The organism is Chimaeribacter coloradensis (assembly GCF_002858715.1).
GTDB lineage: Bacteria > Pseudomonadota > Gammaproteobacteria > Enterobacterales > Enterobacteriaceae > Chimaeribacter > Chimaeribacter coloradensis.
In genome coordinates this window covers 1-56,992 of the sequence record NZ_PJZH01000012.1, presented here as the reverse complement: position 1 = coordinate 56,992, position 56,992 = coordinate 1, and the positions used below count along the sequence as shown (strand labels likewise).

The window sequence follows — 56,992 nt, the reverse complement described above, 5'->3', positions numbered from 1 at the left end:
GGCCGGTAAGACGGCACCCCCGCAGGCCATCGCCAGCGCCAGGAACAGCGGCGACAGGCGCAAGGCGGGGAAAACGGGACGGTGAGAAGATGAAGATAGCCCGTGGCGGTGTGCGCCGGTATGTGCGATAGAAGTGACCATAAGCGGAAAGACGCCTCCCTGTGAGCCGGTTGCGCCCTCGCCGCCGGCTAAGCTGCTGATAAATGACCTCATGAGCATAGGTGGCATTGCCCGCTTCGGCAAAATGCTGTCATGCTTTTTTGCGAAATGTTACGCAAGAATTCCGCGATCGGCCTGGTAACTGGCGATAATTTCACCGGCAATCGCCACCGCAATCTCCGCCGGCAGTTTGCCGGTGACATCCGGCAGCCCGATCGGGCAGCGCATCCGCTGCAGCCGCTCCTCGCTGATCCCTTTGCCGCTGAGGCGGTAGTCAAAGCGTTTGCGCTTGGTGGCGGAACCAATCAGCCCGAAGTAGCGGAAATCGCCCCGGCGCAGGATCTGTTCACTCAGTACCAGATCGAGCTGGTGGTCATGGGTCAGCACCACGAAATAGCTGCCCGGCGGCAGTTCGGCCACCACCTCCTCCGGCGCGTCGGTGAGCCGTTGCGCCACTCCCGGCGGCAACGCGGGCGGGAACTCCGCCGCGCGGCTGTCCACCCAGAGAACACGGCACGGCAGGGTTGCCAGCAGGTTGACCAGCGCCCGGCCGACATGCCCGGCGCCAAACACCGCAATCAGCGGCCGGGGCGTGACCAGCGGCTCAAACAGCAGGGTGGCGCTGCCGCCGCAGCACTGCCCGAGCCGCGCCGCCAGCGGGAAGCGCTCCAGCCGGGCGGCGGGGGCGGCGCTCGCCAGCAGCGCCCGGGCCTGCGCCAGCGCCTGAAACTCCAGGTGGCCGCCGCCGATGGTGTGGTAGCAGCGCTCCGCCGTGACCACCATTTTGCTGCCGCTGTCACGCGGGGTCGATCCCTGATGCTCCGCCACCGTGACCAGTACGCACGGCTCGCCGCGCTGTTGCAGCATGGTCAGGGTAGTGAGCCACTCATCGTGATGCATAAGCCTGCTCCCCGGCTTCCGCCGCGTTTGGTGTGACAACGTCACGATCTGCCTGCTGCTGCATCGCCATCGCTGCGGTTAATACCCGTTCCGGCGTGGCCGGGGCGTCAAGCGGCGGGTGGTGCCGGTAGTGCGCCAGTGAGGCCACCGCATCCTTGAGCGCGCACCACACGGCAATGCCCAGCATAAACGGCGGCTCGCCCACCGCTTTGGAGTGGAACACCGTCTCCTCCGGGTTCTTGCGGTTCTCCACCAGTTTGACGCGCAAGTCCGGCGGCACATCGCCAATCGCCGGGATTTTGTAGCTGGCCGGGCCCTGGGTCAGCAGTTGCCCGCGCTCACTCCACACCAGCTCCTCACAGGTGAGCCAGCCCATGCCCTGCACAAAGCCGCCCTCTACCTGGCCGATATCGATGGCCGGGTTCAGCGAGTCCCCCACATCGTGCAGGATGTCGGTGCGCAACAGCCGGTACTCGCCGGTCAGGGTGTCGATGATCACCTCGGCACAGGCCGCGCCGTAGCTGTAGTAGTAGAACGGGTGGCCTGCGGCTTTGTCGCGGTCGTAGAAGATCTTCGGCGTGCGGTAGTACCCGGTGGCCGCCAGCGACACCTGGTTAAAGTGCGCCTGCTGCGCCACCTCGGCAAAGCGGTAGTAGCGATCTTTCACCCGCACCACGCCGTTGGAGAAGACGATCTCCTCCGCGGTGGCCTGATGGTTCGCCATCAGCATGGCGATCAGCCGCTGTTTGATGGTTTCGGCCGCGTTCTGCGCCGCCTTGCCGTTGAGATCGGTGCCGGAGGAGGCGGCCGTGGGCGAGGTGTTCGGCACTTTGCCGGTGTCGGTGGCGGTGATCTGGATGGTGCGGATGTCCACCTGGAACACTTCGGCCACTACCTGCGCCACTTTGGTGTTCAGCCCCTGGCCCATCTCGGTGCCGCCGTGGTTGAGCTGGATGCTGCCGTCGGTGTAGACCAGCACCAGCGCCCCGCCCTGGTTCAGGAAGCTGGCGGTAAAAGAGATGCCGAATTTCACCGGCGTCAGCGCCAGCCCGCGTTTCAGCACCGGGCTGGCGGCGTTGAAGGCGGCGATCTCCCTGCGCCGTGCGGCGTAGTCCGCGCTCTGCGCCAGCTCGTCGGTGATCTCATGCAGCAGGTTCTGCTCCACCGTCTGGTAATAGGGGGTGACGTCGCGCCCCGGCCCGCCATAGTAGTTGGCGCGGCGCACTGCCAGCGGGTCGTGGCCGGTTTCGCGGGCGATATGGTCGAGGATGTTTTCAATCGCCATCATGCCCTGCGGACCGCCGAAGCCGCGGTAGGCGGTGTTCGAGGCGAGGTGGGTTTTGCAGCGGTGGCCGGTGATGGTGACGTCGCCGAGGTAGTAGGCATTGTCCGCGTGGAACATCGCCCGGTCAACAATCGAGCCGGAGAGGTCGAGGGAGTAGCCGCAGTTGGCCGCCAGTTCAATCTCAATGCCGTGGATCACCCCGCGGTCGTCAAACCCGACGTCATACCGCACGTAGAACGGGTGGCGTTTGCCGGTCATCAGCATGTCATCCTGCCGCGAGAGGCGCATTTTGGCCGGGCGGCCGGTAAGGCGCGCCGCCAGCGCCGCATGGCAGGCGGGCGCGGCGGCCTGCGTCTCTTTGCCGCCGAAACCGCCGCCCATGCGGCGCATGTCGATCACCACTTTGTGCATCGGCACGCCGAGCACCGACCCGACCAGCTTCTGCACCTCGGTGGGGTTCTGGGTGGAGCTGTAGACCAGCACGCTGCCGTCTTCGCCCGGCATCACGGAGGCGATCTGCGTCTCCAGGTAGAAGTGCTCCTGCCCGCCGATGTGCAGCTCACCCTGCACACGGCGCGGCGCGGCGGCCAGGGCGGCGGCGGAATTCCCGCGCCGGTGGTGGTGGCTCGCCTCCACCAGGTGCCCCGCCTGCAATGCCGTTTTCACATCGAAAATCGCCGGCAGTTCGCGGTATTCAATGATCGCCGCCTCAGCGGCGAGGCGGGCGGTGTGCGGGTCTTCCGCCGCCGCCACCAGCACCACCTGCCCGAGGTATTCCACTTTGCCGTCAGCAAAGAGCGGGTCGCCCACCGTCAGCGGCGCAATGTCATTGTCGCCCGGCACATCCTGCGCGGTGAACACCCGCACCACGCCGGGGAAGGCATAACACGGCGCCAGATCGATCCGCACAATCTCCGCGTGGGCGACGTCGCTCAGGCGCGGCACCAGGTGGAGCTGGTTGGGAAACTCTGTCCGGTCATCAATATAGATTGCCTCGCCGGTGACATGCTTTTCGGCGCTCTCATGTTTCTGGCTGCGGCCGACGCCGCCCGTCAGCCCGGTACGAAAAAGGGCTTCCATCTCCTGTTGGCTCATGGCCGGTATCGCTTTAGACATAGTCGGTCACCTTAATGATCTGCTGCGGGGCGGCGTGTTCGAAATAGGCGCGGCGCAGCAGGTTTTGCGCCACCTGCAACCGGTAGGCGCTGCCGGCACGGAAATCGCTGATGGGGGTGAAATCCTCCGCCAGTGCCCGGCAGGCCAGCTCTACCGTAGCGAGCTGCCACGGCTGGCCCACCAGCGCCTGTTCGGTGTGGTGCGCCCGCGCCGGGGTGGCGGCCATGCCGCCGTAGGCGAGCCGGGCGCGATGCACCACGCCGTGCTGAATGTCGAGGTTAAAGGCGGCGCAAACGGCGGAGATGTCATCCTCCAGCCGCTTGGAAACCTTGTAAACGTAAAGTGACGTTGTCACGTTAAGCGGCATTGAGGCAGCCTCTTTTTGTGACACTGTCACGCCGGGGATCAGAATGCGGGTGATAAATTCGCCGGGTTGCAGCGCCGTCTGGCGGTAGCCCAGGAAGAAATCATCCAGCGGCAGCGTGCGTGTCTCGCTGCCGCGCCGCAGTTCCAGCGCGGCATTCAACGCCAGCAGCACCGGCGCGGCATCACCGATGGGCGAGCCGTTTGCCAGATTGCCGCCCAGCGTGCCCTGGTTGCGGATCTGTTGCGAGGCGAAACGCGTCAGCAGATCCGCAAACGCCGGGATACGCTCCCGCAGCAGCGGCAGGCAGTCCGTCAGCGGCGCGGCCGCGCCAATCGCCAGCTGATGCGGCTGCTGTTCAACGGCGCGCAACTCCGGCACCTGATTAAGCGAAATCAGCAGCGGGAAGCGCTGGCTGCGCTGGGTGATCGCCAGCGCCAGATCGGTGCCGCCCGCCACCAGCCGTGCCTGGGGTTCAGCGAGATAGGCCGCGGCCAGGGCGTCCAGCGAGCCGGGCATCAGGCAGCGACGGCCGTCGTGCGTCAGTTGGCGCACGCCTGCCGGTGGCTGGGAGGAAGAGGTTCCGGAAACAGAGGCCTCCGCGGCCAGCGCCTTCAGCCGCGCCAGGGTCTGCGCCTCGGTCTGATCAAACTGATCGTCCGCTGTCTCCTGTGCCGCCAGCTGGTCAGCCGCCGCCACAATTGGCCGGTAGCCGGTGCAGCGGCAGAGGTTGCCGGCCAGCGCCTGTTCGGTGCTCCCCTGCCCGCCCTGTTTTTGCAGCGCAAACAGCGACATCACAAACCCCGGCGTGCAGAAGCCGCATTGCGAGGCGTGGCAGTCGACCATCGCCTGCTGCACCGGGTGAAGCTGGTCACGCTGTTTGAGATCTTCCACGGTGATCAGCTGTTTGCCGTCAAGGGCGCTGACCAGCGTGATGCAGGCATTGACCGTGCGGTAACGCAGCCGGTCGCCTGCCGGTTCGGCCAGCACCACGGTGCAGGCCCCGCAGTCGCCGGAGGCGCACCCCTCTTTGGTGCCGCAGCGCTGTTGCGTGCGGCGCAGCCAGCTCAGCACCGTGGTGTTGGGGTCGAGCTGGCTTTCGCGGTGCAGGCGTTGGTTAAGCAAAAACTGGATCATGCAGTGTTCCCCGTGGCTCGGTGGGTGCCGCCCGGGCGGCACCGGCTAAATCGGATGACGTGGCCGCAGTGCGGTCGTCAGGAATCAGGCAAGTCAATAATCAGGCAATACAACGCCCCGCGCGGGGCGTCACCTGGCGGTATAGACCGGCGTGCCATTGACCCAGGTGGCGTGGATATTGCGGTCATCGCCCAGGGTCATCAGCACAAAGAGCTTCTCCGCCAGCGTGTTGCTGTTGGCGGCGCGGAGCTGTTGCAACGCAGTGGCGTTGCCGTCCAGCACCACGAAATCTGCCTCTTTGCCGGGGTCGAAGTTGCCGATCTTGTCGTCAAGGTGCAGGGCGCGCGCGCCGCCGAGCGTCGCGTGGTAGAACGCTTCAAAGGCGGAGAGCCGGTACTGCTGCAACTGCCCCACTTTGTACGCCTCGCCCAGCGTGGTCAGGATGCTGAACGTCGTGCCCGCGCCGATGTCACTGCCGATGCCGACCCGCACCCGCTGCTCCCACGCCTTTTGCAGCCGGAACAGGCCGCTGCCGAGAAACAGGTTCGAGGTGGGGCAAAAGGCGATGCTGGAATCACTGGCCGCCATGCAGGCCCATTCGTCATCACAGAGGTGCAGGCAGTGGGCAAACACGCTCTTTTTGCCGGTCAGGCCGTAATCGTGGTAGACGCCGAGGTAGTGATCGTGGTCCGGGTAAAGCTCCCTCACCCACGCCACTTCGTCGCTGTTTTCGCTGAGGTGGGTGTGCACCCAGGTGTCCGGGAATTCGTCCCGCAGGCGGCGCACCGCCTCCAGCAGCGCCGGTGAGGAGGTCGGCGCAAAGCGCGGCGTCAGTGCATAGCCGAGGCGGCCGTGGTTGTGCCAGCGGCGGATCAGGTCGCGCGTCTGGGCGTAGCTGGTTTCCGCCTCTTCCAGCAGCGCTTCCGGCGCGTGGCGGTCCATCATCACTTTGCCGGCGATCAGCCGCATCTTCAGCGCATCCGCCGCGCTGAACAGCGCCTCCACCGACTGCGGGTGGACGGTGCCGAACACCAGCGCGGTGGTGGTGCCGTTCGCCAGCAGTTGCTGAATGAAGAACGCCGACATCTCCGCCGCGTGCCCGGCACAGTGGTACTGCGCCTCGGTCGGGAAGGTGTAGTTTTTCAGCCAGGTGAGCAACTGCTCACCATAGGCCCCGACCATCTCCGTTTGCGGGTAGTGAATATGGGTGTCGATAAAGCCGGGCACGATCAGTTTGCCGCGGTAGTCTGTCACCGGCGTGCCGGGCGGCAGCTGCGCCTGGGCCGCCTGCCAGTCACCGTGCCAGACGATATGGCCGCCGCTGAGCAGCAGCGCGCCGTCCTCCACGTACCGTACCCGGCTTTCAATCTCCTCCGGGCCGCTGACAGGGCCGGTAAGGTCAAACATGGCGCCGCGGACAGCGCGGGTCACACTCTGGTTCATGATCAGCCCTTCTCAGAAAATGTGCGTCCCCGTCATTGGGGGTCGTTAAGCAGTATGGTGCATAAATGTTATGTCTATGAGATAAAGCAAGGGGTATGCCAGGGTGCGGATTTTTTATTTAACTTACTGTATAGAATGGTTTTATTTGAAAACAGCGAATATTCCACGTCTGATTTTTCGCACTGGCTGTCAACGCCATCGATAAGCAAACGGTTGCCTTGCGGGGCCGGCGGGGGCATTGCACCACCCCGGCGCACCGGTGAAAAAAACGGCACCGGGTGCGCTTTTTTACCGCCAGATAAATTGGCCTGTTTTTGCTGCGCCGGCGAGGGTCAGGGGCATCTCTTGCTGGCCGCCTTTCTTTCAGGAAAATAAAGCTCTGCGTAACGCCGCAGGTGGGAAATCGGGCCGCAGGTGCACCGGTTGACGGTCAGGCGCGATCGGTTATGCTCAAGATCTTCTGCCCCTTCCCTCAATAATAAAAAAGGCGGTGCCATGTCCGGATCTGGTCAACGGTGTAACCCGGTTCACACTCATCAAACGGATGCAGCAGGGAGGCCGCAATGAAGCGTGGTGCCCCGGACGGGCCGGCTCTGCCGCTGCTGGTGGCCGGTGCCTTTTTTATGGAGAACCTCGACGCCACGGTGATTGTCACCGCCCTGCCGCAGATGGCGCACGCCTTCGGGGTGCAGGCGGTTGACCTGAATATCGGCGTTTCCGCCTACATCCTGACCCTGACGGTGTTTATCCCGGCCAGCGGCTGGATCGCCAACCGTTTCGGTGCGCGCCGGGTCTTCACCGCCGCCCTGCTGCTGTTTACCCTTTCCTCCCTGCTCTGCGCCCTGAGCGTTAACCTGATGACCTTTACCGCCGCGCGGATGCTTCAGGGCTTTGCCGGGGCGCTGATGGTGCCGGTGGGGCGGCTGGTGGTGCTGCGCAATACGCCGAAGTCGGGGCTGATCAAGGCGATTGCCACCATCACCTGGCCGGGGCTGGTGGCCCCGATCCTCGGCCCGGCGGTGGGCGGGTTTGTCACCACGTACGCCTCGTGGCACTGGATATTTTTGCTGAACCTGCCGCTGGGGGTGATTGGCATCCTGTTCAGCCTGCGGCTGATCCCCGCAGAGCCGGGCGACAATACCGTACCCTTTGACGTCACCGGCTTTATGCTCAGCGGGCTGGCCTGTTTTGGCCTGATGTTCGGGCTGGATCTGTTTAACGGCGTGGCGGAGCGCCCCTGGCTGCCGCCGCTCTGCATTGGGGTCAGCCTGCTGCTGGGGGCGCTGGCCCTCTACCATGCGCGGCGCACCCCCTACCCGCTGCTGGACCTTTGGGCGCTGCGGCTGAAGAGTTACGCCGTGACCATTTTCGGCGGCAGCCTGTTCCGCATCGCCATCGGCGCGGTGCCGTTCCTGCTGCCGCTGCTGTTCCAGCTCGGTTTCGGCATGAACGCGTTCCATGCCGGGCTGCTGGTGCTGGCGGTGTTTGCCGGTAACCTGGTGATGAAGCCCTTTACCTCGGCCATTCTCTACCGCTTCCCGTTCCGCACCACGCTGTGGGTGAACGGCGTGCTGAATGCGCTGACCATTTTTGCCTGCGCGCTGATCACCCCGGAGACACCGCTCGCCCTGATTGCGGCGCTGCTGTTCGTCAGCGGGCTGACGCGCTCGATGCAGTTTACCGCTCTCAACACCCTGGCTTTCTCCGAGGTGCCGCAGCCGCGCATGGGCGGGGCCAATACGCTGTTTAATATGTCGCAGCAACTCGGGGGCGGGCTGGGCATCGCCCTGGGTGCGCTGGCGCTGCGCGCCGGGGAGTGGCTGGCACCGGGCAGCGGCGCGGTGCCCTCACTGGCGGCATTCCACTTCGCCTTTATCATGATGGGGCTGCTGGCCCTGCTGGCGGTGGCCGACACCTTTACGCTCGGCACCACCGCCGGGGACAGCGTGCGCCAGAAAACCTTGCAGGAGGCGGCCGGTGCCCGGCGTAAAACCCCGGCGGACTCCGCCAAATAGCCTGTGGATCGCATCATTACATTGCCGCCGGGCGGCGGCGTGTGGTACTCGTAGGAATCTCAGAAAACCATTAGCCATTAAGGAACAATGACATGATTATTTTGGTTACCGGTGCAACGGCCGGATTTGGTGAAGCCATTACCCGCCGTTTCATCAACGAGGGGCATAAGGTGATCGCCACCGGCCGCCGTCAGGAGCGGCTGGATGCGCTGAAGCAGGCACTGGGTGAGCAGGTGTATGTCGCACAGCTGGATGTGCGTAACCGGGCGTCCATCGAGGAGATGCTGGCGGCGCTGCCCGCGGAGTGGCGCGACATCGACGTGCTGGTGAACAACGCCGGGCTGGCGCTGGGGCTGGAACCGGCGCACAAAGCCAGCAACGATGACTGGGAAACCATGATCGACACCAACACCAAGGGGCTGGTGTTTATGACCCGCGCCGTGTTGCCGGGCATGGTGGAACGCAACCGCGGCCACGTGGTGAATATGGGGTCGATTGCCGGGAGCTGGCCTTATCAGGGCGGCAACGTCTACGGCGCAACCAAGGCGTTTGTGAAGCAGTTCAGCTTTAACCTGCGCGCCGACCTGGCCGGTACGCAGGTGCGCGTTACCGACATCGAGCCGGGGCTGGTGGGCGGCACCGAGTTCTCCAACGTGCGCTTCAAAGGCGACGATGACAAGGCGAGCCAGACCTACGACAACGCCAACCCGCTGATGCCGGATGACATCGCCGAGTCAGTGTTCTGGGCCTGTAACCTGCCGCCGCACGTCAACATTAACCGGCTGGAGATCATGCCGGTGAGCCAGTCCTTTGCCGGGCTGAAAGTGCATCGCGACGCGTAAACGCGTGATGCCGCCTGCGGGGCGCGTCCGCCCCGCTTTTCTCCCCTTTTCCCCTCAGCCGTTACGCCAGCCGGAGACGATAATCAGCATCCCGGCCAGTGCCACCAGCGCGCCCAGCCAGTCGGTGGTTGTCAGGCGCACGCCGTCCACCACCCGCAGCCAGAGCAGCGCCGTCAGCACATAGACCCCGCCGTAGGCCGCATAGACGCGCCCGCTGGCCGCCGGGTGCAGCGTCAGCAGCCAGACAAACAGCGCCAGGCTCAGGGCGGCCGGCAGCAGCAGCCAGCCGCTGCCCCCTTTCTTCAGCCAGAGCCAGGGCAGAAAGCAGCCGGTAATCTCGGCCAGCGCCGTGGCGAAAAACAGCAGGGTGGTTTTTATCATGGTCGTCCTTCAATCATCCGTAAACCGGGTGCCGGCCCGGCTGGTGGCGGCCCCGCAAGGTGTTATAATTCGTTTATCACGCGGCCTGTGATCCCGCCGCGCTGAGCCAGCGCAGGCGGTCGCCTGCGGCGGATAACCTATAAGGATAAGATGATGAATACAACATTTATGCCCCGGTTGCTGCGCAGGATCGCGCCTGTTGCCCTGGTCGCGCTCTGTGCGGCCTGGCAGGTTCCGGCTCTGGCCGCGACCAATTGCGCCAGCGGCACCTGTATTTTCAACGGCAACGGTGACAATGCGCTCTCCAATGAAGAGGCGCGCCAGAACAAAGAGCAGTGGGATGACACCCGCATGCTGCGGAAAAAGGTCAACAACCGCGCCGAGAAAGAGTTTGATAAGTTCGATAACGCCATCGACCAGCGTGAGGATTGTGAAAAAAGCCTGAACCTGAACGCTTACTGGGAAGCCAATACCGAGCGCTGTCTGGACCGCCGTACCGGCCGTCAGATTAATCCTTAAAAACATTGACTTAAGTTAAATTTCCTACGGAGGGGGAATTTGGCTGCTATCTTTAACTGCCTGATGACTTTATTTACTTAAGGATGGAAAGATGAAGAAATCGTTATTATTTGCAGCGGCCGTACTGGCCGTCGCCCCGCTGGCAGCACAGGCCTCCTGTGAGAGCGTGAAGGCGGACATCAGCCAGAAAATTATTAATAACGGCGTGCCGGAATCGGGCTTTACGCTGGACATCGTGCCGAACGACCAGGCTGACCAGTCCGGCGGGCAGGTGGTCGGCCATTGCGAAAACGACACACAGAAAATTGTTTACAGCAAAACCGGTGACGGCAGCAGCGACGCAGAAGCGACCGCCAGCCCGCAGACCGGCACCAGCCAGGACGCGGCCACGGTACACTGACCGTAAGCCGCCGGCTGCACCTGACATCAGGGCACCCTTTTGGGTGCCCTGATTTTTTATGGGGGGCTTAACGCCGGTGCGCCGTGCCTGCTCAGGGGCGGCTGCCCTCGGCTTCCGGCTCCACCGGCCGCTGGCGGCCCGGCATCAGCCAGACGGACACCAGCGTCAGCACCGCCATGACCGCCGCCGCCACAAATACCCAATGCAGTGACACCGCCACCTGCTCCGTCAGCCACTGGAGGCGGTCGCTGCCCAGCGCAGTGCGCTGCGCGCCGTCCATCAACTGCTGCACCGGGTCATTCACCCCCGGCAGGCGCTGTTGCAGGTTGAGGTTCAGCGTGGCCCCGAGGATCGCCGTGCCAAGGGCGGAGCCGATCAGCCGGGAGAACATGGTGGATGCGGTGGCGATGCCGCGGATGTTCGCTTCCGCCGCATTCTGCACCGACACCAGATACGTCGTGTTGCTCAGCCCCATCCCTGCGCCCACGGTGAAGGCGGCCAGCCGCGCCCACCAGAGGGTTTGCCCCGGCGCGACCAGCAGCAGGATCAGGCTGCCGGCAATCAGCAACAGCGCGCCGCACAGCGCGGTGACGCGGTAGGAGGTCGCCAGCATCAGGCGGCCGCTCAGGGTGCTGGCCAGCGGCCAGCCGATCGACACCAGCGCCAGCGTGGTGCCCGCCTCCAGCGGCGTGCCGCCCAGCACCCCCTGCACGAAGGTCGGCAGAAAGGCGCTGATGCCCATCAGCACCGCGCCCATGATCAGCCCGCCGATGTTCCCGGCGACGATCACCCTACTTTGCCACAGCGCCAGCGGGAACAGCGGCTCCGGCGCGCGCCGCTCCCGCCGCACCAGCATTACCCCTGCCGCCAGCGCCACCGCCAGCAGCGGCAGCATGGCGACGCCCAGCGCCTCTGCCTGCAACAGCGCCAGCAGCAGCGCGGAGACCGACAGCGTCAGCCAGCCGGTGCCCGCCAGGTCAAGCTGGTGCGGGTGCCCTTTTTCTGCCGCGGGCAGGTAGCGCCCCAGCATCAGCATCGCCACGATGCCGATCGGCACGTTGATCCAGAACACCAGCGCCCAGCTGAAATGCTGGACGATAAACGCCCCCAGCAGCGGGCCGACGATGGCGGAAATCCCCCAGACGCTCGACAGGTAGCCCTGCACTTTTGAGCGCTCTACCGGCGAGTAGATATGGGCGATGATGGTAGAGGCGATGGGCATAATCGCCCCGCCGCCCAGCCCCTGCAACGCGCGGAACAGGATCAGCCACAGCATCGACGGGGCCACGCCGCACAGCACCGAGCCGAGCAGGAAAATCAGCGTCCCGATAAAGAACATCCGCCGGCAGCCGTAGAGGTCCGCCAGCCGCCCGTAGATCGGCACGCTGATCGCCTGCGTCAGCAGGTAGACGGCAAAGACCCAGCCCAGCAGAGAGAAGCCGCCGAGTTCGCCGATGATGGTCGGCATGGCGGTGGCCACAATGGTGACCTCGATGGCGGCCATAAACATCGCCAGCATACAGGCGGCTAACACCAGGCGGCGATGGGGAACCTGGTTTGAAGAGGTGTCGTGCTGTTTCATTCAACCTTCGCAATTCGCTGATTTTATTCTCACTCTGAGTATATCAGCCCGCTGCCATACCGGGCGGGCCACAGGCAGTTTTTGCGAGGGGTGCCGGAAATCACCGGCAAGGCGGCGTCAGTACACCACGCGGCTGAGATCGAGAAAGTGCCCGAGTTCGCGCGTTTCCGGCCGCGGCAGGTAGGGGATCTCGCCCAGCAGCGGCGCGGGGATGTGGCTGCTGAGCAGTGAAATGGTCTGCGCGTAGTGCGCCAGGCAGGGGTTGATGCGGTTCGCCACCCAGCCCAGCAGCGGCAGCCCGTCATTGAGGATCGCGTCGGCGGTCAGCAGCGCGTGGTTCATGCCCCCCTGCTTGATGCCGACCACCAGAATCACCGGCAACTGCCGGGCGATCACCCAGTCCGCATAGCTGTGTTGCGCATCCAGCAGCGTCCGCCAGCCGCCGCAGCCCTCCACCACCACGCACCCGGCCTGCGTTTTCAGCGTCGCCAGCCCGTCCGCCATCCGGCTGAACAGCGTGCCGTCCGCCGGGGCGGCACAGGGTTCATCTTCTGCGAGGGAGAGCACGTTGAGGGCGCTGTAGGGCAGCGGGATCGTTGAGGCCGCCTGTAACGTCAGCACATCTTTGCTGCACCGTCCTTCGGCGGTCTCCACGCACCCGGTGGCCACCGGTTTATAGCCCACGGCCTGCGTGCCCTGCGCGGCCAGCGCCTGCAACAGCGCGCGTGAAACAATGGTTTTGCCGGCATCCGTATCGGTGCCGGTGACAAATACCTGCGTCAACATGGTGGGTCTGCTCCGAAAATCGTGGTAAATCAAAAAATTACCGCAGCCGGTGTGGCGGCGGTCACGTTATCGGGTCAGTCTAGGGGATCGGAGGCAGGCGCTATCTTGAGATAGCGCAAGGTTTTGTTTGGTGAGTATTCATAACTACGGCGAATATGATCTGACCCCGGATCACCCCTGCAACAGCTTGACCAGCAATGAACCGTTGTAGAGGGCATCCTTGATCAGCGCCGCGCCCGGCATGGTGCCGTGGTTGTGGAAATGGGTTGCCTCCAGTTGCAGCGCGTCACTGTAGGCGGGCAACGATTGCTGGCGGATGCAGGCCATCATCGCCGGGTGGAGGATCGAGGCGGCGCGGTTCAGCGGCGAGCCGACCAGGATTTTGTCCGGGTTGAAGAGGTTGACCATGATCGCCACAATGCGGCCGACATTGTTGCCGACGTCCAGAATCAGGTCGCGGGCCAGCGGGTCACCGGCCAGTGCCGCATCACACAGGGCATCCACCGTGAGCGGCACGCCGTGCAGCAGCGAACTCATGGAGACCTTCAGCCGCTGCTGCGCCAGTGCCAGCAGGCTGTCGATGCCCGCCACCGTCTCCAGGCAGCCGTGGTTACCGCAGTAGCAGCGCTTGCCGTACGGGTCGACCTGCACATGGCCGATTTCCGCCACGCTGCGGCTGCCGCTGTGCAATACCCGCCCGCCGGAGATGATCCCGGCGCCGACGTTGTGGTCAATCACCACCTGAATCACATCCTGTGACCCGCGTGACGCACCGTACAACGCTTCCGCCATTGTCCAGGCACCGATGTCATGCTGGAGGAACACCGGCACGCCGGTGCGTTGCGCCAGCGCCGGGCCGAGCGGCATCTCACTGACCGGGTAGTACGGCATACGGTGGACGACCCCGGCGGCGGCATCAATCATGCCCGGCAGGGTGATGGCGATGGCGGTCAGCCGCTCCAGCTTGTGCTGGTGGCGGATGAAAAACTGGTCGATGGCGCTGAGCAGGCGCTCCAGCAACGGCTGGTCGCCCTCTGCGGCCAGCGGGAGCTGCTCCTCCACCACCAGCCGGCTGCTTAAGTCACGCAGCGCCAGCGTCAGGGTGCCGGGGCCGATGCGGCCGGAGAGGAAGTGCCAGGCGTCGGTGTCGAGCACCAGCCCCACGGCCGGGCGGCCGCGGCTGCCGACATCCTGGAATTCGGTTTCCTGCACCAGATGGGCTTCCAGCAGCTCACGCACGATCTTGGTGATGCTGGCGGGCGCGAGCTGCGCCCGTTTAGAGAGTTCAATGCGCGAAACCGGCCCGCATTGGTCGATCAGTCGATACACAGCCCCTGCATTGGTTTGTTTAATTTGATCAATATGCCCGGGTTGCCCATCGACATTCACTTACCTGCTCCTGCTATTTTTCGCGCCTCAAAATAAATCATATTCGACATCACAATCCTTTGGGAGCGCAGGGACAACTATTTGATTCGTTATGTGATTTGACGCACAAATTCACCCCGCTCCCTGCGGTGCCTGCCCCGGTGCGGCCAGCCCGCGATCCTCCAGCAGCAGGCCGAGCAGCGCCTGTGCCGGGGCGGTGAGCGGCCGGTGGCGGTGGCTCACCAGCCAGACCTGGGTGGCGAAGTGCGGGTCGTCCAGCGGCACATAGCGCACGCCGCTGATGCGCAGCCGCATAAAAGAGGCGGGCAGGATAGAGACGCCCAGCCCCGACGAGACCAGCCCGATGATGGTCATCGCCTCCCCTACCTCCTGGGTGATGTAGGGGCGGATACCCGCCGCCGCCAGCAGGTCGAGGATTTCGTCATACAGGGCGGTGCCGACCAGCCGGGAGAAGAAGACGAACGGCTGGTCGGCCAGCGCCTGCACCGCCAGTTGCGCCGGGTTGCCCACCGCCAGCGGGTGATCCTCCGGCAGCACCGCCACCAGCGGCTCACGCAGCATCAGCTGGTAGTGCAGCGCCTCCGGCAGCACGGTGTTGCGCATCACGCCCAGATCCAGCTTGCCCTCCAGCAGCGGGCCGATCTGCTGTTTGGTGTTCAGCTCCTCCATCTGGATGTGCACGTGCGGGTGGATCTGGCGGAAGCGGCGCAGGCTGCGTGAAATGCTGCCGATAAACGGCGACGACGAGGTAAAGCCGATGGTCAGCTCGCCGACCTCGCCGCGGTGGATGCGCGCCGCCTGCTCTGCCGCGTCATTGACCTGCGCCAGGATCTGGTAGGCGTGGCGTAAAAACTGTTCGCCCGCCTGCGTCAGGGTGACGCTGCGGTTGGTGCGGGCCAGCAGGCGCGCGCCGATCTGCTGCTCCAGCGTCTGGATTTGCAGGCTCAGCGGCGGCTGGGAGATGCTGAGCCGCTCCGCTGCCCGGCCGAAGTGCAGCTCTTCCGCCACCGCGATGAAATAGCGCAGGTGGCGCAGTTCGATGTTCATCATATTTTTAAAGTATCAATTGTGATTATTAATATATTAGACAGGAAAATGTGACCTGCCTATGATTTTGTTACACCTGAATGACAACCCGCTTGACCAGATTAAGGATTGACCGTGACCAGCCCCCAACGCGCCGGACAGGCCCGTTCCGCCCATGATGCCGCCAACGACAGTGACGCCGCCCACGACGCCCTGCTGCCCGCCGCTGCCCGCCGTACCCTGATTATCCCGGCGGTGCCCCGCGCCGCCACGCCGTTTATCAAGCGCGGCACGCCGCAGTTTATCCGCGTGACGCTGGCGCTGTTCTCCGCCGGGCTGGCGACCTTCGCCCTGCTCTACTGCGTGCAGCCGATTTTGCCGATCCTGTCGCAGGATTTCGGCATCTCGCCTGCCAGCAGCAGCCTCTCCCTCTCCGCGTCCACCGGGATGCTGGCCGTTGGGCTGATGTTCACCGGGCCGCTCTCTGATGCCGTCGGGCGCAAGCCGGTGATGGTGGTGGCGCTGCTGCTGGCAGCGGCCGGCACGCTGGTCTGTGCCGTGATGACCAGCTGGGACGGCATCCTGCTGATGCGTGCCCTGATCGGGCTGGCGCTGAGCGGCGTGGCCGCGGTGGCGATGACCTACCTCAGCGAGGAGATCCACCCGAGCGTGGTGGCCTTCTCGATGGGACTGTATATCAGCGGCAATTCCCTGGGCGGCATGAGCGGCCGCCTGGTGGCCGGGGTGCTGTCGGACTTCTTCTCCTGGCGGGTGGCCGTGGGCGCGGTGGGTGTGTTTGCCCTGGCGGCGGCGCTGATGTTCTGGCGTATTCTGCCGCCGTCGAAGCATTTCCGCCCCACCTCCCTGCGCCCGCGCAACCTGCTGATCAACGTCCGTCTTCATTTCCGTGACGCCGGGCTGCCGCTGCTGTTTGTGGAAGGCTTTGTGATCATGGGCAGCTTTGTGACGCTGTTTAACTACATCGGTTACCGGCTGCTGACCCAGCCCTACCACCTCAGCCAGGCGATTGTGGGGATTCTGTCTGTGGTTTACCTGATGGGCACCTACAGCTCGCCGAAAGCCGGGCTGCTCTCCACCCGCTACGGCCCCGGCCCGGTGCTGATGGGGGCCATCGGCATGATGCTGGCCGGGATTCTGCTTACCGGCTTCTCCCCGGTCCCGGTGATCCTGGCCGGGATGGTGCTGGTCACCGGCGGTTTCTTCGCCGCGCACTCGGTCGCCAGCGCCTGGATCGGCCGTCGCGCGCGCCGCGCCAAGGGGCAGGCCTCTTCACTTTATCTCTTCTGCTACTACGCCGGCTCCAGCCTCGCCGGCACCGGCGGCGGCTTCTTCTGGCACAGCTTCGGCTGGCTGGGTGTGGTGGGCTACATCAGCGTGATGCTGCTGGTTGGCCTGCTGGTCGCCCGGCGGCTGAGCGCCCTGCCGGAAAAACGTAAACCTGCCTGACCCCCACCGGGTGCCCCGCGCACCCGGTTTCCCCTCTTTTCCATGAATTCCGGCCTTTTTTACCTGCTAGGCGCATAAAACCGTGATGCCGGGGTAGCCAGCCTGTTTTTTATGCAGTATAAAGTGTGTTGTAACTAATTGGAGGGGTGAATGAGTAACTATGATCTGATTGGCCGCATGAATGAGTGTTTTCATGAGCTGGAGCTGGCGCTGGATGACCTGATTCACCTGCTGGGCAAGCTCTCCCTGCAGGAGGCGCGGGTGTTTGTGCTGCCGGAGATTGAGAAAGGCAAGGAGAATGACCCGGCAGACCAGATCGCGGTAACCCCGCTGACAGGCGACGCGGCGCACCAGCGGGCGCTGCAACACTTTCGCCGGTTGTTCATCCATGACAATGCCGAAAACGTCAGCAGCAAATCGGCGGTCAGGCTGCCGGGCGTGCTCTGCTACGCGGTGACGCCGGACGAGCAGCAGGCCGTGCAGTTATTGATCGAAGAGGTAAACAAGCTGAAGGCGGAGCTGGAGCACATCGTGACGGTGGAGTCGGGCCTGGAGCGCGAGCAGCGTTTTGACTTCGTCCACACCCACCTGCGCGGGCTGATCACCCTGAACGCCTACCGCACCGTGACCTACCTGCTGGAGCCGGGCTCCGTGAATTTCGGCTGGGCGAACAAGCACATCATCAAAAATGTGACGCGTGAAGAGATCGTCGCACAGCTTAACCGCAGCCTGAAGGCCGGGCGCGCCGTGGCCCCTTACACCCGCGAGCAGTGGGCTGAGCACATCACGCGGGAGATCAACGACGTGATGCGGCTGCCGGAAAGTGCCGCGCTGAAGATCCGCCGCCCGGTGAAAGTGCAGCCGATCGCCCGGGCCTGGTATCCGGCGCAGCAGAAGCAGGTGCAGCACCCCTGCCCGATGCCGCTGATTGTGCTGTGCGGCCGCGTCGGCTCCCACGTCAAGGCCCCGAAACTCGGCGCCCTGCCCGACTACGACGCGGCCAACATCAAGCATAAATACCGCCCGGCCGCGCAGCCGCTGCATCTGCTGATCCCGCGTTTGCACCTCTACACCGACCACCCGGTCAACTGACGGGCGTAAAAAAGCCGGCAAGCGCCGGCTTTTTGCTTCCCAGGGAGAGGGCTTACAGCTTCATGCTGCCGACCATCTCTTCCGGGCGTACCCACTCGTCAAACTGTTCTTCCGTCAGGTAGCCCAGTTTCAGCGCAGAGGCTTTCAGCGTCAGCCCCTCTTTGTGCGCCTTTTTGGCGATCTCGGCCGCTTTGTCATAGCCGATATGGGTGTTCAGCGCCGTCACCAGCATCAGCGACTCGTTGAGCAGCTGGGTGATGCGGTCACGGTTCGGCTCAATGCCCACCGCGCAGTGCTCGTTGAAGCCGCGCATCCCGTCTGCCAGCAGGCGGATCGACTGCAGGAAGTTGTGGATCACCATCGGGCGGAAGACGTTCAGCTCGAAGTTGCCGGACGCACCGCCAATGTTCACCGCCACATCGTTGCCCAGCACCTGCGCGCAGAGCATGGTCATCGCTTCACACTGGGTCGGGTTGACCTTGCCCGGCATGATGGAGCTGCCCGGCTCGTTTTCCGGGATGGAGATTTCGCCGATGCCGCAGCGCGGGCCGGAAGAGAGCCAGCGCACGTCGTTGGCGATCTTCATCAGCGAGGCCGCCAGCCCTTTCAGCGCGCCGTGGCCGTGCACCAGTGCGTCACAGGTGGCCAGCGCCTCGAATTTGTTCGGCGCAGTCACAAACGGCTGGCCGGTAAGGTCAGCCAGCGCCTTCGCCACGCGCTCCGCGTATTCCGGGTGGGTGTTCAGGCCGGTGCCCACGGCGGTGCCGCCCAGCGCCAGCTCACACAGGTGCGGGATCGAGGCTTCAATGTGCTTGAGGTTATGCGCCAGCATCGCCACCCAGCCGGAGATCTCCTGGCCCAGGGTCAGCGGCGTGGCGTCCTGCAGGTGGGTACGGCCGATTTTGACGATGTCTTTGAAGGCTTCCGCCTTGTCTGCCAGCGTCTGTTGCAGGGTTTTCAGCTCCGGCAGCAGGGATTCACGCACCGCGATCACCGCGGCAACGTGCATCGCCGTCGGGAAGACGTCATTCGAGCTCTGGCTCTTGTTGACGTCGTCGTTCGGGTGCACCAGGCGGCTGTCGCCGCGCTCGCCGCCCAGCAGCTCGCTGGCACGGTTGGCCAGCACCTCATTCATGTTCATGTTGGTCTGGGTGCCGGAACCGGTCTGCCAGATCGAAAGCGGGAACTCATTGCTGTGCTTGTCAGCCAGCACTTCGTCTGCGGCTTGCAGGATCGCGTTGCCGCGCTCCGCAGGCAGCAGGCCCAAATCCATGTTAACGCTGGCGGCGGCGCGTTTGGTCTGCGCCAGGGCGTAGATCAGCGCGGTGGGCATTTTTTCCGAGGAAATGCGGAAATGCTCTAGTGAACGCTGGGTTTGCGCGCCCCACAACTGTTCTGCAGGAACTTCAATCGGCCCCATTGAGTCTTTTTCAATGCGAGTGGCTGCCATTACTTTCTCCTTAGATACATAGCACATAAATGAGTATGCCGCGGACGCTCCCATGCGTGCCCGCGGCACCGCCTACTATAGTGACACAGAAAAGCAGCGCATTATGCGACTCAGTTTGATTTATTAGATTTTCCTTATTGATAAGCACCCGTACTCACTGTTTACTAACCAGAATTTCGTTAATTCCCCCTATTTTCTTCATGAGCAGGATAGCCACATGCAAAAGATGCACAACGCCGTTCAGAACTACGCCTGGGGCAGCCCGGACGCACTGACCCGCCTGTACGGTATTGCCAACCCTCAGGGCAAACCGATGGCCGAACTGTGGATGGGTGCCCACCCCAAAAGCAGCTCTGAGGTCACGGATGCCCAGGGCAACCGCCGCGCGCTGCGCGATGTGATCGGGGATGACCCGGCCACCTGGCTGGGCCGGGCCGTGGCGGACCGCTTCGGCGAGCTGCCGTTCCTGTTCAAGGTGCTGTGCGCTGACCAGCCGCTCTCCATCCAGGTGCACCCGAGCAAGGCCGCCGCGGAAGTGGGCTTTGCCAAAGAGAATGAGGCCGGGATCCCGCTGGATGCCGCCGAGCGCAACTACAAAGACCCGAACCACAAGCCGGAGCTGGTGTTCGCCCTGACGCCGTTCCAGGCGCTGAACGGTTTCCGTGAGCTGAGCGACATCGTCTCCCTGCTGCAACCGGTGGCCGGCGCGCACCCGGACATCGCCGCCTTCCTGCAACACCCGGACACCGATCACCTGGCGACGCTGTTCACCGGGCTGCTGAGCATGGAGGGGGAGACCAAATCCCTGGCGCTGGGCGTCCTGAAAGCGGCACTGAACAACCAGCAGGGCGAAACCTGGGACGCCATCCGCGGCATCGCCAGTTTCTACCCGGATGACAGCGGCCTCTTCTCGCCGCTGCTGCTGAATGTGATCACCCTGCAGCCGGGCGAAGGGATGTTCCTCTACGCCGAAACCCCGCACGCGTACCTCAACGGCGTGGCGCTGGAAGTGATGGCCAACTCCGACAACGTGCTGCGCGCCGGGCTGACGCCGAAATACATCGACATTCCGGAACTGATGGCGAACCTGAAGTTTGAGCCGAAACCCACCGCCACCCTGCTGACCCAGCCGCAGCAGCGCGGCAGCGAGCTGAACTTCCCGATCCCGGTCGAAGATTTCGCCTTCTCCCTGCATGACCTCTCCGCAGAGCCGCAGGCGCTGGCACAGCAGAGCGCGGCCATCATCTTCTGTGTGGAAGGGGAAACGGTGCTGGAGAAAAACGGTGAGCAGGTGGTGCTGAAGCCGGGCGAATCCTGCTTTATCGGCGCGTTTGAATCCCCGGTTACCGTGAGCGGCATTGGCCGTATTGCGCGGGTATTCAACCAGCTGGATTGATTCCCGCCGACGCCCTGCCCGGTTTCTTGCTAAACTGGGGCCGGCCAGTTGAGAAAAAACGCCTGCGGGCGTTTTTTTTTGCCGACGGCGCGTGGACATTTTGCACGGACCTTTTCCGTGCCCAAAAAAGGATGAGCGGATTATGAAAAAATCGTTAATTGCCGTGAGTGTGATTGTGGTGCTGGGTGCCGCCTGGACCGGCGCGGCCTGGTATACCGGCAAACAGTTCGAGCAGCGTATCGATGAGATCGTGGCGCAGGCCAACGGCCAGATCGCCTCGCAGTACCCGCAGGCGGGCGTGCGGCTGGTCTACCAGGATTACCAGCGCCACCTGTTCAGCAGCCGCGCGCGCTTTGTGCTCCAGGCAGACCCGGCCGCGAAGGGTGAAACCGCCCTGAAACCGGGCGAAGAGGTGGCGTTCAATGAAACCATCGACCACGGCCCCTTCCCGCTGGCACAGCTGAAGAAATTTAACCTGATCCCGTCGATGGCCTCGGTACACAGCGAGCTGGCCAACACCCCGGCGGTGAAGGGGCTGTTTGAGATGACCAAGGGCGTCTCCCCGGCGACGGCCGAGACGCGCATCGCCTACAGCGGCGACACCGACTCCGCCATCACCCTGGTGCCGATCGACTACCAGAACAACGCCACCCGCCTGCAATTCTCCGGGGCCACGGTGAATGCGGCAATCTCCCGTGACGGCGACCAGGCGAGTGTCAGCGCCAACAGCGACAGCATCGCCCTGACCTCGCGCAACCAGTTCGGCCAGCTGGAGAAAATTACCCTCTCCGGTGTGGATGCCCATGGCAACACCCGCAAAGGCAGCGTGCAGATCGGCCTCGGCGAACAGCACCTCACCGCCAGGCAGGTGATCTTCAACGTAGAGGGCAAAGATGCTGCCACCCTGGAGGATGTGCGCCTTAACAGCAACTTCGGCGAGCAGGCCAACACCATCCACGGCCAGCTGGACTACAGCCTCGGCGCGCTGAAGGTGCAGGGGGCGGATCTCGGGGCCGGCAAGCTGACGGTGAAACTCGACAAGCTCGACAGCGCCGCGCTGAAGCAATTCTCCGACAGCTATAACCAGCAGGCGATGCAGCTGGTGCAGCAGGGCGAGCAGCTCGACCCGGCAGTCTATCAGGCGCAGGCGGCAGCCCTGTTCAGCCAGAACCTGCCGCTGCTGCTGAAGGGCAGCCCGAGCATCAGCGTCAGCCCGCTGAGCTGGAAAAACAGCGCCGGTGAAAGCACCTTTACCCTGAATCTGGACTTCAGCGCCCCGGCCGCCGGGCAGCCTGCCGCCCAGACGCAGGACCAGCTGATCTCGCAGCTGGTGCATAACCTGGATGCCACCCTGACTATCCCGATGCCGATGGCCACCCAGATGGCGACGCAGATCGGTAAGATGCAGGGCTACAGCGAGGCGGACGCGGAGAAGCTGGCGAAACAGCAGGTACAAGGGCTGGCGGCGATGGGCCAGATGTTCAAACTGACCACGGTCAAGGATGACACCATCACCACCCGCTTCCACTTTGCTGACAACATCGTTGACCTGAACGGCCAGAAGATGACGCTGCAACAGTTTGCCGGCCTGTTCGGCATCTTTGGCGGCCCGGCTGACGTCGCCCCGGCACCCGGGGCCGCCCCGGCGGTACCGCCTGCCCCGCTGGCCCCTGTCCCGGCTCCGGCTCCGGCTCCGGCACAATAATCGTGACATTACGCTGACCAACCGGCCTCTGGGCCGGTTTTTTTATGCCTGCGTTTTTATGCCTGCGGTCAATGCCTGTGCATCAGGTGGGGGGCCGGGCGATCAGTTCCGGCGCGACCACCCACTGCTGCGGCGTGGCGTCGGGTGCCTCAATGCGCTGGAGCAGCCGCTCTGCGGCGCTGCGCCCCACGTCGCGCCCGGCGGCGGAGACCAGCGTCAGCGGCAGTTCGGCCAGTGCTGCATCTGCCCCCTCGCCGAACCCCGCCAGCGCCACCCGCTGGGAGTACAGCCCCTCCAGTGCCTGCCCGCCCACGCTGCGCCCGGCATTCAGCACGCCGAAATAGGCCCCCAGCGTCACGGAGGCGTCATGGCAGACCAGCGCGGTGATCTGCGGGTAGCGGCGTAACAGCGCCTCGGTTTTCGCCGCCATGCCGTGCCGGTACGCCTCACTTTCGATGATCCACTCCGGGCGGAACGGCAGCCCGTGGTGCAGCAGGGTGGCGCAGAAGCCGCCCAGCCGCTCGGCACGCGTCAGGGAGCCGCCCGCCCCGCCGACGTAGGCAATCTGCTTGTGCCCTTCGCTGACCAGGTGCCCGGTTGCCAGCCGCGCAGCGAGCTGGTTGTCCGGCCGCACCAGATCCATCCCCTCCAGCGCGTTGGCGCGCGCCGCGCACACCAGCGGCACCCCGGCCGCGGCGGCCCGCTGGCGCACCTCCAGCCCGTGCAGCAGGTTCCCCGCCAGCACGATGCCGTCTACCCCCTGGGTCAGCAGGCTCTCTGCCGCCCGCAGGGTGCCCCGGCCCTCTGCGCCGCTCTGGGTCAGGAACAGGATGCGCCCCTGTGCCTCCAGCGCTTCGCTCAGCCCGGCCGTCACCTCGGCATAAAACGGGTCGCAGACGTCCCGCACAATCAGCCCGACCACGCCGGAACGGCCGCTGCGCAGCGTCACCGCCTGCCGGTTCGGCACATAGCCCAGCGCCTGGATCGCCTGCTGTACCCGTGCCGTGGTCTGCGGTGAAATCCGCCCTTTGCCGCTCACCACCAGCGATACCGTGGTTACCGAGACCCCGGCGTGGTCAGCCACATCATTGATGGTGATCTTCTTTGGCGTCATACGCTTTCGCCCTCCCGCAACGCGCGAAAAATCAAACAGAAAGCCCACAGTGTACCCTGCCCGCCCTTTTTTTGCCGGGCCACTGCCGCGGCCGGAAAGGTGCAGGCGGCGCTGAACAACTGTGACCGGCTGCGCAGATCAAACTGATAAAACGTTTTATCTTATTTTACCTGATTTAACCCAGCATTTTATCCACTTTACTTCCCGGTTTACCTGATATTAACAAGGAGCCTGTATGTCTGTTCCTGCCCGGCCAAAAATTACCCTCTGGGAGTTTTTCCAGAGCCTCGGCAAAACCTTTATGCTGCCGGTTGCCCTGCTCTCGTTCTGCGGCATCCTGCTCGGCATCGGCAGCTCCCTGAGCAGCCGTGACGTGATCGCCCTGCTGCCCGCGCTGGGCCACCCGCTGTTCCAGTTGCTGTTCACCTGGATGAGCAAGGTCGGCTCGTTCGCCTTCAGCTTCCTGCCGGTGATGTTCGCCATCGCTATTCCGCTCGGCATGGCGCGGGACAACAAAGGCGTGGCGGCCTTCTCCGGCTTTGTCGGTTTTGCGGTGATGAACCTCGCCACCAATTTCTACCTCACCGCCAGCGGCGTGCTGCCGACCAGCGACCCGCTGGTGCTGAAAGCCAACAACATCCAGATGATCCTGGGGATCACCTCGATTGATACCGGGATCCTCGGCGCGGTGATTGTCGGGGTGCTGGTCTACCTGCTGCATACGCGCTTCCACACCATCCGGCTGCCGGATGCGCTGGCCTTCTTCGGCGGCACGCGCTTTGTGCCGATCGTCACCACCGTGGTGCTGGGCATCATTGGGCTGCTGGTGCCGCTGGTCTGGCCGTGGTTCGCCGCCGGAATCAGTGCGCTGGGGCGGATGATCAGCGGGGCCGGGATCTTCGGGCCGATGATTTTCGGCAGCGGCGAACGCCTGCTGCTGCCGTTTGGCCTGCACCATATTCTGGTGGCGCTGATCCGCTTCACCGAGGCGGGCGGCACGCTGGACGTGTGCGGCCAGCCGGTGAGCGGCGCGCTGACCATCTTCCAGGCGCAACTCTCCTGCCCGGAAACCCACGGCTTTGCCAACAGCGCCACCCGCTTCCTGTCGCAGGGCAAGATGCCGGCGTTCCTCGGCGGGCTGCCGGGCGCGGCGCTGGCGATGTACCACTGCGCGCGCCCCGGCAACCGCCACAAGGTGAAAGGGCTGCTGATCTCCGGCGTGGTCGCCTGCGTGATTGGCGGCACCACCGAGCCGATTGAGTTCCTGTTCCTGTTTGTTGCGCCGCTGCTCTACCTGATCCACGCGCTGCTCACCGGGCTGGGCTTTACCATGATGGCAGTGCTGGGCGTCACCATCGGCAACACCGACGGCAACCTGATTGACTTCGTGGTGTTCGGCATCCTGCACGGCACCGCCACCAAATGGTACTGGGTGCCGGTGGTGGCCGCGGTGTGGTTCGCGGTCTATTACGGGCTGTTCCGTTTCGCCATTTTGCGCTTCAACCTCAACACCCCCGGCCGCGAGCCGGAGAGCGCGGAGATCGCCACGGCTGCGCCGGTCACCGGCGGCGGCAAGTCGGGCTACAACACCCCGGCGATCCTGGCGGCACTCGGCGGCGCAGGGAACATCATCTCGCTGGATAACTGCATCACCCGCCTGCGCCTGTCAGTACAGGAGATGGCGGCCGTGGATGACGCGGCGCTGAAGGCGTTGCGGGCAATCGGCGTGGTGCACCTGAACGAGCACAACCTGCAGGTGGTGATCGGCCCGCAGGTGCAGTCCGTCAAAGATGAACTGGACACGCTGATCGCCGCAGCACGGCAGGCGGATTTAGTGACAGCGTAACGTAACCGGGCGGCGCGGCCGCCCTTTTCAGGAACCCCTGTATGTTTGATTTTTCCACCCCGGTTGACCGGCACAACACCTGGTGCACCCAATGGGATTTCGTCGCTGACCGCTTCGGCCACGCTGACCTGCTGCCGTTCACCATCTCGGACATGGATTTCGCCACCGCGCCCTGTGTGCTGGCGGCGCTGCAACAGCGGCTCACCCACGGCGTGCTGGGCTACAGCCGCTGGCAGCATGAGGATTTTCTCGGCGCGCTGCGCCACTGGTACCAGACGCGGTTTGCGGCTGAGATTGATACGCACACCGCCGTGTATGGCCCATCGGTGATCTATATGGTGTCAGAGCTGATCCGGCTCTGGTCAGTGCCCGGTGAGGCGGTAGTGATGCATACCCCCGCTTATGACGCCTTCTATAAAGCGATTGAAGGCAACCAGCGGCAGGTGCTGGCCTGCCCGCTGCTGCGTGACAACGTCACCTGGCGTTGTGATATGGCGGCGCTGGAGGCGCTGCTGGCACGGCCGGAGAGCAAGATCCTGCTGCTGTGCAGCCCGCATAACCCTACCGGCAAAGTCTGGCAGGCGGCGGAGCTGCAGCAGATGGCGGAGATGTGTGCGCGCCATGGCGTGCGGGTGATCAGCGATGAGATCCATATGGACATGGTCTGGGGCGCGGCGCGCCATACGCCGTGGCCGCAGGTGGCGCGTGCGCCCTGGGCGCTGCTGACTTCGGCGTCCAAGTCGTTCAATATTCCGGCCCTCACCGGGGCGTACGGTTTCATCAGTGACAACGTCACGCGCGAAGCTTACCTCGCTCACCTCAAGGGGCGTGACGGCCTCTCCTCCCCTGCGGTGCTGTCGCTGGCGGCGCACATTGCCGCCTATCGCGAGGGCGCGCCGTGGCTCGATGCCCTGCGCCGTTATCTGGAGGCGAACCTGCACCACGTGGCAGCGCGGCTTAACCACGCCTTCCCGGTGCTGAACTGGCAGCCGCCGGAGGCAACCTATCTCGCCTGGATCGATCTGCGCCCGCTGGCACTGGATGATCAGGCGCTTCAGCAGGTGTTGATTGAGCAGGAACGCGTCGCCATCATGCCCGGCACCACCTACGGCGCGGCGGGGGCCGGTTTCCTGCGGCTGAACGTCGGCTGCCCGCGCAGCAAACTGGATGCCGGGCTGACAGCGCTGATTAACGCCCTTACCACGCTGCACGCGGCGGCAGGCTGACTGGCCGCGCCCACAAAAAAGCCGCCCGCGGGCGGCTTTTGTTTTGGTCTATCGCCTCTCAGCGGTCAATAGAGCACCTTACGCGCGGTGCGCAGCGTATCCACCAGCGAGCCTATCGCCACCACCACCAGGAAAATCCCCAGCATCACCATCGCGTTAAAGCCGAACTCCTTGAACAGCAGCAGCCCGGCAATACAGCCGGAGAGGAACGAAAACACCGTGGTAAGGTGGGTGTTGAGCTGCTTTTTATGGAGGCGGCGGTCATCCGGCGCGGCGCGGGTAATAAAGGAGGAGAGGAACGAGCCGAGGGCGATCCCGGCGTCCGTCAGGGTACCGGTGATGTGGGTCGATCTCACCCGCCCATTCGACAACTGGGTCGAGGTAGAGTTGTGGATGCCCATCAGGAAGCCGAGCAGCACCAGCACCTCCCGGTTATTGTGCGGCGAGTAGCGCACCATCTCGAATATCGAGGTCAGGGCCAGCGCCACCCCTTCTGCCAGGATAATAAAGCAGTAGACCGTCCGTATTTTCTTCTTCAGGCCGGTGTCCACCACAAAACGGGCGCTGGCCGAGCCGATCACAAAGGCGGTAATCAGCACCGCCAGAAAGATCAGGTCGTTCATGTCTGAACTGGACACCTCACTGGAAATCTGTGAGGCGTTGCCGGTCATGTGGGAGGGGAAAAAACCAAAGGCACCGAGTGCCATCGCATTCAGGATGCCCGCCGTGGTGGCCAGTACCAGCGCCAGATAGCGATCTTCCGTGTGTGACCTGACACGCTTCTTTTTTATCAGCACATTACCACCTGTCTTCTCAAAGGTTTTGGGGAGGCGCATCCCAAAATAATGGGGCGCTCTGTTAAGCATATCTGTTGATTGCCGGGTTGCGCGCAGGCATAAAAAATTGATCTGGATCAATTTGTTACTTTTGCTTTCATTTATAAAGATGCCGCAGGTTTTTATCGAGAAGTGTAAAGAGCACCGGACTGATAGCAATTTCTCTTGATGAAACATATTATTACGTAAATGTTACGGAATTACGTTGTTTGATACGCCCCGGCTGTTTACCCTTTTTGCCGAATTTATTGTCCTTAATGGAGTGGAAGTGATGTTTAAGCAACTTGTTACTGGGAGTGTGGTGAGTCTGGTGCTGATGAGCGGTGCGGCGCAGGCGATTGAAGGCAGTGTGGATGTGGGTGAGCACAATACCAACCTGAACGTGGGCCTCGGCACCACCTCCCCGGGCCTGTTTCTGAAAGGCAACTGGCTGCGCAGCGACCACGACGGCAGCACCTCCGGCCTGGCACTGGGCTACAACATCGATGCCGGCCCGCTGCGCATTGCGCCGACGGCAAAAGCGATCTTCGCCCACCCGGAAGACGGTAAAGACGGCTTTGCCGTGGCCGTGGGTGCCGGTGCCCAGTACAGCTTCAACAACATGTGGGGCCTGTACGGCGAGTACTACTACGCGCCGGAAGCCTTCACCGACCGCCTTGACAGCTACCAGGAAGCCTCCGGCGGCCTGAGCTTCACGCCGATCTCCCTGCTGAACCTGCGCGTGGGTTACCAGTACCTTGAGCTGGACAACAAAGACGGCCGTAAAGACAACGTGCTGATCGACGGCCCTTACGTTGGCGCGTCTGTGCGTTTCTGATAAGCTTTTCTTATGTTAAGGGCGGCTGCGGCTGCCCTTTCTGACGGCTGCTTACCACGCTTTGCCCTTTTCGAAAAGCGCAAAAAGCCCGCCCGCCGTGCTGCTGTTCCGGCCCCCGCCCCTGCAAATTATGATCTGATTTTTCGCGGAAAAGCGGTAAACTGGCGCATACCTCCCTGTTACGTTGCCCCTCATGAACTACTACTCCCCCGATGACAGTCATCTGACGTTGCGCGCGCTCCGGTTTGTACGCCGGATGTTTATCATGCGGCAACTGGGCACCTTTCTCTGTTTCATCCCGATCCTGTCAGTGCTGCTGGCGACGAAGAGCGCGCCCGGCCTCAGCGCGCTGCTGGCAGTGAATGCCTTTGTCTGGCCCTATGCGGCCTACCGGCTGGCGCGCATCGCCCCCGACCCGATAGGCCGCGAGCGGCACCACCTGACCCTGGATGCGGCCCTGGGCGGCGTCTGGGTGGCGCTGATGGGCCTTAGCCCGGTGCCCTCGCTGGTGATCATGGCCGTGCTCGCCTCGGACCGTTACGCAGCCGGGGGCTGGGCGCAGCTGAAACCGGCGCTGATGGCCTTTTGCGCCGCCTTTTTGCTGGCCTGGACGGCGGCCGGCACGCCGCTGCATCTGGCGTTCAGTTCGCTCACCGTCTGGCTGACCCTGCCGCTGGCCACCTGCTACATGCTGGTGCTGAGCGCCGTCTCCTACCACCTGACGCTGAGTCTGCGTAAGAAAAACCGCGAGCTGGAGCGGATCGCGCTGATGGACCCCAGCCTCCAGATCCCTAACCGCAGGCTGTTTGAGCGGCGGCTGGAGAGTGAGCTGCTGCGCACCCGGCGCGGCGAGAGCGCGGCCTACCTGATGCTGCTGGACGTTGACCACTTTAAGCAGGTCAACGACACCTTCGGCCATGAGACCGGGGATTTTCTGCTGGCGGAGATCTCGGCGCTGTTGCGCAATGAGGTCGGGCTGGAGGATATTCCCGCCCGCTTTGGCGGTGACGAGCTGGGCGTGATTGTGCGCAACGCCGATGACCGGCGCATCCTCGCGCTGGCGGAGAAACTGCGGGAGAAGGTCGCCGGCATCCGCCTGCCCGGCTCAACGGGCTTCCGCTGCACGGTAAGCATCGGCATCGCCGCCGCCGGGGACGCCGATACCATTCACGTCTGGTTGCGCAACGCTGACCGCGCCCTTTACCACGTCAAACGCCACGGCCGGGACGGCGTCAGTCTGGCGGAAGGTAAACCGGTTCACAGTGCGGAGACGCTGTCAGTGGTGAAATAGCAGGCAGAGAGAGTGGCGAAGAAAAGCACATTACCCTGTAATAACGTGATTATCGTCACTTTCTACTGCAACATGATGGAAATTTTCAGCCATTTGTTTTTATACTGATATGCACTTTACCTACAACAGCAACGAGTGCACATCATGATTGATTCCCGCCTGCCCCTGACCGATATTCACCGCCACCTTGACGGCAACATCCGTGCGCAAACCATCCTGGAGCTGGGCCGCCAGTTCAATTACCCGCTGCCCGCCGATGCGCTGGAGGCGCTGCGCCCCCATGTGCAGGTGATGAAAAATGAGCCGGATCTGGTGAGCTTCCTGCAAAAGCTGGATCTGGGCGTGGCGGTGCTCGGCTCGCTGGAAGCCTGCCGCCGCATCGCCTACGAGAACGTGGAAGATGCCGCCAACGCCGGGATTGACTACGCCGAACTGCGCTTCTCGCCGGGCTACATGGCGATGAACCACAACCTGCCGGTGGCGGGCGTGGTGGAGGCAGTGATTGACGGTGTGCGCGCCGGTATCCGTGATTTCGGCACCGAGGTGCGGCTGATCGGCATCATGAGCCGTACCTTCGGCGAAGAGGCCTGCCTGCGTGAACTCGACGGCCTGCTGGCGCACCGCGACGGCATCACCGCGCTGGATCTGGCCGGTGACGAGCTGGGCTTCCCGGGCAGTCTGTTCCTCAGCCACTTTACCCGCGCGCGTGACGCCGGGATGCGCATCACCGTGCACGCCGGCGAAGCGGCCGGGCCGGAGAGCATCTGGCAGGCGATCCGTGAGCTGGGCGCGGAGCGCATCGGCCACGGCGTGAAAGCGGTGGAAGACCGCGCGCTGATGGATTTCCTCGCCGAACACAAGATCGGCATTGAGTCCTGCCTCACCTCCAACATCCAGACCAGCACCGTGGCCTCGCTGGCGGCGCACCCGCTGGCGACCTTCCTGCGCCACGGCGTGCTGGCGTCGATCAACACCGACGACCCGGCCGTCCAGGGCATTGAGCTGCCGCACGAATACCAGGTCGCCGCCCCGCAGGCCGGGCTGACGGCGGCCGAGATCCGCCAGGCGCAGGAGAATGGCCTGACGATGGCGTTTATCAGCGATGCGGAAAAACAGGCGCTGCGCGACAAAGCCCTCGCCCGTTAAGCCCCACCCGGCGCAGGCCCCCGCCTGTGCCGCTTCTCCTTTTCAGCCCCCGCTTTTTCTGATTCCCCTGCCTTCGCTGGCAAAACCGCCTGCCCTGACTACGCTGAAAACAGCGCAACTCAGGAGATGGCTATGCGTCTTGCCTCATATAATGTGGAAAACCTGTTTGACCGTGCCGCCGTGATGGATCAGGCGGGCTGGAGCAAAGGGAAGCCGGTGCTGGAGAAGTTCGCCGCCCTGAATGCCCTGCTGGGCGAAGTCACCTACAGCGACGCGATGAAGAAAAAGATGGTGTCGCTGCTTACCGATCTCGGGCTGGAGAAGTCCGACACCGGGCCGTTTGTGCTCCTGCGGCGTAACCGCGGCGCACTGCTGAAACGGCCGCGGGCCGGGGGCATTGAGATCACCGCCGGGGGCCGCGCTGACTGGGTCGGCTCGCTGGAGCTGATTGAGGAGCCGGTGAATGAGGTGGCGATGCGCGTCACAGCCAGGGTGATGATCGACCTTGAGACGGACATCCTGGCGGTGATTGAGGCGGAGAGTCGCCCGTCGCTGGCGGCATTTAACCAGGAGATCGTCAAAGCGCTGGGCGGTGAGCCGTTCCGCCATGTGATGGTGATTGACGGCAACGACACGCGCGGCATTGATGTCGGGCTGATGAGCGGCGCAGACTACCCGATCGGCGAGATGCGTAGCCACGTCGATGACCGCGACGGCGACGCGCTGATCTTCTCGCGCGACTGCCCGGAGTACAGTATTCCGCTCGCCTCGGGCGAAATGCTGTGGGTGTTCGTCAACCACCTGAAAAGTAAGGGGTACGGCAGCAAAAGCAGCTCAGATGCCCGCCGCCGCCAACAGGCGCAGCGGGTCAAAGCGATTTACCAGCAGCGCATCCGGGAGGGCCACCCACTGATTGCGATTGTCGGGGATTTTAATGACACGCCGGAGAGTGACGCCCTGGCCCCGCTGCTGAAAGAGACCGACCTGCGGGACGCCTTTACCCACCCGGCGTTTGATCAGGGCGGTTACCCCGGCACCTGGGGCAACTGCAACGCGGACAACAAGCTCGACTACATTTTGCTGTCACCGGCACTGTGGGACAAGGTCAAGGCGGGCGGTGTGCTGCGCAAAGGGATGTGGCCGGGCGTACGGCCGGTGAAATGGGAGGCCTACCCGGAGATTAAAGCGCCGGAAAATGCCGGTTCCGATCACGCCGCCCTGTGGGTAGACCTCGATATTTAACCGCCGGTGCGCCAGCGGCGGACGATCGCCTCGCTGGTCTCCACCCGGATGGGGTTGCCCGGCATGGTCAGCCCCGCCCAGACTTCATTATGCTGGCCGATCAGCTGCTCCGCCGTGGCCCAGGTGCGGTCGGCGGTGGTGTGGGCATCTGACGCCACGGTGACCGCATAGCCCCGGCTGTTACCCGCTTTCAGGGTGGTATCCACGCAGTAATCGGTGGCACAGCCGCAGATCACGAAATCATGGGCGTCCAGCGCCTGCAACGTCGCCGCCAGTTCCGTGTGCCAGAAGCCGTCACAGGCGGTTTTGGTGACCACGATGGCGTCAGGCGGCACCTGCAACTCCGGCAGCAGTTGCCAGGCCGCGGTGCCCGCCTGCATGTCGCCCTCTTCATGGCAGATAAAAATGGTCTGGTCGGCGGCGGCGATCAGCGCGTTGATGCGCGCCGCCCTGCCGTCGCGGTCAAAACGCGGGGTGTCAAACACCCCGTTCTGCATATCCACCACCACAAGAATGTTCCGGTTCATGCTGTTCCTGGCGTGAGAATGGCGGAGAACGATCCCCGCCGGGAGAAAGGCACTGACGGCGCGCAGGGCGCACCGCGAGCATCGCGTTAACGGCGCGCCGGGCGCTTCACCACCGGTTCCGGGGCGGCGGCCTGTTGCGCGGCGGTGCGGCGGGCGTAACGCGCGGCCAGCACCGAGCAGACCATCAGCTGGATCTGGTGGAAGATCATCAGCGGCAGCACCATCGCGCCCACGGCGGCCACCGGGAACAGCACGTTGGCCATCGGGATGCCGTTTGCCAGGCTTTTCTTCGAGCCGCAGAAGACAATGGTTATCTCATCCGCCGTCGAGAACTTCAGCAGCCGCGCGGCCCAGGTGTTGATCACCAGCACAATCGCCAGCAGCACCAGCGACATCACCAGGATCGACAGCAGTGACCAGCCGTCAATCTGGTGCCAGATCCCCTCCACCACCGCGGCGCTGAAGGCGGTATAGACCACCAGCAGGATCGAGGAGCGGTCGGTGATGTTCACCAGCTTCTTGTGGCGCTGTACCCAGTCGGCGATCAGCGGGCGTGACAAATGGCCGATCACAAAGGGCACCATCAGCTGCAGGATGATCGACTCAATGGCGTGCAGGACGTCCGGGCTGTTGCCGCCCTCCTGCGTTTGCATCAGCGCGCCGACCAGCAGCGGCGACAGGAACACGCCGAGGATGCTGGAGGCGGAGGCGCTGCAGATCGCCGCGGCGACGTTACCGCCCGCCACCGAGGTAAAGGCGATGGCGGACTGCACCGTGGCGGGCAGCGCGCATAAATAGAGGAAACCGAGGTAGACCGTCGGCGTCAGGATGCCTGCCGGCACCAGCGCCTGCATCGCCAGCCCCAGCAGCGGGAACAGGGCAAAGGTGCTGAGGAACACCACCAGATGCAGCCGCCAGTGGCCCATCCCGGCGATGATCGCCTCGCGCGACAGCTTCGCGCCGTGCATAAAGAACAGCAGCGCAATCGCCGCGGTGGTCAGGTATTCAAAAAAGATCTTGGTTTTGCCTTCACAGGGGAACAGGGAAGCGAGGATCACCACCGCCACCAGCACCAGTAAAAACTTGTCAATCCGCAAACGTTGCAACCACGACATCACTTTTTTCCTTGAAATAACAGTCCTTGAGATAACGTCCTTGAGCGGCCATGCGGGCGCAAACCCGCATGGCCGGCGATCAGGCCCGTACCGGCAGGGCGCGTTTCTGCCCGGCGGACTCCAGCCCCAGCTCAATCAGCTCCATCACCCGGATCGCCTCTGCGGCGGTGACCGGGTTGTTGCCCTGGCCATTGATGGCGTCACGCACCTGCGCATAGTAGGCCGGGTAGTTGCCCGGCAGCGTCAGCACCGCTTTCTCTGCCATGACGCCGTCGTGCGCCAGCGTCAGCACGCCGTCGCGCATGTCATAGCCCCAGTCCTCCTGCGGCAGGCGGTCACCCGCTTTCAGGCGGTCTTCCTGCGGGTCGAGGCCGAATTTCACGTAGCTGCCCTGGGTGCCCTGCACGGTGAAGCGCGGGGTCTCGGCGGCGGCATACACGGTGCTGTGCAGCACCACGCGCAGGTTGCGGTAGCTGAGGATGGCGTGGAAGTAGTCCACGGCGCGCGCGTTGGGGCGCAACATGCCGAGGTCAACATAGAGGCTGTCCGGCATGCCGAACAGTTGCAGCGCCTGGTCGATCAGGTGCGGGCCGAGATCAAACCAGATGCCGCTGCCGGGGCCGCCGCCTTCGCGCCAGCGGTTGCGCACTTCCGGACGGTAGCGGTCAAAGTGGGATTCGAAATAGACGATGTCGCCGAGGCTGCCCTCGCCGATCAGGGATTTCAGGGTCAGGAAGTCGCTGTCCCAGCGGCGGTTATGGAACACTGACAATACCTTGCCGGTGAGGCCCGCCAGTTTTTCCAGCTCGCGCGCCTGCGCCAGTGTCACGGTAAAGGGCTTATCCACCACCACATGTTTGCCGGCGGTCAGCGCGGCCTGCGCCAGCGGGAAGTGGGTTTCGTTAGGGGTGGGGATCACCACCAGGTCGATGGCGGGGTCATCAAACAACGCCTGCGGATCTTTCACCACCCGGAGGGAGGGCCAGTCCGCCGCCACTTTCCCGGCATCACTGCTGGAGACCGCCGCCAGCTCCAGGCCCGGCGTTCCCGCCAGCAATGGCGCATGGAAGGTTTTACTGGCATAGCCGTAACCCACCAGCCCGACACGAATTTTCTCAGCCATTTCACATCCTCTTGAACAGTAACCTGTCACGATTTGACACCATGACAGGCGGCAGAACAAGAGTAAATTAATTGTTAACTGATTTTAACAACCCATCGCACTAGTAGCGGTAACCGGCGACCTCCTGCTCCGGCCACGGGCGTTCGCGGTAGGGCCGCGCCGGGTAGTTGATCTCGGTGCTGCGGCGGCGGAAATCACTGGGGCTGACGCCGACCCGCTTGCGGAACACGCGGGAGAAGTAGAGCTGGTCGTCGTACCCCACCACGCGGCCGATGGTGGCGATCGACTCCTGGGTGGTCTGCAACAGCAGTTTGGCGCGGATCACCCGCTGGTCTTCGCGCCAGCGCAGGATGTTAATGCCGACCTGCTCGCGGAACAGGTGCGCCAGCCGTGACGGTGACAAGCAGACGTGGCGCGCCACTTCGTCGATGCGCAGCTCGCCCGCCAGGTTGCCGGTGATGAACTGGCACGCCTCAATCACCCGCGGGTCGAGGATTTTCTGCGGGCTTTGCGGGTCCTCTTCCATCGCGCGCAGCAGCAGCCGCTCCAGCAGGTTCATGCCCAGCTCCTCGGAGAAGCGGCGGCCGGAGCGCTGGGTCTGCTCGATGTTGGCAAACAGCCGGTCGAACTCCAGCAGCAGGGTGTTGTCCGGCAGCGTGAGGCGCCCGACCTCGTTGGTTTTGCTGCGCCACTCCAGCCAGTCGGCCCAGTAGGCGCGCGGGCGGAAGTAGACCCAGCGGTGGTACCAGCAGTCGCTGTTGGCGGAGCGGCCATAGTGGTGCGACGCCTTCGGCGGGAACAGCAGCAGGTCGCCGGGGTTGCAGTAGAAGGTCTGCTCGCCGTCAAACACCTTGCCCTGCCCTTTGATGGTCAGGTTAAGGATGTAGCCTTTCATGCCGCCCGGCCGGTCCACAAAGAAATCGAGCGGGCCGTTGGCCATGATTGGCGTCAGCCCGGCGACCAGATAAGCATTGAAGTTATACCCCGGCAGCAGCGGGTTGGGTTGCGGTTCCTGGATCATGCGGTGATACATCTGAGCCTCCAACATCAACGCGTTAACTCAACACATTGCAGACAAGTCTATCGGGCGGCAAGCCTGCCGCCCGATAAGGTTATGGAATTGTGAACAAGAAACGGGTTTGCTCACCTTTCCCGCATCACACTGTGCGCTTGGCCGCCTGTTTGTAGCGGTCGAAGATCACCGCCGCCAGCAGGATGGCGCCGCGCACCACATATTGCGAGAACGGCGAAATATTCAGCAGGTTCATCGCATTCTCCACGGTGCCGAGGATCAGGATACCGGCGATCACGTAGGAGATTTTGCCGATGCCGCCCTTCAGCGAGACGCCGCCCAGTACGCAGGCGGAAATCACGATCAGCTCATAGCCGATGGAGGTCATCGGCTGGCCGCTGGTCATGCGCGAGGCGAGGATGATGCCCGCCGCGGCAGAGACCAGCCCGGAGAGGATGAAGATGATGATTTTGGTGCGCACCACCGGTACCCCGGCCAGCCGCGCCGCTTCCTCGTTGCCGCCGATGGCCAGCGTGTTGCGGCCGAAGGTGGTTTTGTTGAGCAGGAAGCCGAACAGGATCAAACAGCCGACGGTGATCCAGATCGGGGCCGGCAGGCCGAACCAGTTGGTGTAGCCCAGGGCGAAGAAGCGCTCATCCTCAATGCCGACCGCTTTGCCATCGGAGATGATGTAGGCCAGCCCGCGCACAATCTGCATGGTGGCGAGGGTGGTGATCAGCGCATTGATCTTCAGTCTGGCGATGACAAAGCCGTTCACCAGCCCGGAGAGCAGGCCCAGCCCCATCCCGGCGGCGACGCCGATCCAGAGGCTTTCCGTGAGGTTAATCACCACCGCGGCGGTGACCCCGGCACAGGCGATCACCGAGGCGACGGAGAGGTCAAAGTCACCGGAGGCGAGGCAGAACAGCATCCCGCACGCCACCATCCCGGACATGGAGATCGCCAGCCCCAGCCCTTTCATATTGATAAAGGAGGCGAAGTTCGGCACAAATACCGCACAGGCGATAAACAGCACGGCGAACACCACCAGCATGCCGTAGCTGTCCCAGACGCGGGAGAGGCCGAGGCCGCGGCTTTTCACCGGGCCGCTGCCCGGATTCACACTTTTCGTTTTCATAGACGGCGTGGTAACACTGGACATCATGCATTCCTCAATCAGGCAACCGCCGCAGCGGCATCGGGGGCAATATCAGGGGTGCGCAGCATCGCCAGGCTGAGCGCTTTCTCTTCGGTGGCCTCGTCGTGGGAAAGCTCGCCGGAGAGCGCGCCCTCCCGCATCACCAGCACCCGGTCGGCCAGGCCCAGCACTTCCGGCAGGTCGCTGGAGGCAAACAGCACCGCAATGCCCTGCTTCGCCAGCGCGTAGATCACGTTGTAGATCTCATGTTTGGCCCCGACATCAATGCCGCGTGTCGGCTCATCGAGCATGATCACTTTCATCTCCTCCGACAGCCAGCGGCCGAGAATCGCCTTCTGCTGGTTGCCGCCGGAGAGGTTCATGATCAGCTGGTGGGCGGTGGGCGTTTTGATGTTGAGCGCGCGGATATGCTTGTCGGCGTTGGCGCTCTCCCAGCCGTTATTGATCAGGCAGCCGGCGGTCAGGGTCTTGCGCCGGGCGCTGATGTTGATGTTCTCCCGCACCGAGTGCACCGGGATGATGCCGTCCGCTTTGCGGTCTTCCGGGCAGAGCATGATCCCGGCGCGGATGGCGTCAATCGGTGAGCGGATGGTCAGTGGTGTGCCGTCCAGCGAGAGCTGGCCGCCGGTGATGCGCGTGCCGCCGAACAGCCCTTTCATCAGCTCACTGCGCCCCGCCCCCACCAGCCCGAACAGGCCGACAATCTCCCCGGCGCGCACCTCCAGCGAGATCGGCGTTTTGACGCCCGGCGCTTTGACGTTATCGACTTTCAGGCGCACCGCGCCGTGCGGCCGCGGCGAGTAGCCGTAGACGTCACCGAGGTCACGCCCCACCATCGCCTGCACCAGTTTTTCGTTGTCCACCTGCGCCATGTCGTCAAAGGTGCGCACGTAGCGCCCATCCTTGAACACGGTAATGGCGTCGCTCAGCGCAAAGATCTCCTCCATGCGGTGCGACACATACAAAATTACCCGCCCTTCGGCGCGCAGTTCGCGGATCACCCGGAACAGCTGCTCAATCTCGCGCGCGGAGAGCGAGCTGGTCGGCTCATCAAAGGCGATCACTTTGGCGTTGCGCGCCAGTGCCTTGGCGATCTCCACCATCTGCCACTGGCCGATGGAGAGGTACTTCAGCGGCGTGTCCGGGTCGATATCCAGCCCCAGGTGTTTGAGCTGCAACTCCGCCTCATAGCGCAGCAGCTTCTTGTTCACCAGCCCGCGCTTCTGCGGCAACTGGCCGAGGTAGATGTTTTCCGCCACCGTCATCTCCGGCACCAGGTGCAGCTCCTGATAGATGATGGCGACACCGGCGTTCAGCGCGTCGGTGGTGGAGGCAAACGCCACCGGCTGCCCCTTCAGGCGGATCTCGCCGCGGGTGGGGGTGTAGTTGCCGCTGAGGATCTTCAGCAGCGTCGATTTCCCGGCACCGTTCTCGCCCATCAGGGCGTGGATCTGGCCGGCGTGGCAGTGGAAGCTGATGTCGTCCAGCGCTTTCACGCCCGGAAATTGCTTGCCGATGGCGCAAAACTCCAGGTAGGGCGACTGCGTTGTCATGGCATTGACCTCATGGGTAACAGGGACAGGTTCACAGGGTTGAACGCGGCCGCCGCAGCGGCCGCGGGCGGGGTTACATCAGCCCTTTTTTCTGCAGTTCCGGTTTGAAGTTGTCACGGGTAATCAGCACCACGTCGGTGACTTCGGTGAATTTGGCCGGTTCCGCGCCTTTTTCTACCCAGTCATGCAGCATCTGGATGCTCTTGTAGCCGTGGATGTCCGGGCTTGGCAGCAGGGAGCCGAAGAAGCCGGTGGCCTGCGCCTTGGACAGCTCGCTTACTGCGTCCACGCCGTTGATGCCGATGCCGATCACGTTCGGGGCCTTGAAGCCCTGCCCTTCGGTGGCGCGCACGCCGCCCAGCACGGTGTTGTCATTCATGCCGACGATCAGCCAGTTTTTCACTTCCGGGTGCTGCACCAGCAGCGAGTTGGCGGCGTCAAACGCGCCGGGGATGTCATTGGATTTGGTCGGGATTTTAAAGATCTGCTTCTCCGGGAACCCGGCGGCTTTCAGCGCGTCCATCGAGCCGGTGGTGCGGCGGCGGGCGGTGTCCAGCTCGTCGGCGGTGATCGCCATGACGCCGGTTTCGGCGGCGTTCCAGCCGCGTTTCTGCATCTCTTTATACAGCTCCTGCCCCTGGCGCTCGCCAATCTTGGTGGCGGCCATCATCACCAGCGGCACGGTTTCCATCGGTTTGCCTTTGGCGGTCACGAACTGGTCATCCACCGCAATCACTTTCAGGTCATAGCTGCGCGCCTTGGCCATGATCGCCGAGCCGAGTTTCGGGTCCGGCGTGCAGATCACAAAGCCTTTGGCACCGCTGGCGGCCAGGCTGTCGATGGCGTTCAGCGTTTTCTCGCCGTCCGGCACCGCAATCTTGATCACATCAAAGCCGAGATCTTTGCCCGCCTTATCGGCGAACTTCCACTCCGTCTGGAACCACGGCTCTTCCGGCTGCTTCACCAGAAAGCCGAGTTTCATCGTCTCGGCGATAGCTGAATGTGACATAACCGCGGCCAGCGCGACAGCAGCCAGTCCCTTAGTGAATTTATGCATGATGCTCTCCGGTCTTATTGGTGTTGTTCACCCGGTGCAACGGGCGGTGTGAAAACGTTATCAGTAGAGGTAAAACGGGGTGGGTCTGGCCGTGAGTGCCCGGTTCAGGCGCGTTGCGGCCGCACACCCTCTGTAAGACGGGATAAGTTTTAACGGGAAACCGGGCGGAAAATGTAGAGCGCTATCACATCTGGGGATTACAGCAGGAAAGTGCATAGATATAGCAAATTTAGCCAACCATTAACTTTTGACTGACATCACAGAAACATCCAAAGAAGCAGGAAAGTGCATACTTGCAGCAAGCGGCTCCTCACCCTGCCGTGCCCCACACTCCTATGGTAGTCAGCACTTACCCTGAGACCCAAAGGAGTACCCAGAATGACGCAAGGTGCCATTGCTATCGGCCTTGATTTTGGCAGCGATTCGGTACGCGCGCTGGCAGTGGATTGCCAACGGGGCACGGAACTCGATACGGATGTCGTCTACTACCCGCGCTGGCAAGAGGGGCGCTACTGCCGCCCGGCGCACAACCAGTTCCGCCACCACCCGCTCGACTATATCGAGGCGATGGAGCAGGCGGTCCGCAACGTGGTTAACCGCTTAAGCGCGGAACAGCGCGCTGCCGTGGTCGGCATCGGCGTGGACTCCACCGGCTCCACCCCCGCGCCGGTGGATGCCGAAGGACGGGTGCTGGCGCTGCGCCCGGAATTTGCCGACAACCCGAACGCCATGTTCGTGCTGTGGAAAGACCACACGGCGATTGAAGAGGCGGAAGAGATCAACCGCCTGTGCCGCAGCGGCCGCTTCCCGGACTACACCCGCTACATCGGCGGCGTCTACTCCTCTGAGTGGTTCTGGGCCAAAATTCTGCACGTCTCCCGCCAGGACGCCGCCGTGCGTGAGGCCGCCGCCTCCTGGGTGGAGTTGTGCGACTGGATACCGGCGCTGCTGGCCGGGAAAACCGCGCCGGGCGACCTGCTGCGCGGCCGCTGCAGCGCGGGCCACAAAATGCTGTGGCACCCGGAGTGGAACGGCCTGCCGCCGCGTGACTTCTTCGAGGCGCTCGACCCCTGCCTGGTGGAAAACCTGCCCTGCCCGCTGTTCACTGACACCGTGACCGCCGAGGTGCCGGTGGGCACCCTGAGCGCCGAGTGGGCGGAGCGCCTCGGCCTGCCGCAGAGCGTGGTGCTTTCCGGCGGTGCCTTCGACTGCCATATGGGCGCGGTGGGGGCCGGGGCGCAGCCCTATACGCTGGTGAAAGTGATCGGCACCTCCACCTGCGACATCCTGCTCGCTGACGCCGCGCGGGTAGATGACCGCGCCATCGCCGGCATCTGCGGTCAGGTCGACGGCAGCGTGGTGCCGGGGATGATCGGCATGGAGGCGGGGCAATCCGCCTTCGGCGACATGTACGCCTGGTTCAGCCGGTTGCTGAGCTGGCCGCTGAAACAGGCCGCCGCCGCCAACCCGGCGCTGGCCCCGCAGCTCAAACAGATTGAAGCAGACCTGCTGCCGGCCCTGACCCGCGCCTGGGCGGAGAACCCGTCACTGGAGAGCCTGCCGCTGGTGCTGGACTGGTTCAACGGCCGCCGCACCCCGAACGCCAACCAGCGCCTGAAAGGGGTGATCACCGACCTGAACCTCGGCACCGAGGCCCCGGCGCTGTTCGGCGGCTTTATCGCCGCCACCGCCTTCGGCGCGCGCGCCATTATGGAGTGCTTCGAGCAGCAGGGCATCCCGGTGGAGAACGTGCTGACGCTGGGCGGCATCGCCCGCAAATCCCCGGTGATCATGCAGGTCTGCGCTGACGTGATGAACCGCCCGTTGCAGATTGTCGCCTCCGATCAGTGCTGTGCGCTGGGCGCGGCGATCTTCGCCGCCGTGGCCGCCGGCGAGTACGCCAGCGTGCCGGACGCCCAGCAGCAGATGGCCTGCAGCATCGAACGCACCTTACAACCCGACCCGGCCCGGGTCGCCGAGTTCCAGCGCCTCTACGCGCGTTACCAGCAGTGGTGCGCCGCCGCCGAGCCGCACTTCGCCCACGCCCCGGCCCAGCCGGTGGCCCCGGTGGCTGAACCCCTTTCCTAATTTTCCGGCGGGTGTGAGCCACCCGCCCCCTTTTTTGTCAGGAGTTGCAAATGGACGCATTTAAACAGCAAGAAGTATGGTTTGTGATCGGCACCCAGCACCTGTATGGGCCGGAGACGCTGCGCCAGGTCAGGGAGAACGCCGAACAGGTGGTCAACAGCCTGAACAAAGAAGCGCGCCTGCCGGTGAAGCTGGTGCTGAAGCCGCTCGGCACCTCCCCGGATGAGATCACCGCCATCTGCCGCGATGCCAACTACCACAACGACTGCATCGGCATCATCACCTGGCTGCATACCTTCTCCCCGGCCAAGATGTGGATCGCCGGGCTGAGCATCCTCAACAAGCCGCTGTTGCAGTTCCATACCCAGTTCAACGCCCAGGTGCCGTGGGAAACCATGGACATGGACTTTATGAACCTGAACCAGACCGCCCACGGCGGCCGCGAGTTCGGCTTTATCGGCGCGCGGATGCGCCAGCAGCACAGTGTGATCGCCGGGCACTGGCAGGATGGCGAGTCCCACCGCCGCATTGCCGAGTGGATGCGCGTGGCTGCCGCCCGCCAGGAGAGCCAACAGCTGAAAGTGGCGCGCTTCGGCGACAACATGCGTGAAGTGGCGGTCACCGAGGGTGACAAAGTCGGCGCGCAGATCCAGTTCGGCTACAGCGTCAGCGCGTATGGCATCGGCGACCTGGTCAGCGTGATCAATGAAGTCAGCAAAGGCGACGTCGACACGCTGATTGAGGAGTATGAGGCGAGCTACGAGCTGACCGACGCGGTAAAACTCAACGGCGACAAACGCGAGAACCTGCTGGACGCGGCGCGCATTGAGCTGGGCATGACCCGCTTCCTGGAGCAGGGCAACTTCCGCGCCTTCACCACCAACTTCGAAAACCTCTGGGGCATGCAGCAACTGCCGGGGCTGGCGGTGCAGCGCCTGATGCAGAAAGGCTACGGCTTCGGCGGCGAAGGTGACTGGAAAACCGCCGCGCTGCTGCGCATCATGAAAGTGATGGCCAGCGGGCTGGAGGGCGGCACCTCCTTTATGGAGGATTACACCTACAACTTCCAGAGCGGCAATGACCTGGTGGTCGGCTCGCACATGCTGGAAGTCTGCCCGAGCATCGCCAAAGAGCAGAAACCGACCCTCGATGCCCAGTACCTCGGCATCGGCGGCAAGGCGGATCCGGCGCGCCTGATCTTCTCCACCCCGGCCGGCCCGGCGCTGAACGCCAGCGTGATCGACATGGGTGACCGCTTCCGCCTGCTGGTGAACGTGGTGGATACGGTGGAGCAGCCGCACCCGCTGCCGAAACTGCCGGTGGCGCGCGCCATCTGGAAAGCGCAGCCGGATCTGCCGACCGCGGCGGAAGCCTGGATCCTGGGCGGCGGCGCGCACCACACGGTGTTCAGCCAGGCGCTGACGCTGGACCACATGCGCCTGTATGCGGAGATGCACAACATTGAGCTGCTGGTGATTGACAACCAGACCACGCTGCCGGCCTTCAAGGACGCGCTGCGCTGGAATGAGGTCTACTACAAGATCTGCGCCAAATAACCGGTACGCCGGATGTAAAAAAGAGTGGGCAATGGCCCACTCTTCTTTTTTCTGCCGGTTATCGCCTCCCTGGCACCTCCCCTCCCGGCCCAGGTTGCCGTTACTTCTCTCCCTGATTATTTCTCTGTTTTCTGCGCATCCTCAGGCGACGCAGCACTGCCCGGATCCACCGCCTGACCGGCATCAGCGGGTTGCCCTCCGCTGGGCGCAGCGGCACCGGCGGCATCAGGCTGCTGGCCGACAACGATCTCCTGGGTGCCGCTGTCAGTGGGGTCGGCGCTTTCGGCGGAAGCCGGGGGTGCCGTCTCCGCTGTCGCCTGCGCAGCCGACTCCGCTGCTGCGGGCGCGGCGGCCGGCTGGGCGCTGCCCCCGCTGACGGCTGCCCCGGCGGACGGGTCGCTGCCATCCTCAGACTGAACGATCACCCCGGCCGGGGCGGCCTCCTGCGCGTCCGGTTGCGCCGGGGCCGCACTGCCTGCCTCTGCGGCAGGTTGCTCAGGCGCGGCGGCAGGCTGTTCCGGTGCCGTGGGCTGATCCTGACCCGCCGCGGGCACCGCCTCCGGTGGGGTCTCGGCCAGTATCTCTTTCCCACTGGCGACCGCATCCGGGGACTGCTCACCCGCCTCAACCGGGCCATCTTCCCCGGCCGTCTGCACGCCTTTTACCGGGGAGGCGGAGGCGGCCGCCTCGGTGGCCGCCTGTTGCCCCCCGGAAGTCGGGGCGCTGGAGACAATCGCCCCGCCTGAGTCGCCGCTGGTGGTGCCGTCCTGCGGCTCAGTGCCGCTGCCGCCGGTAGGCTGGGTGGCGGCGTTGTCGGTGCCGGTGCCTGCCGTCAGGACGTCAGCCGGCTGGTCCGGGATGGCGCTGCTGCCTTCTGCCACCGGGGCCTGTGCCGCCGCAGGCTGGGCCGCCGGGGCGCTCTCAGGGGCGGCTCCGCCCTCTGCGGGTTGCGCGGCGGCATCACTTCCCGCGTCAGCGGGCTGTGCGGCCGGTTGTTGTTCAGCCGGTTGCTGTTCGGCAGCGGGCTGTGCAGCGGCGGCCGGTTGCTGTTCGGCCGGTTGTTGTTCGGCCGGTTGCTGCGCGGCCGCGTCAGCGGACGGGGCCTGACCGGCAGGCGGCACGGCCTGCGGCGGGGTCTCGCCAACCATCTCATAGCCGCTGGGCGGCGCGTCTGAGGGGGGTTGCGCCCCGGCAGGCACCACGTCGCCAATTGGCGCGGCACCCGCTTCCACCACCTCTTTGGTGGTCACCGCCGCGATGGGCGCACCCGGCGCGCCGGACGCGCCCGGATCGCCGCTGGTGGTGCCGTCCTGCGGTTCGGTGCCGCTGCCGCCGGTAGGCAGGGTGGCGGCACTGCCGCTGACCGGCGGCGCGTTGCCGTTAATCGCCTTCAGCGCGGCCGCGCCAAGCTGGGTGGTGAGGTTATTGACGGCCTGACCGGCCGCATCACCGGCGGCGGAGACCGCCGCACCCGCGATCCCGGCCATCACTTGCCGGGCCTGGTCCAGCAGGCCGCTTTCACGCTCTTGCAGGAAGACTTTCGCCCGTTTCGCCAGCACGTCGGCCGGCTGATCCGGCACGGTGGCCGCGGCCGAGGCCCTTTCCGCCAGACTCTGCTGCGCCACCGCGGCCGCGGCCGCCAGGCTTGCCTCGATGGTCTGTTTCGCCAGCTCTTTCGGGGCCGGTTCACTGCCCTCACCCTGGGAGGCATCCACGGTGCTCTGTTGACTGGGTGCCCCTTCCACGGCAAAGATCGAGTAGTCCACCAGCATGTTGCCGGTCAGGTCAGTGACGGCATCCTCTTTGCGCTCGCCGTGCGGGTAGTGCTGGGCGCGGTTCAGCGAAAGGTAGAGCAGCCCCAGCTGTTCGTCATCCTCATCGCGCAGCCGTTGTGACATCACCTCCGTCACAAACTTGGTGATCTCCACCCCGGCGCGGAAGGCGGGGTTAGCCGCCGTCGCCACCAGCGAGCCGAGTGAGGTGGCAAAATTGTTGAACTCCTCATGGTTGGCGATGGATGAAAACACCGAGCCCAGCTCGCGGGTATCTTTGTTGCTTTTCACCGCCATCAGACACCAGCTGATGTCTTCCGGGATCTTGTCGCTCTGGAACAGGTTATACCCGGTGGTGCCGAAGGTCAGGCGCGCGTTGTCCTTGACGTTTTCCACGGTGGTGAGGATCTGCGAGGAGCTGACGCTCTGCACCGCCCGCGCCAGCAGCGCGGTTTTCTGGGCCGGGTCGTTGCTGTCCAGCCAGGTGTCGATGTCCGGCAAAATAGATTGGCTGGTGGTAATAAAACTGATTAATTTCACATCCGACAGATCTTTGCGCCAGTTAAACAGGGAACGGGTGGACCCATTACTGGTCAATTTTACTTGGTTGGCTCGGAAATAGAACATAATGTACCTCTTCGTAATAGTAAGGAAATGCGGCCTGGCGGAAGTCGCCGCAGGAATAAAAAGTCCGGTTATGCATTAATGACCAACACCGCTTCGTGCAATAAAAGGTGTGCGCCCCGCCCCTCCCGCACAGCCCAACAATGGGGGCGCACAAAACGTGTTTTCTCACTGACACGGCTCCTGCTGTTATTTCTCCTGTACCCTGTTATGTAATGCGTTTAATGCATCGTCCTTGATTCGGCTGCTCAGGCTCGATCCAAAGAAATATTGGATAATGGCCGACAGCGCGACCCCCAAAAGAAAACCGGTCACGGTATTAATCATGCTCTCCCGCTGTTCGATATTGACGGACGGCGAAAAACAGGCCATGAACAAAAACAGAAACGTCAGTAAGGTGACGCATAAGGCATACAGATAAAGAAAATGGTTGCTCAGGAGGCGCGGCGCCGGGGTGTCGCCCTCCGTGGGTACGGCTGCTTCCTGTGCGGCCGGGTTGACCGCGTCGTCTGCTTGCCCTGTTATCTCCGGCCGGGCTTGCAGCTGTTCTGAATTATTTTCGTTCATGGTAAAACCTCCGTTAATTAATACATCCGTTATTTCAATGTCATCCCACTCCCTGCGATTCATTAAAGGCATAACATCAGCGGGGTAAGTGATAAAGTTCACCTGTTTCATTTTCTCTCACTGACCTCTATGAGGTGGGGAAACCGGCTGAATGAGAGAAGAGAGCCGAATAAAAAAGCCTCCCGATTCTCATTGATGCCCCGGTTAACGCGGCGGGATAAAGGTAAAAACAGCACATTAGACGGCGCTATTTCTCACCCTGGGTAAACGCACCGGGAAATAAGCCCGGCGGCGCAGGAGTAATAAGGCAGAAAATAACGGCGTGCTTTTTTTATCAGATTAATAACAGTGAACAATATGGGGGAGCGCGGTTCCGCTGAATGATTACCGCGAGTAATCTGCCGGGCTGCCGATGGCCGGAATATGACAATTGTTAGCCGGGAAAGCGGGGAAAAGGCGAAAGGAAAGCCTGAAAAAGCGAGGGCGGGCGGCCATTCCCCGTGCCGGACCGGCCCGGCACGGGGGACGCGGCGCCCTCAGGCGTGCCGGTTCAGGTGGGCCACGGCCTGCCGCAGCCAGTGCAGCAGCGGTTCATCCAGCCAGGTGCCCTGGGAGAGCTCCGGCTGCTCCTCCATCGCCAGGCGGATTTTGGCGTGGGTTTGCGGGTCGTTGCCGGCATAGGCGCAGAACAGCGCCATCCAGCGCTGCGCCAGCGGCCGCGCCTCGTCAGAATCAGGGGCGACGCCCTGCTCCATCGCCCGGCGCATCTCGGCGACAAGCGGCGGCCAGGCGGAGATCTGCTTCGGGTAGTGCTCATAGAGGAACGCGTATTCACGCTCATTCAGGTAATGGCGCAGGATCTGCATTTTGTTTTCGGCAAAGGCGCGGGTGATAAATGCCTCAATCTCCGGCGTCATGCCGATGGCCGCCCGCATGGCCGGTTCCTGCTGGTGCATCTGGTTAAGGCGGTTGAGGAAATCGGGGTTGCAGGCCGTGTCGCGCTCCAGCGCCAGCATCCAGCGCATCGCCAGTTGCCGCGCCGCCGGCTCCTGCGGCAGGGTGCGGTTCTCCAGCAGCCACTCCGCCTCTTTCACCAACGCCCGCCACTCGGTGTCCCGCGCCTCATCCGCCTGGGAGAGCGGCAGCCGGGTCAGCTCCTCCTGGGTAAAATATTTCTCATACATCGTCATTAACCCCCATGTTATCAGCGACCAGTTCCAGCGTTGCCAGCCACTCCTGGATCGGCGTCTCTTCGTTCCTCTGCAGCTGGTCAGCCATGCGTACCAGCCGCCGCCGGAGGAACATCAGTTTGGCAAGCTGTTTGTCCATCATAGCAATTTGCCGGGGAATCACCTCATGCAGCGGCAAGGCGTGCCGGGCCAGCAGTTCGCCGATTTCAGCCAGGGAGAGCCCAAACCGGCGCAGCGCCTGGATCTGGTGCAGCCGAACCAGATCATGTTCATGGTAAAGGCGATACCCCCCGGGCGAACGCGCGCCCGGTTTCAGCAAACCCAGTGCGTCATAATGATGCAGTGTCCGTACAGTCACCCCGCCGCGGCGGGCCAGTTCTCCTATCAGCATCACGATCTCCTTTTCTGTACATATCTGCATAGCGTGCGGCCTGACGTTACGTCAGGGTCAAGCCTTTTTGTTACACGCCATGCACCTTGCGCCGTGCGCCCGATCGCAAAATGCTTCACCGGCTGCAACCGGTTTCTGAAACCGGTTGCAGCCCCAGGGGGGCTTTTTTACACTGGCTGCCGGTACGCTTCACACAGGAGATCAGGCGATGTCAGCATTTCCAGACGGGTTTTTATGGGGCGCGGCGACCGCGGCCTACCAGGTTGAGGGCGGGTATCAGGCGGACGGCAAAGGGCCGTCAATCTGGGATGAGTTTGCCCACCGCCCGAGCGCGACTTACCAGGGCACCAACGGCGACGTGGCCGTCGACCACTACCACCGCTTCCGCGAAGATGTGGCGCTGATGGGCGAGCTGGGCATGAAGAGCTACCGCTTCTCCCTCTCCTGGCCGCGCCTGCTGCCCACCGGGCGCGGCCAGGTCAATGAGGCGGGGGTCGCCTTCTACAGTGACCTGATTGATGAACTGCTGAAGCACCAGATTGAGCCGATGATCACCCTCTACCACTGGGATCTGCCGCTGGCGCTGCAACAGGAGGGCGGCTGGGAGGCGCGCAGCACCGCCGACGCCTTTGTGGAGTATGCGCGGCTCTGCTACCAGCGCTTCGGTGACCGGGTGAAACTCTGGTCAACCTTTAATGAGACGGTGGTGTTTATCGGCCACGGCTACATTACCGGTGCCCATCCCCCGGCCGTGCAGGACCCGGCGCGCGCGGTGCAGGCGTGCCACCATGTGTTTGTGGCCCACGCCGCTGCCGTGGCCGCATTCCGCCAGAGCGGCATTCCCGGGCAGATCGGCTTTGTGAATGTGCTGCAACCGCACACCCCACGCAGCAGCGCGCCGGAGGATGTGGCCGCCTGCGAGCTGGCGGACGGCATCTACACCCACTGGCTCTACGACCCGGTGCTCAAGGGGGAATACCCGGCCGAGCTGCTGGCGAAGACCCAGTCCCTGTGGGGCGTGCCGCGCTTTGCGCCGGGGGATGACGCGCTGCTGCGCAACAACCTCTGTGACTTTATCGGCCTCAACTTCTATAAGCGCGAGACGGTGGCGGCCAACCCGCACGGCGAGACCCAGCTCACCGCCAACCACAGCGGCACCCGCGGCAGCGGCCACCAGCCGGGCAAGGAGTTCGGCTTCAAAGGGCTGTTTAAGTTTGTGCGCAACCCGGACGGCATCTACACCGACTGGGACTGGGAGATCTACCCGCAGGGGCTGACGGACGGCATCCTGGCGATCAAGGCGCGCTACGGCGACGTGCCGATCTACATCACCGAAAACGGCCTGGGGGCGAAAGACCCGGTCATCGACGGCGAGGTGGTGGATGATGACCGCATCGCCTACCTGAGCCGGCACATCGCGGCGATTGCCGACGCCATCGAACAGGGCGCAGAGGTGCGCGGCTACTACCCGTGGTCGTTTATTGACCTGCTGAGCTGGCTCAACGGCTACCAGAAGCAGTACGGGTTTGTCTATGTGGACCACGCGCGTGGGCTGGCGCGCCAGCGTAAAAAGAGCTTCTTCTGGTACCAGAAGGTGATCGCCGGCAACGGCGAACTGCGCTGAGGCCGCGGGCCGGTGACCTACCGGCCCCGCTTCGCCCTGCCCGCCCTGCCTTTCCCAATCTTCCGGTTTATTTCTTAAACCGCGATCCGCTTTTACAACACATTCTTGATAAGCCGGGGAATTTCACTCTGGTAGTATGTGCCGGCTGAATGCGGGCCTCCCGCGTTGTTTCACCCTGCACAAAGGTTTTTTATGTCGCTAAATCAAGACGCCCGGCGCATTGGCGGATGGTTGCTGGCCCCGCTGGCCTACCTGATCATGACGCTGCTGGGCAATACGCTGACGCTGGTGCTCTATGGCATGGCGCTCTCCCACAGTGACTCCCGCGCGCGGCTGCTCGGCACCACCGGCATGGCGCTGCCCTGGTATTTGTCACTGGTGACGGCACTGGCGATGTGGCTGTTCAGCGCCTGGGTGCTGTGGCAGTTCACCCAGCGCAAACGCATTGTGCCGCGGCTCTATATTTTCTGGCTGCTGGTGACGGTGCTGCTGGCGATCAAAAGCTTTGCCTTTGCGCCGGTGCCGGATGACTTCGCCGTGCGCAGCCTGCTGGCCCCGCTGCTGGCGGCCGCGCTGCTGGTGCCCTATTTTGCCCGCTCCCGCCGGGTAAAACAGACATTTATTGGCTAACCCCGCTGCCGCGCGCCCCGCGCCGCGGCAGGCAGCGGTTTTTTTGACTTCAGACTCTCAGGCATTGCAATGACCGAATACCTGCTCCTGTTTGTCGGCACTGTGCTGGTAAACAACTTTGTATTGGTGAAATTCCTTGGGCTGTGCCCGTTTATGGGGGTGTCCAAGAAACTGGAGACCGCCATCGGCATGGGGCTCGCCACCACCTTTGTGATGACGCTGGCCTCGATCAGCGCCTGGGCGATCAACAGCTTTATCCTGTTGCCGCTCGATCTCATCTACCTGCGCACCCTCTCCTTTATTCTGGTGATCGCCGTGGTGGTGCAATTCACGGAGATGGTGGTGCGCAAGACCAGCCCGTCGCTCTACCGTTTGCTGGGGATTTTCCTGCCGCTGATCACCACCAACTGCGCGGTGCTGGGCGTGGCGTTGCTGAACATCAACGAATCCCATAACTTTTTGCAGTCCGCGGTGTATGGCTTCTCGGCTGCGGCCGGTTTCTCCCTGGTGATGGTGCTGTTTGCCGCCATCCGTGAGCGCCTGGCGGTGGCGGATGTGCCTGCGCCGTTCCGCGGCTCCTCGATTGCGCTGGTGACCGCCGGGCTGATGTCCCTGGCCTTTATGGGCTTTACCGGTCTGGTGAAATTCTGATGAGCGCGTTGTGGATTGCGATTGCGGCGCTGACGCCGCTGGCACTGATTTTCGGGCTGGTGCTGGGTTACGCCTCGCGCCGTTTCAAAGTAGACGAAGACCCGGTGGCCGAACAGGTCGACGCGCTGCTGCCGCAAAGCCAGTGCGGCCAGTGCGGCTACCCCGGCTGCCGCCCCTACGCCGAGGCGGTGGCCAACGGCGAGAAGATCAACAAATGCGCGCCCGGCGGCGAGCAGGTGATGGTGAAGATCGCCGCGCTGCTGAACGTTGAGCAGCAGCCGCTGGACGGTGGTGACAGCGTCACGCACCCGGTGCGCAAAGTGGCCTTTGTGGATGAGAGCAACTGCATCGGCTGCACCAAGTGCATCCAGGCCTGCCCGGTGGACGCGATTGTCGGCGCGACCCGCGCCGTGCACACCGTGGTGGCCGACCTCTGTACCGGCTGCGACCTCTGCGTCGCCCCCTGCCCAACTGACTGTATTGAGATGATTCCGGTAAAAACCACTACCGCCAACTGGAAATGGGATCTGAACACTATTCCGGTGCGCGTTGTCACGGAGGGCCGGCATGTTTAACCTGCTCAAAGCCCTGAACAAACATAAAATCTGGGACTTCGCGGGCGGCATCCATCCGCCGGAGATGAAGACCCAGTCGAGCCATGCGCCGCTGCGCAAGGCCCCGCTCAGCCCTGAATTCATTATCCCGCTGCAACAGCACCTCGGCCCCGAGGGCGAGCTGCTGGTCAAGGCGGGCGACCGGGTGCTGAAAGGCCAGCCGCTCACCGCAGGCCGCGGCCGCACGCTGCCGGTCCATGCGCCGACCTCCGGCACGGTGCGCACCATTGAGCCGCGCATCACCGCCCACCCGTCCGGCCTGAAAGAGCTGTGTGTGGTGCTGGACGCCGACGGCGACGACCGCTGGTGCGCGCTGTCACCGGTGACGGACTACCACCAGCAGAGCGCCAGCGACCTGGTGGCGCGCATCCACCAGGCGGGCGTGGCCGGCCTCGGCGGCGCAGGCTTCCCGACAGCCAGCAAATTGCAGGGCGGCCGTCACGGCGTGAAGACGCTGATCGTCAACGCCGCCGAGTGCGAGCCGTACATCACCGCCGATGACCGGCTGATGCAGGAGCATGCGCCGGAGATCGTCACCGGTACGCGCATCCTCTGCCATATCCTGCGCCCTGAGCGGGTGATCATCGGCATTGAGGACAACAAACCAGAGGCGATCGCCGCGCTGAAACAGGCGCTGAAAGCGGACGCCACGCCGGGCGTGAAACTTGAGCTGCGCGTCATCCCGACCAAATACCCCTCTGGCGGGGCCAAGCAGCTGACGCGCATCCTCACCGGGCAGGAGGTGCCGCACGGCAAACACTCCTCCTCAATTGGCGTGCTGATGCAGAACGTCGGCACGCTCTACGCCATTACCCGCGCCATCCTGCACGGCGAGCCGCTGATTGAGCGCGTGGTGACGCTGACCGGCGAGTCTGTCGCCCAGCCCGGCAACTTCTGGGTGCGCATCGGCACGCCGGTGTCACTGCTGCTGAACGTCGCCGGTTTCCGGCCGCACGACCAGCAACTGGTGATCATGGGCGGGCCGCTGATGGGCTTCACCCTGCCGCACCTCGAGGTGCCGACGGTAAAAATCACCAACTGCCTGCTGGCCCCGTCGCAGAGCGAAATGGGCGCGCCGCAGGCCGAAGAGGCGTGCATCCGGTGCAGCCAGTGCGCCGACGCCTGCCCGGCCGGGCTGCTGCCGCAGCAGCTCTACTGGTTCAGCCGCGGCCAGGAGCATGAGAAGGCACGCAACTACAACCTGTTTGACTGCATCGAGTGCGGGGCCTGCGCCTACGTCTGCCCGAGCAACATCCCGCTGGTGCAGTATTACCGGCAGGAGAAGGCGGAGATCCGCGAGCTGGATCAGGAAGCGGCACGCGCCGCGGACGCTAAAGCGCGCTTTGAAGCCAAACAGGCGCGGATGGAGCGCGAGAAGCTGGCGCGTGAAGCCCGTCACCAGCAGGCTGCCGTGCGGCTGGACGAGAGTGACAACAGCGCCGCGCAGGCTGCCGTGGCACGGGTGAAAGCCAAACAGGCCGCCGCGCCGCAGGATGAGGCGGTGCGTGAGGCAGAGCGCGCCGAACGCCGCGCCCGCCGCGCCGCCATTGAGGCGGAAGTCCCGGCAGACCAGACGTCGCAGTCGGAAGATGAGCATCACCATGATGCTGACCCGCGCAAAGCCGCGGTGGCTGCTGCCCTGGCCCGCGTCAAGGCGAAGAAAGCGGCTGATGCCGCGGCTGCCCCAGCCGCTGACGCGCCGGAACAGAGCGCCGACGATAAACGTAAAGCCGCCGTCGCCGCGGCGGTCGCCCGCGCCAAAGCGAAAAAGGCGGTCGAGGCGAATGCGGACTTCGGCACCGCCGAGGTGGTGGATGCCCCGGCCGACGCCCTGACGCAAAGCCCGGATGACAAGCGCAAAGCCGCTGTGGCTGCCGCCCTCGCCCGCGTCAAAGCGAAGAAAGCCGCGCAGGCGCAGGACGCCCCGGCTGAGCCTGCCCCGGCAGAAGCGCCTGAGCAGACCGCCGAGGAGAAGCGCAAAGCCGCCGTGGCTGCTGCCGTCGCCCGCGCCAAGGCCAAACGCGCTGAAAACGCAGAGGCCGCCCCGGCTGAGCCTGCCCCGGCAGAAGCGCCTGAGCAGACCGCCGAGGAGAAGCGCAAAGCCGCTGTGGCTGCCGCCGTCGCCCGCGCCAAGGCCAAACGCGCTGAAAACGCAGAGGCTGCTCCGGCTGAGCCTGCCCCGGCAGAAACGCCTGAGCAGACCGCCGAGGAGAAACGCAAAGCCGCCGTGGCTGCTGCCGTCGCCCGCGCCAAGGCCAAACGCGCTGAAAACACAGAGGCCGCCCTGGCTGAGCCTGCCCCGGCAGAAGCGCCTGAGCAGACCGCCGAGGAGAAACGCAAGGCCGCCGTGGCTGCTGCCGTCGCCCGCGCCAAGGCCAAACGCGCTGAAAAAGCGGAAGCCGCCCCGGCTGAGCCTGCCCCGGCCAATGACGAAGCACCTGAACCGTTGCGCAAGGCCGCCGGAGAGCCACACACCGGCAGCGCCACGGAAAAACAACAAAGCGACCCGCGCAAGGAGGCCGTCGCCGCAGCGATTGCCCGTATCAAGGCGCGCAAGGCCGCAGAAGAAACGATGTCGAACGAGGAATAAATGGCTTTCAGAATCGCAAGTTCACCCTTTACCCATAACCGGCAACGCACCAGCAGCATCATGCTGTGGGTAATGCTGGCCTGCATCCCCGGCATGGCGGCGCAGGGGTACTTTTTCGGCCCCGGCAACCTGGTGCAGGTGGCGCTGGCGATGGTGACCGCGCTGATCGCCGAAGGGGCGATCGTGGCGCTGCGCCGCCAGTCCGTCAAAGCGAAACTGGGCGACAATTCCGCCCTGCTCACCGCGCTGCTGCTGGGCGTCAGCCTGCCGCCGCTGGCACCCTGGTGGATGATTGTGCTCGGCACCTTCTTCGCCATCGTTATCGCCAAGGGGCTGTATGGCGGCCTCGGCCAGAACCCGTTCAACCCGGCGATGGTGGGCTACGTGGTGCTGCTGATCTCCTTCCCGGTGCAGATGACCACCTGGCTGCCGCCGGACACGCTGCAGGCGCACGCGCTGGGCTGGCACGACACCCTGCTCAGCATCTTCAGCGGCCACACCGGTGACGGCCTCACCGCCTACCAGTTGCAGACCAACGTGGACGGCGTGACCCAGGCGACGCCGCTGGACGGTTTCAAAACCGGGCTGCGCGCCGGGCACGCGTACACCCAGTTGCTGGCACAGCCGATCTACAGCGGCTTCCTGGCCGGGCTGGGCTGGCAGTGGGTGAACCTCGGCTTCCTGGCCGGTGGCCTGCTGCTGCTCGGCCGCCGCCTGATCCACTGGCACATCCCGGTAAGCTTCCTGCTGATGCTGGCGTTCTGCAGCGGGCTGGCGTGGCTGGTGAACCCGGCGCTCAACGCCTCGCCGCTGATCCACCTCTTCTCCGGCGCGACCATGCTCGGGGCGTTCTTTATCGCCACCGACCCGGTTACGGCGTCCACTACGCCACGCGGCCGGTTGATCTTCGGCGCGCTGATTGGGCTGCTGGTGTGGCTGATCCGCGTCTATGGCGGCTACCCGGACGGCGTCGCCTTTGCCGTGCTGCTGGCCAACATCACCGTGCCGCTGATTGACCACTACACCCAACCCCGTGTCTACGGGCATCGCTGAGGAGCTATGATGTTAGATACCATGCGACGCCACGGCACGACCCTGGCGCTGTTCGCGGCGTTGACCACCGGCCTGACCGCCGTGGTCTACACCCTGACCAAACCCACCATCAGCGATCAGGCCTCTCAGCAGCAGAAGGCGCTGTTTGACCAGGTGATCCCGGCGGAGGTCTACGACAACGCCATGCAGGGCGAGTGCCTGCTGGTTTCCGACCCGGCGCTGGGCAGCGCCGCGCCGCACCGCCTCTACCTGGCGCGCAAAGCCGGGCAGCCGGTGGCGGCCGTGGTGGAGACCACCGCGCCGGACGGCTACTCCGGGGCGATCCAGATCCTGGTGGCGGCTGACTTCCACGGCAAGGTCTACGGCACCCGGGTGCTGGAGCACCATGAGACGCCGGGGCTGGGGGACAAAATCGAGGTGCGGATCTCTGACTGGATCAAGCACTTCGCCCAACAGACCATTAACGGGCCGGACGACCGCCGCTGGGCGGTGAAAAAAGATGGCGGCATGTTTGACCAGTTTACCGGCGCGACCATCACCCCGCGCGCGGTGGTGAATGCGGTGCGCCGCACCACCCTCTATATGGAAACCCTGCCGCCAACATTGGCCACCTTATCCCCTTGTGGAGCCTCTGATGAGTGAAGCTAAACGCGTAACCCTCGACGGGTTGTGGAGAAACAACTCCGCGCTGGTGCAGCTGCTGGGCATGTGCCCGCTGCTGGCCGTGACCTCAACCGCCACCAACGCCCTGGGGCTGGGGCTGGCGACCACGCTGGTGCTGCTCTGCACCAACACCGCCATCTCCATGATGCGCCGCTGGATACCGAGTGAGATCCGCATCCCGATCTACGTGATGATCATCGCCTCGGTGGTGAGCTGCGTGCAGATGCTGATCAACGCCTACGCTTACGGCCTCTACCAGTCGCTGGGGATCTTCATTCCGCTGATCGTCACCAACTGCATCGTGATCGGCCGCCCGGAAGCGTACGCCGCCAAAGCGCCGGTGCGCTACGCCGCGCTGGACGGGCTGATGACCGGCCTCGGCGGCACCCTGACGATGTTTGTGCTCGGCTCGATGCGCGAGATCCTCGGTAACGGCACGCTGTTTGACGGCGCAGACCAGCTGCTTGGCAGCTGGGCGAAGGTGCTGCGGGTTGAGGTGGCGCACCTCGATTCGCCGTTCCTGCTGGCGATGCTGCCGCCGGGGGCGTTTATCGGCCTGGCGATGCTGCTGGCGATTAAATACCTGATTGACCAGAAGATGAAAGCGCGCAAAGCCGTGGCCGTCAGTGCCGCGTCGCCGGACACCCGGCCGGGGGAGCCGGTCTTATGAACCAGCAAAAGCGCACCACCATCCTGAGCCGGTTGCGGGACAACAACCCGCACCCCACCACCGAGCTGGTCTACAGCACCCCGTTTGAGCTGCTGATCGCCGTGCTGCTCTCGGCGCAGGCCACAGACGTCAGCGTCAACAAGGCCACCGCGAAGCTTTACCCGGTGGCCAACACGCCGCAGGCGATCCTCGATCTCGGCGTGGACGGGGTGAAGAGCTACATCAAGACCATCGGCCTTTACAACAGCAAGGCGGAGAACGTCATCAAGACCTGCCGCCAGCTGCTGGAGCGCCACGGCGGCGAGGTGCCGGAAGACCGCGCCGCGCTGGAGGCGCTGCCGGGCGTCGGCCGCAAGACCGCCAACGTGGTGCTCAACACCGCCTTTGGCTGGCCGACCATCGCCGTCGACACCCATATTTTCCGCGTCTGCAACCGCACGAACTTCGCCCCGGGCAAGAATGTGGACCAGGTTGAAGAGAAGCTGCTGAAGGTGGTGCCTGCGGAGTTTAAAGTCGATTGCCACCACTGGCTGATTTTGCACGGGCGCTACACCTGTATCGCCAGGAAGCCGCGGTGCGGGTCTTGTGTGATTGAGGATTTGTGTGAGTTTAAGGAGAAGGTTTATGCGTAGGGGGCGGGTTCGCCGGTTGTTGGGGGTATAGATCGAGGGGTATAGATCGAGGCAGGTTGCGTTGGCATACGGCCAGCACGCTTTCTGCGGCTCCGCTGCCGCCACCGCGCAAGGGGCGCGTAGGCGCGCGCCCCTTGCATCCCCGCGCCTTGGGTGATC

General features: G+C 63.8%; 49 protein-coding genes (1 of these 49 cut by a window edge). 25 read left to right on the top strand and 24 right to left on the bottom strand.

The window, feature by feature from the left end; translation table 11 throughout:
- From dcp to guaD, 5 genes are all read right to left on the bottom strand, one after another.
- On the bottom strand, positions 1-63 hold the start of the coding sequence (gene dcp / locus CYR32_RS12770) for a peptidyl-dipeptidase Dcp (protein ID WP_420912837.1). 2,217 nt of this gene lie to the left of the window's left edge; only the first 63 of its 2,280 coding nucleotides appear in the window; the start codon lies at positions 61-63; the stop codon falls past the left edge of the window.
- Between the two features lie 207 nt (positions 64-270).
- Positions 271-1,059, bottom strand: coding sequence for a xanthine dehydrogenase accessory protein XdhC (gene xdhC, locus CYR32_RS12765; RefSeq protein WP_101824922.1), 789 nt, complete (start codon positions 1,057-1,059; stop codon positions 271-273).
- The gene (gene xdhB / locus CYR32_RS12760) at positions 1,046-3,460 is read right to left on the bottom strand and encodes a xanthine dehydrogenase molybdopterin binding subunit (protein ID WP_101824920.1); all 2,415 of its coding nucleotides are present in this window, start codon (positions 3,458-3,460) and stop codon (positions 1,046-1,048) included. The genes xdhC and xdhB overlap by 14 nt, the downstream gene beginning before the upstream one ends.
- Positions 3,453-4,961, bottom strand: a complete 1,509-nt coding sequence (gene xdhA / locus CYR32_RS12755) for a xanthine dehydrogenase small subunit (RefSeq protein ID WP_101824918.1) — start codon at positions 4,959-4,961, stop codon at positions 3,453-3,455. The genes xdhB and xdhA overlap by 8 nt, the downstream gene beginning before the upstream one ends.
- 129 nt (positions 4,962-5,090) lie before the next feature.
- Positions 5,091-6,404, bottom strand: a complete 1,314-nt coding sequence (gene guaD, locus CYR32_RS12750; protein WP_101824916.1) for a guanine deaminase — start codon at positions 6,402-6,404, stop codon at positions 5,091-5,093.
- 563 nt (positions 6,405-6,967) lie between these two features.
- Here guaD and CYR32_RS12745 point away from each other — a divergent pair.
- The gene (locus CYR32_RS12745; RefSeq protein WP_101824914.1) at positions 6,968-8,419 is read left to right on the top strand and encodes an MFS transporter; all 1,452 of its coding nucleotides are present in this window, start codon (positions 6,968-6,970) and stop codon (positions 8,417-8,419) included.
- A 92-nt stretch (positions 8,420-8,511) separates the two neighbouring features.
- Positions 8,512-9,261: a bifunctional NADP-dependent 3-hydroxy acid dehydrogenase/3-hydroxypropionate dehydrogenase YdfG gene (ydfG, locus tag CYR32_RS12740; protein WP_101824911.1), complete on the top strand. Its 750-nt coding sequence runs from the start codon at positions 8,512-8,514 to the stop codon at positions 9,259-9,261.
- Positions 9,262-9,315: 54 nt separating this feature from the next.
- Here ydfG and CYR32_RS12735 read toward each other — a convergent pair whose 3' ends face one another.
- The gene (locus CYR32_RS12735; protein ID WP_101824909.1) at positions 9,316-9,642 is read right to left on the bottom strand and encodes a YnfA family protein; all 327 of its coding nucleotides are present in this window, start codon (positions 9,640-9,642) and stop codon (positions 9,316-9,318) included.
- 168 nt (positions 9,643-9,810) lie between these two features.
- Between CYR32_RS12735 and CYR32_RS12730 the strand changes: the two genes are divergently transcribed.
- Both CYR32_RS12730 and CYR32_RS12725 read left to right on the top strand, forming a co-directional pair.
- Positions 9,811-10,161, top strand: coding sequence for a DUF1283 family protein (locus CYR32_RS12730; protein WP_420912836.1), 351 nt, complete (start codon positions 9,811-9,813; stop codon positions 10,159-10,161).
- A 91-nt stretch (positions 10,162-10,252) separates the two neighbouring features.
- Complete coding sequence (locus CYR32_RS12725) at positions 10,253-10,561, top strand: DUF1161 domain-containing protein (RefSeq protein WP_101824905.1); 309 nt, start codon at positions 10,253-10,255, stop codon at positions 10,559-10,561.
- Positions 10,562-10,652: 91 nt separating this feature from the next.
- Here CYR32_RS12725 and CYR32_RS12720 read toward each other — a convergent pair whose 3' ends face one another.
- The 4 genes from CYR32_RS12720 to CYR32_RS12705 all read right to left on the bottom strand — a co-directional run bounded on the left by CYR32_RS12720 (position 10,653) and on the right by CYR32_RS12705 (position 15,365).
- A complete protein-coding gene (locus tag CYR32_RS12720) occupies positions 10,653-12,143 on the bottom strand; it encodes an MDR family MFS transporter (protein WP_241523816.1) in 1,491 nt (496 codons plus the stop codon).
- Between the two features lie 117 nt (positions 12,144-12,260).
- A complete protein-coding gene (gene bioD, locus CYR32_RS12715; protein WP_101824903.1) occupies positions 12,261-12,929 on the bottom strand; it encodes a dethiobiotin synthase in 669 nt (222 codons plus the stop codon).
- Positions 12,930-13,100: 171 nt separating this feature from the next.
- Entirely contained in the window at positions 13,101-14,318 is a 1,218-nt protein-coding gene (gene mlc, locus CYR32_RS12710) for a sugar metabolism global transcriptional regulator Mlc (protein ID WP_101824901.1), read from the bottom strand.
- Positions 14,319-14,429: 111 nt separating this feature from the next.
- On the bottom strand, positions 14,430-15,365 hold the full coding sequence (locus CYR32_RS12705) for a LysR substrate-binding domain-containing protein (protein WP_101825026.1): 936 nt from the start codon (positions 15,363-15,365) through the stop codon (positions 14,430-14,432).
- A 114-nt stretch (positions 15,366-15,479) separates the two neighbouring features.
- Here CYR32_RS12705 and CYR32_RS12700 point away from each other — a divergent pair, with 114 nt between their 5' ends.
- Positions 15,480-16,811 (top strand): MFS transporter, encoded by a 1,332-nt coding sequence (locus CYR32_RS12700; RefSeq protein ID WP_101824899.1) that lies wholly within the window; start codon positions 15,480-15,482, stop codon positions 16,809-16,811.
- A 150-nt stretch (positions 16,812-16,961) separates the two neighbouring features.
- Complete coding sequence (tus, locus tag CYR32_RS12695; protein WP_101824897.1) at positions 16,962-17,903, top strand: DNA replication terminus site-binding protein; 942 nt, start codon at positions 16,962-16,964, stop codon at positions 17,901-17,903.
- A gap of 52 nt (positions 17,904-17,955) precedes the next feature.
- Here tus and fumC read toward each other — a convergent pair whose 3' ends face one another.
- Complete coding sequence (gene fumC, locus CYR32_RS12690; protein WP_101824895.1) at positions 17,956-19,353, bottom strand: class II fumarate hydratase; 1,398 nt, start codon at positions 19,351-19,353, stop codon at positions 17,956-17,958.
- 217 nt (positions 19,354-19,570) lie between these two features.
- Here fumC and manA point away from each other — a divergent pair, with 217 nt between their 5' ends.
- Positions 19,571-20,749, top strand: a complete 1,179-nt coding sequence (manA, locus tag CYR32_RS12685) for a mannose-6-phosphate isomerase (protein WP_101824893.1) — start codon at positions 19,571-19,573, stop codon at positions 20,747-20,749.
- Positions 20,750-20,891: 142 nt separating this feature from the next.
- Entirely contained in the window at positions 20,892-22,454 is a 1,563-nt protein-coding gene (locus CYR32_RS12680; RefSeq protein ID WP_101824891.1) for a YdgA family protein, read from the top strand.
- Positions 22,455-22,536: 82 nt separating this feature from the next.
- Here the strand turns inward: CYR32_RS12680 and malI are convergent, their stop codons facing one another.
- A complete protein-coding gene (malI, locus tag CYR32_RS12675) occupies positions 22,537-23,568 on the bottom strand; it encodes a Mal regulon transcriptional regulator MalI (protein WP_101824889.1) in 1,032 nt (343 codons plus the stop codon).
- A 235-nt stretch (positions 23,569-23,803) separates the two neighbouring features.
- Between malI and malX the strand changes: the two genes are divergently transcribed.
- Both malX and CYR32_RS12665 read left to right on the top strand, forming a co-directional pair.
- Positions 23,804-25,414 (top strand): maltose/glucose-specific PTS transporter subunit IIBC, encoded by a 1,611-nt coding sequence (malX, locus tag CYR32_RS12670; RefSeq protein ID WP_101824888.1) that lies wholly within the window; start codon positions 23,804-23,806, stop codon positions 25,412-25,414.
- 41 nt (positions 25,415-25,455) lie between these two features.
- On the top strand, positions 25,456-26,640 hold the full coding sequence (locus tag CYR32_RS12665) for a MalY/PatB family protein (protein WP_101824886.1): 1,185 nt from the start codon (positions 25,456-25,458) through the stop codon (positions 26,638-26,640).
- Positions 26,641-26,705: 65 nt separating this feature from the next.
- Here the strand turns inward: CYR32_RS12665 and CYR32_RS12660 are convergent, their stop codons facing one another.
- A complete protein-coding gene (locus tag CYR32_RS12660; RefSeq protein WP_241523815.1) occupies positions 26,706-27,437 on the bottom strand; it encodes a YoaK family protein in 732 nt (243 codons plus the stop codon).
- A gap of 310 nt (positions 27,438-27,747) precedes the next feature.
- Here CYR32_RS12660 and CYR32_RS12655 point away from each other — a divergent pair, with 310 nt between their 5' ends.
- The 4 genes from CYR32_RS12655 (at position 27,748) to CYR32_RS12640 (ending at position 31,972) form a co-directional block, all read left to right on the top strand.
- Positions 27,748-28,293, top strand: a complete 546-nt coding sequence (locus tag CYR32_RS12655; RefSeq protein ID WP_101825023.1) for a YfaZ family outer membrane protein — start codon at positions 27,748-27,750, stop codon at positions 28,291-28,293.
- A 193-nt stretch (positions 28,294-28,486) separates the two neighbouring features.
- Entirely contained in the window at positions 28,487-29,584 is a 1,098-nt protein-coding gene (locus tag CYR32_RS12650; protein WP_101824882.1) for a diguanylate cyclase, read from the top strand.
- A 144-nt stretch (positions 29,585-29,728) separates the two neighbouring features.
- The gene (gene add / locus CYR32_RS12645; RefSeq protein ID WP_101824880.1) at positions 29,729-30,730 is read left to right on the top strand and encodes an adenosine deaminase; all 1,002 of its coding nucleotides are present in this window, start codon (positions 29,729-29,731) and stop codon (positions 30,728-30,730) included.
- A 132-nt stretch (positions 30,731-30,862) separates the two neighbouring features.
- Positions 30,863-31,972, top strand: coding sequence for an endonuclease/exonuclease/phosphatase family protein (locus tag CYR32_RS12640; protein WP_101824878.1), 1,110 nt, complete (start codon positions 30,863-30,865; stop codon positions 31,970-31,972).
- Here the strand turns inward: CYR32_RS12640 and CYR32_RS12635 are convergent.
- The 7 genes from CYR32_RS12635 to CYR32_RS12605 form a co-directional block, all read right to left on the bottom strand.
- Positions 31,969-32,499 carry an isochorismatase family protein gene (locus CYR32_RS12635; protein ID WP_101824876.1) on the bottom strand — a complete coding sequence of 177 codons (531 nt, stop codon included), beginning with the start codon at positions 32,497-32,499 and terminating at the stop codon, positions 31,969-31,971. The two genes, CYR32_RS12640 and CYR32_RS12635, sit on opposite strands and share 4 nt — an antisense overlap.
- An 86-nt stretch (positions 32,500-32,585) precedes the next feature.
- On the bottom strand, positions 32,586-33,614 hold the full coding sequence (locus CYR32_RS12630) for a bile acid:sodium symporter family protein (RefSeq protein ID WP_101824874.1): 1,029 nt from the start codon (positions 33,612-33,614) through the stop codon (positions 32,586-32,588).
- A gap of 79 nt (positions 33,615-33,693) precedes the next feature.
- Positions 33,694-34,737 (bottom strand): oxidoreductase, encoded by a 1,044-nt coding sequence (locus CYR32_RS12625; RefSeq protein ID WP_101824872.1) that lies wholly within the window; start codon positions 34,735-34,737, stop codon positions 33,694-33,696.
- 100 nt (positions 34,738-34,837) lie between these two features.
- Positions 34,838-35,770: an arabinose operon transcriptional regulator AraC gene (gene araC / locus CYR32_RS12620; RefSeq protein ID WP_101824870.1), complete on the bottom strand. Its 933-nt coding sequence runs from the start codon at positions 35,768-35,770 to the stop codon at positions 34,838-34,840.
- Positions 35,771-35,894: 124 nt separating this feature from the next.
- Entirely contained in the window at positions 35,895-36,911 is a 1,017-nt protein-coding gene (gene araH / locus CYR32_RS12615; RefSeq protein WP_101824868.1) for an L-arabinose ABC transporter permease AraH, read from the bottom strand.
- A gap of 14 nt (positions 36,912-36,925) precedes the next feature.
- A complete protein-coding gene (araG, locus tag CYR32_RS12610; RefSeq protein WP_101824866.1) occupies positions 36,926-38,461 on the bottom strand; it encodes an L-arabinose ABC transporter ATP-binding protein AraG in 1,536 nt (511 codons plus the stop codon).
- A 73-nt stretch (positions 38,462-38,534) separates the two neighbouring features.
- On the bottom strand, positions 38,535-39,518 hold the full coding sequence (locus tag CYR32_RS12605) for an arabinose ABC transporter substrate-binding protein (RefSeq protein WP_101824864.1): 984 nt from the start codon (positions 39,516-39,518) through the stop codon (positions 38,535-38,537).
- A gap of 378 nt (positions 39,519-39,896) precedes the next feature.
- On the opposite strand from CYR32_RS12605, the gene CYR32_RS12600 reads away from it, so the two are divergent.
- Together CYR32_RS12600 and araA are read left to right on the top strand one after the other, a co-directional pair.
- Positions 39,897-41,606, top strand: a complete 1,710-nt coding sequence (locus CYR32_RS12600) for a ribulokinase (RefSeq protein WP_101824862.1) — start codon at positions 39,897-39,899, stop codon at positions 41,604-41,606.
- A gap of 50 nt (positions 41,607-41,656) precedes the next feature.
- Positions 41,657-43,162, top strand: coding sequence for an L-arabinose isomerase (gene araA, locus CYR32_RS12595; RefSeq protein WP_101824861.1), 1,506 nt, complete (start codon positions 41,657-41,659; stop codon positions 43,160-43,162).
- A 116-nt stretch (positions 43,163-43,278) separates the two neighbouring features.
- Here araA and CYR32_RS12590 read toward each other — a convergent pair whose 3' ends face one another.
- From CYR32_RS12590 to CYR32_RS22040, 4 genes are all read right to left on the bottom strand, one after another.
- Positions 43,279-45,474 carry a hypothetical protein gene (locus tag CYR32_RS12590; RefSeq protein ID WP_146000697.1) on the bottom strand — a complete coding sequence of 732 codons (2,196 nt, stop codon included), beginning with the start codon at positions 45,472-45,474 and terminating at the stop codon, positions 43,279-43,281.
- A gap of 273 nt (positions 45,475-45,747) precedes the next feature.
- Positions 45,748-46,236 (bottom strand): hypothetical protein, encoded by a 489-nt coding sequence (locus CYR32_RS12585; RefSeq protein WP_101824857.1) that lies wholly within the window; start codon positions 46,234-46,236, stop codon positions 45,748-45,750.
- A 425-nt stretch (positions 46,237-46,661) separates the two neighbouring features.
- Positions 46,662-47,315, bottom strand: coding sequence for a TipAS antibiotic-recognition domain-containing protein (locus CYR32_RS22045; RefSeq protein ID WP_338152916.1), 654 nt, complete (start codon positions 47,313-47,315; stop codon positions 46,662-46,664).
- Positions 47,302-47,706, bottom strand: coding sequence for a MerR family transcriptional regulator (locus CYR32_RS22040; RefSeq protein WP_338152915.1), 405 nt, complete (start codon positions 47,704-47,706; stop codon positions 47,302-47,304). The genes CYR32_RS22045 and CYR32_RS22040 overlap by 14 nt, the downstream gene beginning before the upstream one ends.
- A 208-nt stretch (positions 47,707-47,914) precedes the next feature.
- Between CYR32_RS22040 and CYR32_RS12575 the strand changes: the two genes are divergently transcribed.
- The 9 genes from CYR32_RS12575 (at position 47,915) to nth (ending at position 56,833) form a co-directional block, all read left to right on the top strand.
- Entirely contained in the window at positions 47,915-49,330 is a 1,416-nt protein-coding gene (locus tag CYR32_RS12575) for a glycoside hydrolase family 1 protein (protein WP_101824855.1), read from the top strand.
- 192 nt (positions 49,331-49,522) lie between these two features.
- Positions 49,523-49,960 (top strand): DUF2569 domain-containing protein, encoded by a 438-nt coding sequence (locus tag CYR32_RS12570; protein WP_101824853.1) that lies wholly within the window; start codon positions 49,523-49,525, stop codon positions 49,958-49,960.
- 69 nt (positions 49,961-50,029) lie between these two features.
- Positions 50,030-50,611: an electron transport complex subunit RsxA gene (gene rsxA, locus CYR32_RS12565; protein WP_072933084.1), complete on the top strand. Its 582-nt coding sequence runs from the start codon at positions 50,030-50,032 to the stop codon at positions 50,609-50,611.
- Positions 50,611-51,186 (top strand): electron transport complex subunit RsxB, encoded by a 576-nt coding sequence (gene rsxB / locus CYR32_RS12560; RefSeq protein ID WP_101824851.1) that lies wholly within the window; start codon positions 50,611-50,613, stop codon positions 51,184-51,186. The genes rsxA and rsxB overlap by 1 nt, the downstream gene beginning before the upstream one ends.
- Positions 51,179-53,815: an electron transport complex subunit RsxC gene (rsxC, locus tag CYR32_RS12555; RefSeq protein ID WP_101824849.1), complete on the top strand. Its 2,637-nt coding sequence runs from the start codon at positions 51,179-51,181 to the stop codon at positions 53,813-53,815. The genes rsxB and rsxC overlap by 8 nt, the downstream gene beginning before the upstream one ends.
- Positions 53,816-54,868 (top strand): electron transport complex subunit RsxD, encoded by a 1,053-nt coding sequence (rsxD, locus tag CYR32_RS12550; protein ID WP_101824847.1) that lies wholly within the window; start codon positions 53,816-53,818, stop codon positions 54,866-54,868.
- Between the two features lie 9 nt (positions 54,869-54,877).
- Positions 54,878-55,510: an electron transport complex subunit RsxG gene (rsxG, locus tag CYR32_RS12545; RefSeq protein WP_101824845.1), complete on the top strand. Its 633-nt coding sequence runs from the start codon at positions 54,878-54,880 to the stop codon at positions 55,508-55,510.
- The gene (locus CYR32_RS12540; RefSeq protein ID WP_101824843.1) at positions 55,503-56,201 is read left to right on the top strand and encodes an electron transport complex subunit E; all 699 of its coding nucleotides are present in this window, start codon (positions 55,503-55,505) and stop codon (positions 56,199-56,201) included. The genes rsxG and CYR32_RS12540 overlap by 8 nt, the downstream gene beginning before the upstream one ends.
- Positions 56,198-56,833, top strand: coding sequence for an endonuclease III (gene nth / locus CYR32_RS12535; protein WP_101824841.1), 636 nt, complete (start codon positions 56,198-56,200; stop codon positions 56,831-56,833). The genes CYR32_RS12540 and nth overlap by 4 nt, the downstream gene beginning before the upstream one ends.
- Positions 56,834-56,992 lie beyond the last annotated feature (159 nt).

What these genes read in the sequence shown, in the direction of transcription:
- manA (WP_101824893.1), top strand. Translation starts at nt 19,571, where the DNA reads ATGCAAAAGATGCACAACGCCGTTCAGAACTACGCCTGGGGCAGCCCG.
- CYR32_RS12605 (WP_101824864.1), bottom strand. Translation starts at nt 39,518, where the DNA reads ATGCATAAATTCACTAAGGGACTGGCTGCTGTCGCGCTGGCCGCGGTT.
- CYR32_RS12635 (WP_101824876.1), bottom strand. Translation starts at nt 32,499, where the DNA reads ATGAACCGGAACATTCTTGTGGTGGTGGATATGCAGAACGGGGTGTTT.
- rsxG (WP_101824845.1), top strand. Translation starts at nt 54,878, where the DNA reads ATGTTAGATACCATGCGACGCCACGGCACGACCCTGGCGCTGTTCGCG.
- CYR32_RS12570 (WP_101824853.1), top strand. Translation starts at nt 49,523, where the DNA reads ATGTCGCTAAATCAAGACGCCCGGCGCATTGGCGGATGGTTGCTGGCC.
- araA (WP_101824861.1), top strand. Translation starts at nt 41,657, where the DNA reads ATGGACGCATTTAAACAGCAAGAAGTATGGTTTGTGATCGGCACCCAG.
- CYR32_RS12680 (WP_101824891.1), top strand. Translation starts at nt 20,892, where the DNA reads ATGAAAAAATCGTTAATTGCCGTGAGTGTGATTGTGGTGCTGGGTGCC.
- araG (WP_101824866.1), bottom strand. Translation starts at nt 38,461, where the DNA reads ATGACAACGCAGTCGCCCTACCTGGAGTTTTGCGCCATCGGCAAGCAA.
- CYR32_RS12625 (WP_101824872.1), bottom strand. Translation starts at nt 34,737, where the DNA reads ATGGCTGAGAAAATTCGTGTCGGGCTGGTGGGTTACGGCTATGCCAGT.
- CYR32_RS12540 (WP_101824843.1), top strand. Translation starts at nt 55,503, where the DNA reads ATGAGTGAAGCTAAACGCGTAACCCTCGACGGGTTGTGGAGAAACAAC.
- araH (WP_101824868.1), bottom strand. Translation starts at nt 36,911, where the DNA reads ATGTCCAGTGTTACCACGCCGTCTATGAAAACGAAAAGTGTGAATCCG.
- CYR32_RS12600 (WP_101824862.1), top strand. Translation starts at nt 39,897, where the DNA reads ATGACGCAAGGTGCCATTGCTATCGGCCTTGATTTTGGCAGCGATTCG.
- bioD (WP_101824903.1), bottom strand. Translation starts at nt 12,929, where the DNA reads ATGTTGACGCAGGTATTTGTCACCGGCACCGATACGGATGCCGGCAAA.
- CYR32_RS12630 (WP_101824874.1), bottom strand. Translation starts at nt 33,614, where the DNA reads ATGTCGTGGTTGCAACGTTTGCGGATTGACAAGTTTTTACTGGTGCTG.
- CYR32_RS12650 (WP_101824882.1), top strand. Translation starts at nt 28,487, where the DNA reads ATGAACTACTACTCCCCCGATGACAGTCATCTGACGTTGCGCGCGCTC.
- CYR32_RS12745 (WP_101824914.1), top strand. Translation starts at nt 6,968, where the DNA reads ATGAAGCGTGGTGCCCCGGACGGGCCGGCTCTGCCGCTGCTGGTGGCC.
- CYR32_RS12705 (WP_101825026.1), bottom strand. Translation starts at nt 15,365, where the DNA reads ATGAACATCGAACTGCGCCACCTGCGCTATTTCATCGCGGTGGCGGAA.
- guaD (WP_101824916.1), bottom strand. Translation starts at nt 6,404, where the DNA reads ATGAACCAGAGTGTGACCCGCGCTGTCCGCGGCGCCATGTTTGACCTT.
- xdhB (WP_101824920.1), bottom strand. Translation starts at nt 3,460, where the DNA reads ATGTCTAAAGCGATACCGGCCATGAGCCAACAGGAGATGGAAGCCCTT.
- xdhC (WP_101824922.1), bottom strand. Translation starts at nt 1,059, where the DNA reads ATGCATCACGATGAGTGGCTCACTACCCTGACCATGCTGCAACAGCGC.
- CYR32_RS22040 (WP_338152915.1), bottom strand. Translation starts at nt 47,706, where the DNA reads ATGCTGATAGGAGAACTGGCCCGCCGCGGCGGGGTGACTGTACGGACA.
- CYR32_RS12575 (WP_101824855.1), top strand. Translation starts at nt 47,915, where the DNA reads ATGTCAGCATTTCCAGACGGGTTTTTATGGGGCGCGGCGACCGCGGCC.
- rsxC (WP_101824849.1), top strand. Translation starts at nt 51,179, where the DNA reads ATGTTTAACCTGCTCAAAGCCCTGAACAAACATAAAATCTGGGACTTC.
- CYR32_RS22045 (WP_338152916.1), bottom strand. Translation starts at nt 47,315, where the DNA reads ATGACGATGTATGAGAAATATTTTACCCAGGAGGAGCTGACCCGGCTG.
- CYR32_RS12640 (WP_101824878.1), top strand. Translation starts at nt 30,863, where the DNA reads ATGCGTCTTGCCTCATATAATGTGGAAAACCTGTTTGACCGTGCCGCC.
- malX (WP_101824888.1), top strand. Translation starts at nt 23,804, where the DNA reads ATGTCTGTTCCTGCCCGGCCAAAAATTACCCTCTGGGAGTTTTTCCAG.
- araC (WP_101824870.1), bottom strand. Translation starts at nt 35,770, where the DNA reads ATGTATCACCGCATGATCCAGGAACCGCAACCCAACCCGCTGCTGCCG.
- CYR32_RS12665 (WP_101824886.1), top strand. Translation starts at nt 25,456, where the DNA reads ATGTTTGATTTTTCCACCCCGGTTGACCGGCACAACACCTGGTGCACC.
- tus (WP_101824897.1), top strand. Translation starts at nt 16,962, where the DNA reads ATGAGTAACTATGATCTGATTGGCCGCATGAATGAGTGTTTTCATGAG.
- CYR32_RS12730 (WP_420912836.1), top strand. Translation starts at nt 9,811, where the DNA reads ATGCCCCGGTTGCTGCGCAGGATCGCGCCTGTTGCCCTGGTCGCGCTC.
- rsxD (WP_101824847.1), top strand. Translation starts at nt 53,816, where the DNA reads ATGGCTTTCAGAATCGCAAGTTCACCCTTTACCCATAACCGGCAACGC.
- CYR32_RS12725 (WP_101824905.1), top strand. Translation starts at nt 10,253, where the DNA reads ATGAAGAAATCGTTATTATTTGCAGCGGCCGTACTGGCCGTCGCCCCG.
- add (WP_101824880.1), top strand. Translation starts at nt 29,729, where the DNA reads ATGATTGATTCCCGCCTGCCCCTGACCGATATTCACCGCCACCTTGAC.
- rsxA (WP_072933084.1), top strand. Translation starts at nt 50,030, where the DNA reads ATGACCGAATACCTGCTCCTGTTTGTCGGCACTGTGCTGGTAAACAAC.
- malI (WP_101824889.1), bottom strand. Translation starts at nt 23,568, where the DNA reads ATGACGCCAAAGAAGATCACCATCAATGATGTGGCTGACCACGCCGGG.
- fumC (WP_101824895.1), bottom strand. Translation starts at nt 19,353, where the DNA reads ATGGCAGCCACTCGCATTGAAAAAGACTCAATGGGGCCGATTGAAGTT.
- CYR32_RS12720 (WP_241523816.1), bottom strand. Translation starts at nt 12,143, where the DNA reads ATGAAACAGCACGACACCTCTTCAAACCAGGTTCCCCATCGCCGCCTG.
- CYR32_RS12655 (WP_101825023.1), top strand. Translation starts at nt 27,748, where the DNA reads ATGTTTAAGCAACTTGTTACTGGGAGTGTGGTGAGTCTGGTGCTGATG.
- xdhA (WP_101824918.1), bottom strand. Translation starts at nt 4,961, where the DNA reads ATGATCCAGTTTTTGCTTAACCAACGCCTGCACCGCGAAAGCCAGCTC.
- nth (WP_101824841.1), top strand. Translation starts at nt 56,198, where the DNA reads ATGAACCAGCAAAAGCGCACCACCATCCTGAGCCGGTTGCGGGACAAC.
- CYR32_RS12585 (WP_101824857.1), bottom strand. Translation starts at nt 46,236, where the DNA reads ATGAAACAGGTGAACTTTATCACTTACCCCGCTGATGTTATGCCTTTA.
- rsxB (WP_101824851.1), top strand. Translation starts at nt 50,611, where the DNA reads ATGAGCGCGTTGTGGATTGCGATTGCGGCGCTGACGCCGCTGGCACTG.
- CYR32_RS12735 (WP_101824909.1), bottom strand. Translation starts at nt 9,642, where the DNA reads ATGATAAAAACCACCCTGCTGTTTTTCGCCACGGCGCTGGCCGAGATT.
- ydfG (WP_101824911.1), top strand. Translation starts at nt 8,512, where the DNA reads ATGATTATTTTGGTTACCGGTGCAACGGCCGGATTTGGTGAAGCCATT.